Here is a 51,961-nt window from a genome sequence, read left to right as displayed (position 1 = left end):
CTCCTGGTCCACCCATGGGTGGACCAGGAGGCGGCGCATCTTGAAGACGTTTGATCAACTCTTCCGGGCTGGGCAGGTCGGCCACATGGGTCAAGCGGATCACAGCCATCTCGGCTGCCATCATCGCGTTTGGCGCGGCCGAGACCTCCTCAAGCGCTTTCAGCAGCATTTGCCACATGCGGGTCAGCACGCGCATGGGCAGGGCTTCGGCCATCTGCTGTCCGCGCGCGCGTTCGTCAGGCGATACGGTTGGGTCCTCTGCCGCGTCCGGCGTGATTTTCACGACCGAGACCCAGTGGGTGATCTCAGCCAGATCGCGCAGCACGGCTAGCGGATCGGCGCCTTCGGCATATTGCGCGCTGAGTTCAGTCAGCGCGCCGGCGGCATCGCCCCGCAGGATCATGTCCATTAGGTCCAGAACCCGGCCACGATCCGCCAAGCCCAGCATCGCGCGCACTTGATCTGCCGTCGTCTCTCCGGCCCCGTGTGAGATCGCCTGATCCAGCAATGAGGTCGCGTCGCGGGCAGATCCCTCAGCAGCACGGGTGATCAGGGCCAACGCGTCCTCGGCAATCTCAGCACTTTCAGCCGAGGCGATCTTGCGAAGCAAGCCGATCATATCTTCGGGTTCGATCCGGCGCAGGTCGAAGCGCTGGCAGCGAGACAGAACCGTGACTGGAACTTTGCGAATCTCTGTGGTCGCAAAGATGAACTTCACATGGGCGGGTGGTTCCTCCAGCGTTTTGAGCAGCGCGTTGAAGGCGCTGGTCGAGAGCATGTGAACCTCGTCGATGATGTAGATCTTGTAACGGGCTGAGGCGGCGCGATAGCGGACACTGTCGATGATCTCGCGGATATCATTGACGCCCGTGCGGCTAGCGGCGTCCATCTCCATCACGTCGACATGACGACCTTCCATGATCGCAGTGCAGTGTTCGCAGACGCCGCAGGGTTCGGTGGTCGGGCCGCCATTGCCGTCCGCACCGATGCAGTTCATGCCTTTGGCGATGATCCGCGCCGTGGTGGTTTTACCCGTCCCACGAATGCCGGTCATGACAAAGGCTTGCGCGATCCGATCGGCCTCGAACGCGTTCTTCAGGGTTCGCACCATTGCATCCTGACCCACCAGATCAGCAAAGGTTTCCGGGCGATATTTGCGGGCGAGAACCTGATAGGCGGGGCTGTCTGTTTCGGTCATGTCTGCTCTGGCGGATTCGGGACGTCGCCACAGCGTAGTGGCCGCCGCTGCCCGCGTCCACAGCGGGGTTCAGGAAATTTGGTTTGGAGAGAATCGGGATATGCGTAAACTGGGGTTTCAAATTTAAACAAACATAACTTTTGAGCGGGCGAGGATTTGGGAGGAGGACTTTGATGTCTCAACTGGTGGTCTATGCCCTGCAAGTCGGGGGCGGCACGCTTGCGTTGACGTCGCTGCCGGGTCGTGGGGGTGACTATGCGGAGGATCTGGACACGATATCCGACTGGAAACCGGGGCTTGTGATCTCGATGACGACAGAAGTTGAGATGCTTCAGGACGGCGCACAGAGCTTTGGCGGTGACATTCAGGGGCGCGCCAGCCGGTGGGTACATCTGCCGGTCGAGGATTATGGAGTTCCGTCGTCCAATATCGATAATGAGTGGGTTGCGGTCAGCGCGGCAGCGCGACAGGCGCTGTCTGGGGGTGGCCGGGTGCTGGTTCATTGCCGGGGCGGGTGCGGGCGATCCGGGATGATTGTGCTGCGGTTGATGGTCGAATGCGGCGAACCAACTGATGAGGCATTGGCCCGCTTGCGGGTGCTGCGGCCTTGTGCCGTCGAAACCGACGGACAATTGGCGTGGGCGACGCGCGGAGCACCTGCCGAGCTGGAGCTGCGCTGAGGGTAACCAGGCAGGACATCTAGCATATTGAGCATGACGCAGGTGGCCCGGCGCTGATTTGCCTGAAACCATTGCATTGCAAATGTGGACGTTTGGTCAAGCAGTCTGCGGGTTGACTTGATCGCCGGTTGCTGCGCCTCTGTCAGAGGTAAACTGATTGGTTCAGGAAGCACCCGCAGGCGATGTTGGATATGCAAGAGGCAATGAAGGTTGAAGACTTCCGGTTCCCATCCGGATCGTCAACGCTGTCTGCGCGTTTGTACTGCCCTTTAGCTAAGCCCGAAACGGTCGTTGTACTGAACGGGGCAACAGGGGTGCCACGTGACTATTATCAACACTTCGCACACTGGTTGGCGGCAGAACGTGGCATCGCGTGTCTGACCTATGACTACAGCGGTTTTGGCCATTCACGCGCGGGGCGGTTGACAGATTCAAAGGTCACCATGGCCGACTGGGCGCTAATCGATATGCCAGCGGCGCGGGCCGAGATGCGGCGGCGTTATCCAGACGCCAGCCAATGGACAATCGGTCATTCGGTTGGCGGGATGTTGGGGCCGGTACAGCCGGATATCAACAAGATCGACCGCATGATCTGTGTCTGCTCGGGGCTGGTCACCTTGTCGGATCATCCCTGGCCTTACAAGGGTTTGGCGTGGACCTTCTGGTACGGTCATGTGCCGCTGCTGGTGAAGGCACTGGGGTATCTGCCGGGCAAGGCAATCGGGTTTGGGGCTGATCTGCCGGGTCCTGTTTACTGGCAGTGGCGCAGGTGGTGCACTGCGCCGCGCAGCTATCTGCCTGAGATGGGTCAAGACCTGCCACAGGCGCGTTGGACGGATGTGGGTGTTCAGGTAGACCTGTATACCAGCGATGATGACCAGACCGTTCCGCCCGAGGCGGTTTGGCGGTTAGCCGATCTTTATGGTTCCAAGGCGCGGCGTCATGTGCTGTCTGCACGCGACTACGGCGTTATGGAAATCGGTCATATCGGCGCGTTTGCGCGTCGCAACGCAGCTGTTTGGCCCCGGCTGATCGAATAATAGGGGCGTCGATTGCGCGACGCCCCTGTTTTGCTCACTGACCTTTTAAGTGCTTTTTGCCTTTCACAACTGATCGGACCATCTTTCCGAAAGCTTTATCGCGTGCGCGGGATTGGGCGATGGTTTCTGAATTCCTCTGATCCTCGCGCCGGAGCTTACGCCATCGGTCCAGCCGCGAAGGATCAAGCGTGCCATCGGTAATCGCAGCCTGCACGGTACATCCCGGTTCCTGATCATGCCGACAATCCGAGAACCGGCACCCTTGCGCAAGATCCAGAATGTCCGAGAAAACCTCGTCCACACCCTCTTGCGCATCGAGCAAACGCAACGCGCGCATGCCTGGGGTATCGATCAGCCAGCCTTTGTTCCGCATCAGATGCAGGGCACGGGCGGTTGTGGTATGACGTCCATGGGCGTCATCCTCGCGAATGCTTGCCGTTGCCTCTGCCTGACCCGTCATCCCATTGGCCAGCGTGGTTTTTCCAACGCCGGACGAGCCTACCAGAGCAGCCGTTTGTCCGGTGGGGCACCAGCTGAGGATTTTTTCTATATCCTCAGGGTCAAGCGCGTTGACGGTCAGAATGGTCAGGAACGGCCCAAGTTTTTGTGCCTGACGCTGAACTGCGTCGGGATCAGCACACAGGTCCGCTTTGGTCAGCACGATGACCGGATAGCACCCGGCCTGATTGGCAAGGGCCAAGTAACGCTCCAGCCGGGGCAGGTTGAAATCCGCATTGCACGAGCTGACGATGAACAGCACATCCACATTTGCGGCGATCAGTTGCGCTTCGGCCCCAGTGCCAGCGGCACGCCGTTGCAGCAGGCTGCGCCGGTCGAGCAGGTGCTGAATGCGCTGATCCTGATCAGCAAGCACCCAGTCGCCCACTGCAAAGTCGCCAGTTGAACGAGCAGGTGAAGTAAGTGGCGTTTCGCCTGCAGTTGACAGCCCGATCAGACGATCACGGTGCACCGCTGAGATGCGATGGGGGATATAATTAGCGTCATCCACGCTTTGCGCGGCAAAATGAGAGGACCATCCAAGATCCGAAAGTGTATGAGACATTGATCTGCCTATGTTCAGAAACAGAATTGCGACCAGATGGCAGACGCGCATCCGGTGGCGACGTGTTCAGGCAGTCGGGTAGATTGCGATCAGAACCGCGCTGCCTGAAGGGTTTTTGCTACACTCATAAAAGCCCTCCTGCGGCTTGTCGGTTGCGATCAGTGAGAGGTTGGACATCGACCCAAGCGGGGCTCGTTGTGGCTGCTTCCTTCCGGACCTGACCAGGTTGGCGAGGCGCTCGCCCGCGCCAACCTCTCAGGGCTTGATATAGGCAAACCCGGTGCAGATGGCAACCCGTCAGAGAGTTAACTGAATGCGTTCAAAACCTGTGGGATCAGGGGGCAGAACTTGTGGCTCAAATATGTTTAATTCCGCCAAATACTTCAGCGCGCCGGGCCCGGTGGTCAGGATCGCCTGCGCGCCGTCTTGGGGGGCAAGCGCAAAAGGATAGGGTGTCTGTGCCAGCGGATCGGCGGGCAGATCGCCGATCAAATAGTCGCGCAGGACCCGTTTGATATCCAATGGCGGTAAGTTGATGGCCTGCGCCTGATCGACGAATGGAAAATACCCACCTCCGCTGGCGCGATAGTTGTTGAGCGCAACGATGACCTCCTGCTCGGGCCGCAGATCAGACCCGTTAAAGCGCAGCTGGCGTATGCGCCGATTGTCTTGGCCCAGCAATTGCCCTTGGCGGTCAAACCGCGCAGGTTGTGACAGATCGATCTGGTAGCTCAGCCCAAACAGTACATCAAAATTATACCCTGCGCGGCTTGGATCAGTCAGCTCGGATGCGGCATCGAGTTGCAACTGATGAAAAACGCCAGCCGACATCTCAAGCCAGTCGAGAACCTGTGCACCGGTGACTCTGACGGCGCGCAGCTCATTGGGGAAAATATGCAGGTCGGCGATGTGGCGTAGGCAAACCTCACCTGCGGGGACGTCGGTATAGAATCGTGGGCCGGCCCGACCGCCACACTTGTAGGGAGAGACAGCCGATAGCATTGGTAGATCTGCCAGTGCCGAGCCCGCAAGATATGGCCTGAGGCCTGCTGCCTGAGCCATTGCAACAAGTGCAAGCCCCTGATCCGGGGCGCAAAAGCTGAAATAGCTGTGCAAGGGCTGCGAGATTCGGGTCACCGGTTCTGCCATCTCAGCGCGGGTTTTGGAATGGATTGGTGCAAAAAGCGTGACCAGTTCGGGGTTTTCCGGCACCTCGGTATCATCTGATGCCGTGCTCACCGCATGCAGTTTTGCACTTTGCGCGATGATGGCCCAGCCCGCATCGTCTGAATGCGTCATATGCAGATCAATCTGCCCCAGATGTGAGCCTGCGGATCCGGCCATCACCACGGGTTTGCCATGGATCAATCCAGCGTCATGATCCACATAGGGCATGGTGCTATGGCTTGGACCAGGCAGCGTGAAATGCGTATGCCCTGCGATCAGGGCATCTATGCCCGCAAGACCTGCAAGCGCGATCACCGTATTCTCAGACCCGGGGGCTTCGTCTTCCTGCTCGATCCCTGAATGCGCCAATGCGATGATCAGATCGCATCCCGCCGATTTCAGGCTCTGCACCGCGCGTTTGGCCGCGTCGAGAATACCTTCGGCGGCGACCATTCCACTTAGGTGATGCGCTTCCCACTGGGTTGTCTGTGGTGGTAGAACAGAAAAAACACCAATACGCAGCGGGATATCTTGCCCGTTCCACGAAACGGTTCGGTCAAAGATCGCGTGGTCTTGCCAGCGTGTTCGGATGCCTTTGGTTGGGTGCAGATTGCTGCACAGAACCGGGCAGGGCGCATCGGCAAGAATTTGATCCAGCGCATCCAGTCCGAATCCGAAGTCGTGATTGCCCAGACCGATCGCATCGTACTGCAAAGCGGCAATGCCCTGCATCATCGGGTGGGTATCGTGGTCTTGCACCGCCCGGTCACCAAGCGGTGTGCCCTGAAGCGCATCCCCATTGTCGAACAGCAGGACAACTGCATCCCCTGCGGATTCTCGCGCAGATTCGATTAGGCTGGCGGTTCGCGTAAGTCCGACTGAAACATCGGGCAGATCGGCATAATAATCGAAACCGGTCAGGTTCATGTGCAGATCGGTGGTCGCGAGAATACGAATTTTCACGTCTGCGCTTTCGGTCTGACCTGTACAAACTGGTCTTGTTTTCACTCTGAATTACTACTTTTGGGCGATAATATTATTCAAAATCAACATCTAGTAGATTTAATGCACATAAATTTAGGCGTATCAACCACTGCATTGTCGCAGGGACAGGGGGGTGCCGAGAAATGGCATTGCAACATTCTGGTTGCCGTGGCAGCCCTGTCAGCAAAGCCCAAGGGACAATGAATGAAAAACGCAGAACTGGTGACCTTTGGTGGCTCGGGCCTTGATCGAGCCGCCGAGCTGCGATCTGACGCAGAACGGCTGCAACAAGCACACGATGACACAAAGGCGCGCTGCGTCCTGCTGTGGCGCGGAAAACTGCTGGTGCAGGGTGAGGCGCTGGATCAGCTTGTCAGGCTTCCGATGTCACACCCCGTGATTCAAAACGGACCGGGCGGGATTGTCGCTGTCCCTATCTTTTTGGGTTTGGAAGAAGGGCGCGCCTCGATCTTTGCCTTTGACATCTCGGGCTGGACAGCCGAGGGCCAAGATCTGACTGGCCTTGATACTTTTGTTGATCGGTCGGAACAGCAACACCCCGACTTGCCCGTGGGCACCGCGTTTGCTGAGCTGCGCCGGATCATGACCCGGCTTTCAACCCGCGATGCCGAGCTGGCAGCAACCGCCAAAGCTGTTATTGGCTGGCACAAGACGCACAAGTTCTGCGCCCAATGCGGTGCGCCATCCCAGATCGCGCAGGCTGGGTGGCAACGCAGCTGCCCGTCTTGCGGGGCCCAGCATTTTCCACGCACCGACCCGGTTGTCATCATGTTGATCACCCATGGCGACGCGGTTCTGATGGGCCGGTCGCCTGGCTGGCCCGAAGGGATGTATTCTCTACTCGCCGGGTTTGTGGAACCGGGCGAAACTTTGGAAGCCGCTGTGCGCCGCGAAGTGATGGAGGAAGCAGGCGTGCCGGTGGGCGCCGTCTCGTACCTGTCCAGCCAGCCTTGGCCATTTCCGTCGTCGCTGATGTTTGGCTGCGCGGGCGAGGCACTGTCGCGTGACATTAAGATTGATCCAGTTGAAATCGAAGACGCGCTTTGGGTCACCAAAACCGAAATGATGCAGGCCTTCGCCGGAGATCATCCCAAGCTGTTGCCCGCCCGGAAAGGTGCAATTGCGCATTTCCTTCTGCGAAACTGGCTTGCAGATACATTAGACTGACGGAAAACTAGACCAAAAGCGTAGTAAAGGCCGAAATGCAGTTTTCAGCGCGTGAAGATATTGAAGCCCCGATAAACTCGGTATTTGAGATGGTCGCCGATTTCGACCGGTTCGAGCGGATGGCGATGCGTCGCGGCGTAGACGTGCGGCGCGTGACGCAGGACGTCCCGCCTGCGGCGGGCACCACCTGGGACACCGAATTCAAACTGCGGGGCAAAGCACGCCAGATGACCGTTGTCATGACCGATTGTGAACGCCCGGCGCAGATGCGGTTCGAGGCCAACAGCAAGGGGATGGCAGGTGTCACGACGATTGATCTGCTTGCGCTGTCGCAGCGTCGGACTCGGTTGAGCGTGGATATGTCACTAAGCGCAAAATCCCTGCCCGCCCGGTTGCTGTTGCAATCAATGAAGCTGGGGCAAGCGCGGTTCCGCAAGCAATTTCAACTGCGGCTGGCTGAATTCGCGCGCGAACTGGAGCAACGTTACAAGCACGGCTCATGATGTTGGTTGCTGCGGGCAGTTAGGGGCAGGGATTTGAGCGAAATCTTGTACAGACCTGCGCGAGAAGGTGACGCAGAGGGTATCGCAAGCGTCTTGCAGGACATCTTTGAGGCGGGAAAGCGCAAGGCGCCAGTAACAGCCGAGTTTGTTCTGGGTCACTATATCACCCATCCAGACAGTATTCGCTGCACGGTTGCCGTTGAACACATCGGGCAGATCCTTGGGTTTCAGTCGCTGAGATATGCGGCCGAAGACAACCCATATGATGTCGCGGTGGGTTGGGGCATCATTGGCACCCACATCCGGCCATCAGCCGCGCGACGCGGCATCGGGCGCGGATTGTTTGCCCAGACGTTGAACGCTGCCCGCGATTTCGGGCTGACATCAATCGACGCAACGATTGGTGCGGATAATCAAGACGGCCTTGCCTATTATGACGCGATGGGGTTCCGAACCTATCGACAGCTCGATGCTGGGGTGTCAAAAGCCTATACTCTGTTAGTCTGACACGCATGTCCCATATCATTGTCCTTCATGGTGCATCGAGCAGTGGCAAGAGCACAATCGCGCGCGCGCTTCAGAAGAAGATAGAACTGCCGTTCTGGCATATCTCGATTGACCATCTTCGGGATGCCGGGGTGCTGCCTTTGGATCGGTATCGCGCAGCAGAGTTTGATTGGCCCTCGGATCGGGCCGCATTCTTTGATGGGTTCCACAGGTCGGTGGCCGCTTATGCGGATGCGGGCAATCATCTGATCCTAGAGCATATCTTGGATACACCGGGTTGGGTCGAACAGCTGCAGTCCCTGTTCAGAGCTCATGATGTGCTGTTTGTCGCGGTCCACTGCCCATTGCCGGTGCTGACCGAGCGTGAGCGTCGACGAGGGGACCGCCCATTGGGCAGCGCCGCGCAGGATCAAGCCACGATCCACAACGGCAGGCGATACGATCTTGAGGTCACGTCGACCGATGGAACCGATCTATGCGTTGATGCCATACTCGCCACATGGTGCAGCGGTGAACGCCGGTCCGAGTTCTCGGACGCCAAAAACTAACTAAGAGTTGTTAGCCCCTGGGCCGGGCGGCTGGGTAGACCCCCAGAATCTCGACATTGGTTGTGAAGTGCTGCAGCTCATCCATTGCCAGTTGGACATTCCGGTCGTCCGGATGCCCCATGATATCGGCGTAGAACTGAGTCGCCGTGAACGAGCCATCAACCATATAGCTTTCCAGCTTGGTCATGTTGATCCCATTGGTCGCAAACCCGCCCATGGCCTTATAAAGAGCAGCGGGAATGTTGCGAACCTGAAAGACGAAACTGGTGATCATCTCATGGTCACCACGGCGGGAAGTATCAGCCTTAGGCGACATGACCAGAAACCGGGTTGTGTTGTCGCCGTGGTCCTCGATATGGCGCGCCAGTACGTCCAGGCCATAGATTTCGGCCGCCAGTTCACTGGCCAATGCGGCCGAATGCGGATCGTTAGCCTCAGAGACTTCACGTGCGGCGCGGGCGTTGTCGGGGCTGACTCGGCCACGAATACCATGTTCGCGCAGGAAAGTGGCGCATTGAGGCAGCAAAACCAGATGGGAATGTGCCTCGGTCACATCTTCCAGTCTGGCGCCGGGGACACCAAGCAGATTGATGTGAACGCGTACATAAGCTTCGTCAATGATGTGCAGGCCGCTATGAGGCAAAAGCCGGTGAATGTCAGCCACGCGCCCATAGGTGGTGTTTTCGACCGGTAGCATAGCCAGATCGGCCTGGCCCGAGCGAACCGATTCGATCACATCCTCAAAGGTGCGACAGGGCAGCGCCTCCATATCCGGCCGCGCATTGCGGCAGGCCTCGTGACTATAGGCACCTGGTTCTCCTTGAAAAGCAATGCGATTGGTCATTTGGTCGATTCCGTGCAACAAGTTCTTGAATTGGGCGTTTAGTCGCGGTGTCTATACCTTGCCTCTCGCAAGTGGAAGCCTTAGACACCTGCGCAGACAGCTGAAATGGACACGCGATCAATGTTCGACACGATGACAGTTACCAAGGCCTCAGCAGGCCTGTTCGGCACTTTCCTGGTGCTTCTCCTGGCCAAATGGGGCGCGGATATCCTGTATTCACCCGGTGGTCATGGCGAGGCGGAAGCCGCTTACATTATCGAAACCGAAAGCGCGGGCGAAAGCGCGAATGGCGAAGAAGTGGTCTTTGAGGACCTGCTGGCCGCTGCTGATCCTGAAAAAGGTGCACGCGTATTCCGGAAGTGTACTGCGTGTCACAAGCTGGAAGACGGGGCAAATGGCACGGGCCCGTATCTGTACGCAATTGTTGACCGTCCTGTTGCAACGGCCAAAGGGTTCACCGGCTATTCGGCGGCCATGCAGGCGCATGGCGGCAACTGGACGCCAGAAGCCCTGGATGCCTTCCTTGAGCGCCCAAGCGCCTATATCTCGGGCACATCCATGAGCTTTGCTGGTCTCAGAAAGCCAGAAGAACGCGCCGATCTGATTGCCTATCTGCAAACCATCGGCAATTGATCCTTAACAGATCAAAAACTCGTGAAAGCCGCTGCATTTTGCAGCGGCTTTAATTTTTGCGTGAGGATTACTTCACAATACGCTTATGCATTCTAAACTTGAAACTGAGTGTTCTAGACCTTTAGCTAGGCTTAGACGCATTAAGACGTTGACAGGTTTGTAGGAGAGGTGGGGATGACACGCAAAAGCACGACACCAACGCAGGTGCGTATGAACAGGCGCACCGCGCTGCAGCTACTGGGCGGTACGGCTGTTGCTGCAACCGCCCCCGGGCTCGGTAGCGCATTGGCCGCTGGTACTGATGCGGAGACTATCATTCGGGCGCATGGCTATTCGTTCTTTGGTGACCTTAAATATCCACCCGACTTCAAACATTTTGACTATGTGAATCCGGATGCGCCTGTTGGCGGGCATATCTCGGTCTCAACGCGCGGCACGTTCGATGGGATGAACCGGTTCAATTGGCAAGGCAAAGCCGGGCGGTATTCGGGGCTGATTGCGGAGAGCATGTTTGGCGAAAGCCCGTTTGGATCAGCGACCCCTGCAGACTCCATCACAGAAGCTTACGGCTTGTTGGCAGAAGCCGTCGAATACCCAGACACTAAGGAATGGTGCATATTCTATATGCGTCCTGAAGCCAGGTTTGCAGATGGCACTCCACTGACCGCTCATGACGCAGCGTTTACGCATGACCTGTTTCTGGAACAAGGCATCCGCAGCTATGCCCGCGCGGTGAAGCAGCGGATCGAAGGTTATGAGATCATCGATGACCACACGATCAAATACAATTTTGTGGACGGAATTTCGCGCCGCTCCTTGATTTCTCAGGTTGGCGGGACGCCTGTGTTTTCAAAAGCTTGGTACGAAAAAACGGGCGAACGGTTAGACAAGCAGAGCTTGCAAACCCCGATGGGCAGCGGGCCCTACGTGGTCGATGATTTTGAGCTGAACCGCTATATCGTCTATCGACGCAACCCCGACTATTGGGGTTGGGATCTGCCGATCAATGTTGGCCGTCATAACTTTGAGACCGTTCGGGTCGAATACTTCGCGGATGACGCCGCCGAATTTGAGGCGTTTAAGGCGGGTGTTTACACGTTCCGGGCTGAAGGCAGCACCAAGAAATGGGCAACGGGATATGATTTTCCGGCTGTCCAAAACGGCTATGTGAAACGCGAAGAAATTCCGGTCATGTCGCCTCCATCGCCTTCGGGCTTTATCTTCAATATGACGCGGGCACCGTTTGATGACATTAAAGTGCGTGAGGCTTTGGGGCTTGCCTTCAACTTCGAATGGACGTCCGAATCCCTGCAATACGGTCTTACAGAACAGCGCCATTCCTTCGCAGAAAACTCGGAAGTCGCTGCTGAAGGAGTCCCGACGGGTCTTGAGAAAACCTTCCTCGAATCGCTTGGCGATTTGGTTCCCGAAGAGGTTCTGACGCAAGAAGCGGTGCGTGCGCACAGTTCAAACCCGGCCCGCACCGTGGACCGTCGGAACAAACGTACTGCCTTAAAGCTGCTCTCCGAAGCGGGCTGGACTGTAAATGGTGCGGGCAAGCTGCAGGATGCTGATGGCAATCCGATGTCTATCCAGATCATGCTGAATGCGTCCTCTTCGGACACGGCTGAGGCTATCGTGACCACCTATGCATCAAGCCTGGAAAGCTTTGGTGTTTCAGTCACGGTTGAAAAGATCGACAGTGCCCAGTGGATTCAGCGGTACTATGATAAAGACTTCGACATGATCTTTTTCCGCAACCAGCCGTTCTTGGAAGCAGGTACCGGTCTCAAACAGGCGTATGGATCAGAAACCGCCGTCGTATCGTCATACAATCCGCAATCTTTGCAAAGCCCGCTGGTTGACGCGATCATTGATGCAGCTCTGGATACCAAATCGCGCGAGGAAGAGATTGCATCGCTAAAAGCTCTGGATCGTGTCCTTAGATACCTGCGAATTCAGGTGCCTTCCGGATTTGTTTCAGATACCTGGGTCGCCTATTACGACATGTATGAGCATCCCGAGGTGCTGCCTCCGCTGGCTGTTGGGCAGTTTGATTTCTGGTGGTTCAACGAGGAAAAATACCAGAAGCTGAAATCTGCCGGCGCGGTGAGGTAACAGACTTTGGGCGCATATATACTACGCCGGCTGTTGCTGGTCATTCCAACGCTGCTTGGCATCATGATCGTGAATTTCACGCTGGTGCAATTTGTGCCAGGTGGCCCGATCGAGCAAATTCTGGCTCAGATGCAGGGCGAAGGTGATGTATTCGCCGGTTTTGCTGGGGGCGAGAACGTTCAGACCGAAGAAACGTTTGGTTCCGACAGCGAGTACATTGGCGCCCGTGGACTGCCAAAGGAATTCATCGAAGAACTGGAGAAGGAGTTCGGTTTCGACAAACCGCCGCTAGAGCGGTTTTTGAACATGATGGGGAACTACCTGACGCTGGATTTTGGTGAGAGCTATTTCCGGTCGATCAGTGTGATTGATCTGGTGCTCGAAAAGATGCCCGTGTCGATCTCTCTTGGCCTTTGGTCGACCCTGATTGCCTATCTCGTTTCCATTCCGTTGGGCATTCGCAAGGCCGTTAAGGATGGATCGACCTTCGATACCTGGACCAGCGGCACCATTATCGTTGCCTATGCCATCCCCGGTTTCCTGTTCGCCATCCTGCTTCTGGTTCTGTTTGCCGGTGGATCTTATTGGCAAATCTTTCCACTGCGCGGGCTGACCTCGGACAATTGGGAGAGCTTGAGCCTGCTTGGCAAAATCGCTGATTACTTCTGGCACATTGCCTTGCCGATCATTGCGCTGACCATTTCCGCCTTTGCGACGCTGACGCTGCTGACCAAGAACTCGTTTTTGGATGAGATCAAGAAGCAATATGTCATGACAGCCCGCGCGAAAGGGTTGAGCGAGAAACGGGTTCTCTATGGCCATGTGTTCCGCAATGCCATGCTGATCGTGATCGCTGGTTTTCCAGCTGTTTTCATTGGGGTGTTCTTCGGTGGATCGATCATCATCGAGACGATCTTCTCGTTGGACGGGCTTGGGCGCCTCGGGTTCGAAGCCGCCGTGGCGCGGGACTACCCGGTAATATTCGGGACGCTGTTTATCTTCGGCCTGATGGGTCTAGTGGTTGGGATCATCAGCGATCTGATGTACGTCCTTGTCGATCCGCGCATCGACTTTGAAAAGCGGGAGGGATAAGTGGCTCTCTCCCCTCTGAACCAGCGCCGCTGGCGCAATTTCCGGCGTAACAGCCGGGCATTCTGGTCTTTGATCATCTTCTCAATCTTGTTCGGATTGTCCCTGTTTGCCGAGTTCATTGCCAACGACAAACCGATCCTGGTGCAATACCGCGGCGAGTTCTATACGCCGATCTTCAACTTTTACCCAGAAACCGAGTTTGGCGGTGACTTCCAAACCGAAGCGATTTATCGCGACCCTGAAGTGCAATGCCTGATCGACAGTGGTGGTATGGACGCCTGTTTCGACGACCCCGAAGGCATTATCGAACAGATCGACGCCGGAACCTATCAGGCCGATGGGTTCGAACGCGGCTGGGCCATCTGGCCTCTGATCCCGTATTCCTACAACACCAGCGTCGACCGCTCCGGTGCGGCCCCGTTGCCGCCCAACGGGCAGAACCTGCTGGGCACAGATGACACGAAACGCGATGTGCTGGCGCGGGTCATCTATGGCTTCCGCCTGTCGATCCTGTTTACCCTGCTGGTGACAGGCGCGGCCAGCCTGATCGGCATATTTGCCGGGGCCATTCAGGGGTTCTTTGGCGGTTGGCTTGATCTGATTTTCCAGAGGATTATCGAGATATGGTCGGCGACGCCGTCGCTCTATGTCATCATCATCATGTTCGCCATCTTGGGGCGAAGTTTCTGGTTGCTGGTGGCATTGATGATCCTGTTCGGTTGGACAGGGCTTGTGGGTGTTGTTCGGGCCGAGTTCCTACGGGCGCGCAATCTGGAATATGTCCGTGCCGCGCGCGCGCTGGGCGTGGGAAACATGACCATCATGTTCCGCCACATGTTGCCCAATGCGATGGTCGCCACCCTGACTTTCATGCCGTTCATCGTGACCGGCACCATCGGCGGGCTGGCCTCGCTCGATTTCCTCGGCTTCGGCCTGCCATCTTCGGCCCCGTCGCTGGGTGAGCTGACTTTGCAGGCCAAGCAAAACCTTCAGGCCCCTTGGCTGGCCTTCACGGCGTTCTTCACCTTTGCCATCATGCTATCGCTGCTTGTCTTCATTTTCGAAGGTGTCCGTGATGCGTTTGATCCCAGAAAGACCTTCTCATGAGCCTTTTGGATGTGAACAACCTGAGGGTCTCGTTCCGGCAGGACGGGCAGGTCTCGACAGCGGTCAAAGGTGTTTCCTTCACCGTGGACCGTGGCGAAACCGTTGCGTTGGTCGGGGAATCGGGATCGGGTAAATCCGTGACAGCCTTGTCGACAGTGTCCCTCCTGGGGGACAGCGCGATTGTGGAAGGGTCCGTGCGGTATGACGGGCAAGAAATGATTGGCGCGTCCGAGGACAAGCTGATGGAGGTTCGCGGAAACGACATCAGCTTCATCTTTCAGGAGCCGATGACGTCGCTGAATCCGTTGCACACCATCCAGAAACAGATGGCCGAATCCCTGGCGTTGCATCAGGGGCTAACAGGCGATGCAGCGCGCGCTCGGATTGTCGAGTTGCTGACCAAGGTTGGCATCCGCGATCCCGAGGAACGGCTGGACAGCTATCCGCACCAATTGTCAGGCGGGCAGCGTCAGCGTGTGATGATTGCAATGGCCTTGGCCAATAAGCCGGACATCCTGATCGCGGATGAGCCCACGACCGCGCTGGACGTGACCATTCAAGCACAGATACTGGAACTGTTGGCTGAGCTTCAGAAATCCGAGAATATGGGGATGCTGTTTATCACCCATGACCTTGGCATCGTGCGGCGGATCGCTGATCGCGTCTGCGTGATGAAAGACGGAGAGATCGTCGAAACCGGGATCACGGCTGAGATTTTCGACAACCCGCAACACCCCTATACGCGCAAGCTGTTGGAGGCTGAGCCTTCGGGCCAGCCTGATCCTGTGGCCGCCGGTGCCGAAGAGGTTGCACGGACGGATCATCTGAAAGTCTGGTTCCCGATCCAGCGTGGTTTCCTGAAACGAACTGTAGGTCACGTGAAGGCCGTCAATGACGCAACGCTGAGTGTCAGGGCTGGCGAGACATTGGGGATTGTCGGTGAAAGTGGTTCGGGCAAGACCACGCTTGCATTGGCTATCATGCGATTGATCGCATCTGAAGGCGGTATCACGTTCCGCGATCAGGACGTCCGCCGCTGGTCCACGCGCGAGCTGCGACGGTTGCGCAAGGACATGCAGATCGTGTTCCAGGACCCGTTTGGCAGTCTGAGCCCGCGTATGACTTGCCAGCAGATCATTTCGGAAGGGTTGGCCATTCACAAGGTCGACCCGCATCGTGCCCCGCGCGAACTGGTGGCCGAGGTGATGACCGAAGTGGGTCTGGACCCGGCCTCGATGGATCGCTATCCGCATGAGTTTTCGGGCGGACAACGTCAGCGGATCGCGATTGCGCGCGCCATGGTGTTGCGGCCGAAACTGCTGGTGTTGGATGAGCCGACCAGCGCGCTGGATATGACGGTGCAGGTGCAGATCGTCGACCTGCTACGCGATTTGCAGCGAAAATACGGGCTGGCCTATCTGTTCATCAGTCACGATCTGAAGGTCGTTCGGGCGATGTCGCATAACGTGATCGTCATGCGCAACGGCGATGTGATCGAGATGGGCGCGGCGGAAGACCTGTTTGAGAACGCTCAAACAGACTATACGCGCGAGCTGATCGCAGCGGCGGGCTGACGCCCGCCTTGCGCAGTTGTCATGCGTTGACTTTTTCGCGTGAGGCCGTAGTTGGGACCGGTCCGCGCAACTCCTCATAGTGATCGAAGTTCAGGTTTACCCAGCCGGTGCCACGCGTGGCGCTGGCCAGGGTTCGATGCAGCTCATCCTGCGCGACGGCCGGAAGTTGGGCGTTGAAGATTTCCCAACCCGACGCATTCGGGTTGCCTTCAAACCCCAGAACCTGCCCCTGCAGCGAACTGATCGTGGGGACCAGATCACCTACAAAATCAGATGGCAGGTGAATCTCGGCATTCAGAATGGGCTGCAGCACAACTGGCTTGGCTTGCGGCAGGGCCTCACGTACGGCATTCTTGCCAGCCGTTCGGAAGGCATAGTCCGAGCTGTCTACGTTGTGGTGTTTCCCATCGCTTAGGGTGACTTTGACATCCACCACAGGGAAGCCTTCGGGCCCCTGAACCAATGCGTCCTGTGCCCCGTGTTCAACCGACGGGATGTAGTTCTTGGGAACGGCTCCTCCCTTGACGACCTCTTCAAACTTAAACCCCGAGCCGCGGGGTAATGGCGAAACCGAGATGACGACATCGGCGAACTGTCCTGCCCCGCCCGATTGCTTGCGGTGACGATGCCGGTGCTCAATGGGTGCCCGGATGGTCTCGCGATAAGCGGTTTCAACCGCGTCGGTCTCGATCTCAATCCCGAAATCTTCGGCCAGCTTGGCGGTCACGCGCCGCATATGTTGCGGTCCTTGCGAACCCAGAACAGCATGCCCGCTGAGTTCATCCTGTTCCATCTGAAGCCCTGGATCGATCTCGACCAATCGGCTCAGGGCGTTTGACAGGCGCACATCGTCCCGCTCATGCGCTGGCGAGACCACCTGTCGGTGCGCAACCGGGTGCGATGCGGCCCAATCGGGCAGCGGTGTGGCGGCGCGGCTGTCATAGATGAACCCGGGGTTGAGATGATCGGACTTGACTGCGAGGCCGATCTGTCCGGCTTCTAGCGCTCCAATCTGTGTTTTTGCATCCAACGTGGTCAAGTTGCCAACGGTTTCACCACCTAAGGCTTCATGCGCTTTGACACCATCGCCCAGGCCGCGCAGCACTGTAATCTTACCGATATGCTTCTTCACGTCAGCAAACCCAGCAATGGCCCGTGCATTGTCGGCGGCCTCATCCCGCCCAGCGGCGATATCAAACTCCGGGGCCTCGTGCCTTAGGGCTTTCATGAGCCGGGTCAGGCCGTTGCCATGGCTCGCGGCCCCCAGGCAGGCTGGGATTAGTTGGTGGTTCTGTAAGACTTGCGCGGCCAGTTCGTAAACCTCGGCGCTTGGGGGCTGCTTGTCTTCGATCAATTGTTCTAGCAGGTGATCATCAAAATCCGACAAGGTTTCCAGCAGCTCGGTGCGCGCCTCTTGTTCGCGATCCTCAACCGATTGCGGCAGCTCAATCAGGGCCGAGGGTTGGCCTTCCTGATATTTCCAGGCGCGTTCCGAAATCAGATCAACCGCGCCGATGATCGTGTCCCCATCCCGGATCGGCACCTGTCGCAATGCGATGTGATGGGAGCAATAGGTCTGCAGCGCGGCGATGATGTCGCGGATGCGGCCATTTGGGTTGTCCATTCGATTGATGAACAGGAAACAGGGGATACCGGCCTCTTCGACCAAGCGCAGATAGGGTGCGCATAAGACCGCAGCATCGGGGTCGGGCGGCACAACTACAACTGCAGCGTCCGAGATGGCCATGGCCGGGCCGACATAGGCCAACGCATCGCCACCGCCATCGACGTCAACCGCGCACCAGGGCTCGTCCAAATAAGAAAAACCGTGCAAATGCACGGTTCCGCAGATGTCGAATGTTGTGGGGCGCCCGTCGAGGCGGCTTATGGCCTCGACCAGAGTGGATTTGCCCGATTGGCTGGGGCCTAGAACCGTGAAAACGCGCATAAGTGCTGTCCCTCTTTCAGGTTGCAGAGTGGCTGCACGAAAGGGGGTGCCTCACGCTGGGGTGTCGGCACGGGTTGTCTGCGAATGGGCCTGCCTCGGGCTGTGGGCACATATTGTGGCCCACGCCTTGAGTGTGCGGAATCCATATGCCGTGCGTCAAGTCCCCTGTTTCGGATCGCTTGCCCGGGGGTTGCCGCGCAACTGACGATGCTAGATCGCGGAGCTGTGCCCGGCTTTGCTTAGGTCATAAGCGTCGAAACTTCGCGCAATCATCCGGGTTAACGCGCGAGCCTCGGGCGGGATGAACAACCCATTTTCGGTAATGCGCAGCAAACCGTCGAAGGCCGCATTTGCGGAATCGTACATACCGCCCAGATCTTCGACCGATACTTCGAAGTTACGTAGGATTTCGGCTGTGTTGATCTGGAAATCGCACATCAGTGCTTCGATCAGCCGGGCGCGCAGCGCGTCCTGATCCTTGAACAAATGTCCGCGCGAAGTCGAAAACCTCCCATCGCGAATTGCTTTGGTATGCGCCGATGTCGCCGGGTTGTTCTGTGCGTAACCTTGAGGGAAACGCGAAATCGAGCTTGCGCCGACGCCAATCAGAACTTCGGCCTGGTCGTCAGTATAACCTTGAAAGTTCCGTTTCAGCCGCCCTGAATTCAACGCCTTGGTCAGGCCGTCTTCTTGCGTCGCAAAATGGTCGATGCCGATCTCAGCGTAGTTGTCCCACATGAACAGGCGGCGGGCTGTGTCGAACAAATCTAACCGTTGTTCCGGCGTTGGCAGCGTTTCGGACGGGATAAGTTGCTGTCGTTTCGCCATCCAAGGGACATGGGCGTAGCCGTATAGCGCCACCCGGTCCGGATTAAGCGACAGAAGCTTTTGAACGCTTTCGGTCATGCGCGCCTTGGTCTGGTGGGGCAGGCCATACAGAATATCGGCGTTCAAACTGGTGATACCGCGTGTACGGATCAAATCGACCGCATCGCGGGTGGTGTCATAGCTTTGGATGCGGCCAATGGTTTTTTGAATCTCGTCTTCGAAATCCTGGACACCGATTGAGGCCCGATTCATGCCCGCCTCGGCCAGCGCATCCAGCCGTGCTTCGTCAACCTCGTTCGGGTCGATCTCTACTGAGAACTCGGCATCGGGGCCCAGAGGAACAATGCTAAAGATATGCCGGGACAGATCACGCATCAGATCGGCGTTCAACAATGTCGGCGTGCCACCGCCCCAATGAAGGCGCGACAAAACCACACCCTCGGGCAGGCGCGCTGCCAGCAAATCAAGCTCGGCTTTCAGCACATCCACGTAAGCGATCACCGGGTTATCGGTTTGTGTCCCCTGCGTGCGGCATGCGCAGAACCAGCACAACCTGCGACAGAAGGGGACATGGATGTACAGCGAGATCGCGCTTCCAGGCCTGATTGCGGAAACCCAGTCGCCAAAACGATCCGCCCCCACATCATTGCTGAAATGGGGGGCGGTGGGATAGCTGGTGTAACGCGGCACCTTCGCGTCAAAAAGTCCAAGCCGAGCCAATTGTGATTTCTGTATCATAGCGATACCCTAGGCAGATAGACGACTTGGCTGCTTTGACCGAGATCAAGTGGGAACGCGCATGACAGCAAAACTACAGTTCGATCACGCCAACTGTGAAAGTTGCCCTATCCGCCATCGCGCTGTGTGTGCGCGCTGTGATGCGGATGAACTCGAAACACTCGATAGCATCAAGTACTACCGTAGCTTCGAAGCAGGTCAGACGATCATTTGGTCGGGCGATCAGATGAATTTTGTCGGCTCGATTGTGTCGGGTATCGCGTCGCTGACCCAAACAATGGAGGACGGCCGGACCCAGATGGTGGGTCTGTTGCTGCCCAGCGATTTTGTCGGTCGCCCCGGACGCGACGCGGCGGCCTATGATGTGCAGGCCACCACGGATGTGGTCATGTGCTGTTTTCGCAAGAAACCCTTCGAAGACATGATGAATGTGACGCCACATATTGCACATCGTCTGCTTCAAATGACCTTGGACGAGTTGGATGCCGCCCGCGAGTGGATGTTGGTTCTGGGGCGCAAAACCGCACGGGAAAAGATTGCCAGCCTGTTGTCGATCATTGCCCGACGCGATGCATCGGTCAGCCAAAAGGGGCTGTCTGGTCCGTTTGTTTTCGATCTCCCGCTTACACGCGAAGCCATGGCGGATTACCTTGGTTTGACGTTAGAGACCGTCAGTCGACAGATTTCGGCGCTCAAAAAGGACGGGGTGATCTTGCTGGAAGGCAAACGCCATGTGACTGTGCCGGACATGGATCGGCTGATGGAAGAGGCCGGAGATGACTCGGATGGCGGGTTTCTGGTCTGAGTGTCTGGCTGGGTAGCGGTCGCAAAAGCCGCGCGCCAGTATTAAGGAGAATGCCGTGGAATTCAGCAGTGTATTGGCCATGGTTGCAATCGGCGCAATCGCAGGTTGGTTGTCCGGCAAAATCATGGAAGGCCGTGGCTTTGGCCTGTTCGGGAACATTATCGTCGGAATAGTCGGCGCTTTTGTTGCCGGTCTGATATTCCCGGCGCTGGGCTTTTCCGTAGGTGGCGACGTGTTCTCGTCCATCTTTGCTGCCACACTTGGCGCGGTGATATTGTTGTTCCTGATCGGTTTGGTACGGCGCGGATGATCAACGAAGCTGCCCAGACAGGCAGCCTCCACAGTGCAAACCCTGTTTAGTGGGCCAGAAAAACCGGCACCACAGACTGCTCGAGCATATTGCGCGTTGCCCCGCCCAATATCGCCTCGCGAAAACGCGAATGGCCATAGGCCCCCATCACAATCATGTCCGATTCCGTGTCGGTCGCATGCCGATTCAGGATGTCGGAGACGCGGGTCATGGTTTTGCTGAGTACTTCGATTTCACATTTCACGCCGTGCCGTGCCAGCATCTGTGATAAGCCGCCACCTGGATCCGACCGGTCGGGCCCGTGTCGGGGCGGGTCGATTACTACGATGCGCGCCAATTCAGCTTGTATTAGGAACGGCAAGGCGCGTCGAACGGCGTGCATTGCTTCGACACTTTCGTTCCAGGCAATCATGATGTTCTGGGGTGCAGCAACTGGGTTGTCCTTGCCCGGGACAACCAGAACCGGGGCGTGACCTTCGAACATCGCAGCCTCGATGATGGGCTCTGCTTCGGCGCCACACTCCTCCCCATAGGGTTGAGACAGCACGACGAGATCTGAGAACCGGGCGCGGTGCGCGACGTGGCGGCCAATATCGGCAATCTGGGCAACGCCACTTTCGGCTGACCAGCGCGCAGATGTCTTTTTCAGATAATCCTTTGCAAACGCCAGAACTTCATCGGCATCCGCATTGGCCCGGCTGAGCGTTTCCTGAAGGATCAACGCGTTTGCCCCGGCGTAATAATAGCCGGTTTGGCTGCGATCGACACCCAGGCACAGGGCCTCGGCATGACCATCCTGTGCCTCGGCCAGAACGGCTGTCTGGGCAAGTGCAGGCTGGGCCAATTTTGTTTCAGTCATGATGGTGAGAATAGATTTATAAGCCATGTCGACCTCATCTTCCGGGCGCGGGTTCGGTATGGGTAGACGCCCATTCACCTATTATGCGTGTCACAGAAAACGGCGACTTGTCTTGACTCAGATCAAAGCAGTCGGGACCATCATTCGACATTACATCAAGCAGTCAAAAAGGTTCTGCGCGGCATGTAAATCGCGCAGAGCAGGGTAAAGGGACGCAATATGTCGAATTACATCAAGCTGATCGTGCTTGGCCTATTGGTGGTGTTTGCTGCCATAGGGTCAAACTACGCACGGGATTTGGCGTATCAGGTGCATGCGATTCTGGTGATGGTCATCGCCGCGGGATTGTTCATCTGGACGCTTCGAAACACGGATGAGCCAGATATTCTTGTAGATCGCTCGGGCGAATACATGGATGACGTGATCCGCTATGGCGTGATCGCAACCGCCTTCTGGGGTGTTGTTGGGTTCCTTGCAGGAACCTTTATTGCGTTCCAGCTGGCCTTTCCAACGCTCAACTTTGAATGGGCGCAGGGCTATCTGAACTTTGGTCGTCTGCGTCCGCTGCACACGTCGGCAGTGATTTTTGCATTTGGCGGCAACGCGTTGATCGCGACGTCGTTCTACGTGGTGCAACGCACCAGTGCTGCGCGACTGTGGGGCGGTAACCTCGCATGGTTCGTATTCTGGGGCTATCAACTGTTCATCGTGCTGGCCGCAACTGGCTATGTTCTGGGTGGTACGCAGTCCAAGGAATATGCCGAGCCTGAATGGTATGTGGACCTGTGGCTGACCATCGTCTGGGTCGCCTATCTTGCAGTGTATCTGGGTACGATCATCAAGCGGAAAGAGCCCCACATCTACGTGGCAAACTGGTTCTACCTGGCGTTTATCGTAACTGTCGCCATGCTGCACCTGGTCAACAACATGACCATTCCAGTCAGCATCTGGGGTTCGAAATCGGTTATCGTCTGGTCCGGCGTGCAGGATGCCATGATACAGTGGTGGTATGGCCACAACGCTGTGGGCTTCTTCCTGACTGCGGGCTTCCTGGGCATGATGTACTACTTCATCCCGAAACAGGCCGAGCGTCCGGTGTTCAGCTATAAGCTGTCGATCATCCACTTCTGGGCGCTGATCTTCCTGTATATCTGGGCCGGTCCGCACCACCTGCACTATACCGCGCTGCCGGACTGGGCCTCGACGTTGGGCATGGTGTTCTCGATCGTGCTGTGGATGCCGTCCTGGGGTGGTATGATCAACGGTCTGATGACCCTGTCGGGCGCATGGGACAAGCTGCGCACGGATCCGATCATCCGTATGATGGTTATCTCGGTCGGCTTCTATGGAATGTCCACCTTTGAGGGTCCGATGATGTCGATCCGTGCGGTGAACAGCCTTAGCCACTATACCGACTGGACCATTGGTCACGTGCATTCGGGCGCCCTGGGCTGGAACGGCATGATCACCTTTGGCGCGCTGTACTTTCTGGTGCCTGTCCTGTGGAAGCGTGAGCGTCTGTATTCGCTGCAGATGGTCAGTTGGCACTTCTGGCTCGCCACCATCGGCATCGTGCTCTACGCCGCGTCGATGTGGGTCACCGGTATCATGGAAGGCCTGATGTGGCGCGAAGTGGATGCCAACGGTTTCCTAGTGAACTCGTTCGCCGACACCGTGGCCGCCAAGTTCCCGATGTATGTGGTTCGCGGTTTGGGTGGGGTCCTGTTCCTCGCTGGCTCACTGATCATGTGCTACAACCTGTGGATGACTGTACGGAAAGCGCCGGCCCGTGAGGCCAACCTGACCGTCGCAGTCCCGGCTGAATAAAGGAGGCTGGAGCAATGGCAATTCTTGACAAACATAAGATCCTCGAGACCAACGCGACCCTGCTGCTGATCTTCAGCTTCCTGGTCGTAACCATTGGTGGCATCGTTCAGATCACCCCGCTGTTCTATCTTGAGAACACCATTGAAAAGGTGGAGGGTATGCGCCCTTACACCCCGCTCGAGATGGCAGGGCGTGAGATCTACATCCGCGAAGGCTGCTATGTCTGCCACAGTCAGATGATCCGCCCCATGCGGGACGAGGTCGAACGCTATGGCCATTATTCGCTGGCGGCCGAGTCGATGTATGACCATCCGTTCCAGTGGGGGTCGAAGCGCACCGGGCCTGATCTGGCCCGCGTGGGTGGCCGTTACTCGGATGACTGGCATGTGCGCCACCTGCGCGATGCACAGTCGGTGGTGCCGGAATCGGTGATGCCGAAATACGGTTTCCTTGAAAACCGCAAGATCGACGGTGAATACATTGGTGACATCATGGCGGTGAACGCTGTTGTTGGAACGCCCTACACCGAAGAGATGTTGGAGAACGCAGTGGCGGACTTCCGCGCTCAGGCCGATCCGGACAGCGATTTTGACGGGTTGCTGGAGCGTTATGGCGACAAGGTCAACGTGCGCAACTTCGATGGTCAGCCCGAACTGACCGAGGCTGATGCGCTGATCGCTTATCTGCAGATGCTGGGCACGCTCGTCGATTTCTCGACCTTCACCCCCGCAGCAAACCGGTAACAGGAGGGTAGGATGGAAGAATACACACTCCTACGGCAATTCGCGGATAGCTGGATGCTATTGCTGCTCTTTGCTTTCTTCGTTGGCATCGTGGTCTGGGTTTTCCGGCCCGGCGCCAGCAAGGAATACAAGGACACCGCAAACATCCCCTTCCGGCACGCTGATGCACCTGCACCGCAGCAAGACGAACCCGCCACATCCAAGGAGGCGCGGCAATGAACAAGACACCTGATAAACAGCCGGGTGATCCAAACACAACCGGCCATACCTGGGATGGCATTGAAGAGTTTGACAACCCGATGCCGCGCTGGTGGCTGTGGACCTTCTATGCCACGATCATCTGGGGTGTGATCTACACGATCATGTACCCAGCATGGCCACTGGTTCAATCCGCCACCGCAGGCGTCATGGGTTGGTCATCCCGCGAAGAGGTGCAGAAGGAACTGGTTGCTTTTGAAGAGGCCAATGCGCCCTGGAACGTGAAGCTGGTGGAAACCCCGCTCGAGGATATCTCGAAAGATGCCGAGTTGCAGCAATATGCCGTCAACGCAGGCAGCGCGGTGTTCCGCACCTGGTGCGCACAGTGTCATGGTTCGGGTGCGCAGGGTGCAACCGGCTTCCCCAACCTGCTGGATGACGCATGGCTGTGGGGTGGAACTTTGGAAGACATCGAAACCACAGTCAGCTACGGCATCCGTAGTGAGGAAAGCGATGACACCCGTTGGTCCGAAATGCCGGCCTTTGGTGAGCTTCTTGAAAAAGAGGAAATCACCCAAGTGGTTCAATACGTCATGTCTCTGACCAACGCGCAGACCGACGACGCGGCAGCGCAAGCTGGCAAGGTTGTGTTCGAAGACAATTGCTCGGCCTGTCATGGTGAGAATGGTCAGGGGGATGTCTTCCAAGGTGCCCCGAACCTGACCGATGCGATCTGGCTTTATGGCGGAAGTGAGGAGGCCTTGACCGAAACGGTGACATATAGCCGATTTGGCGTGATGCCGCCGTGGGATACCCGCCTGACCGAAGCTCAGATCCGTGCGGTTACGGCCTATGTCCACCAGCTGGGTGGCGGTCAGTAAGCATACAAGAATACCTGCAGGCAGTGCGCTGCCCGCAGGTTCAGGCACCGGCTGCTCGATCTGTTCGCGCGTTTCCTGAGCGGCCGGTGCTTGTATCTGGTGAACAAGGCTGCACTCGGCAGCGGTTCGCTCACCTTATCTTTGCGCGTATCAAAGATTGCCCAGATCCACATCGCGCGGGTTCTTGATCCACCAGTGACTTTCTGGCAGCCAGCGACGTTTGCGGTCGCCTTGCTTTGGTGCGTCTTGGATGCGCGGCGTATCTATTCGGGTCGCAGTCATAAAAGAACGGGCATAAACATTCAGCATGGTTTCTCTCCTGTGCGGAAGCATTTCTGAGAATAGAGATTGACCTTTGACGCGCTGAATGCCACTCAATTACCATTCCAACATGTAAGTATGGATTACATATGGATTGGCTTTCTCTTCCTCCGATGGCCTCACTCAGGGCTTTTGCTGCCTTTGCTGAAAGGCGGAATGTGAGCGATGCCGGTGCCGCGTTGAACGTCAGTCATGCAGCAATCAGCCAACAGCTTCGCGTGCTTGAAAAACACCTTGGTGTTGTGCTTTTAGATCGCACTGGAAAGGCGTTGACCCTGACTTCTGAAGGCGAGCATCTGGCCCGCGCCCTGCAGCTTGGGTTTGGGTCAATCAGTGCTGTTGTAGAAGATCTCATGCGGTCGGGCGAGGCGCGCCCGGTTCATGCGTCTTTGACACCTTCATTCGCCGCATCGTGGTTGATGCCACGCTTGCCCGCGTTTCAGGCCGACTACCCTGATATCAACTTGGCTATCGACCCTTCACCACATCTCGTCACCCTTGCGCCCGGCGGGGTTGATGTCGCAATCCGGTACGGCGCTGGAGGGTGGCCGGGTGTAGATGTTGAGATGTTGCTAAAAACACCTTTTGTCGTCGTGGCAGCGCCTGCTTTGTTAGGGGGCAAAGTCAAGTGGACGCCCGAAGAGCTGAGCCAGTTGCCCTGGTTGGAGGAACTTGGCACCACTGAGGCCAGCAATTGGCTGGCCAAACGGGGTGTAGATCATCCCCCGTTGGCGGGTCGTTTATCCTTGCCAGGCAATCTGCTGTTGGATGGTCTTCGCGCCGGGCAAGGAGTGACGGCCACGGTGCGACATTTCGTCGAACAGGATATCCGCGCCGGGCGCCTGGTCGAGCTCTATGCCGAGCCAGAAAGCAGTGGATACCATGTTTTAACGGCAAAAACACCGCTTAGACCGGCTGTTAAAACCTTTGTTCGTTGGTTGAAGCGACAAGCTGGCGCAGCCCAATAAAAGATGATTGTTCGATGCGCGTTTTGACCCATGTCAAAGTTTGCACCGACGTGATCTGAGAAAACACGCGAGCCAAAGTGCCAATTCTTGGAGCCAGCCAGTGAGCGATTCCGACCCCGCCCCCAGCTTATATGCCGCACGAGAACCTATCTTTCCGCGGCGCGTATCCGGACCATTCCGCAACCTGAAATGGATCATCCTGATCGTGACCTTGGGGATCTACTATTTAACCCCATGGATCCGGTGGGATCGTGGCCCCAGTTTGCCGGATCAGGCGGTGCTGCTGGATTTGGCCAACCGGCGCTTCTATTTCTTCTGGATCGAGATCTGGCCGCATGAGTTCTATTTTGTCGCGGGCCTGCTGATCATGGCTGGGCTTGGACTGTTCCTGTTCACCTCGGCCTTGGGTCGAGTCTGGTGCGGTTATGCCTGCCCGCAAACCGTGTGGACCGACCTGTTCATCCTGGTCGAACGCTGGATCGAGGGGGATCGGAACGCGCGTTTGCGCCTGCAACGACAAGAGAAGCTGGATTTCCGCAAAGCACGCCTGCGCCTGACCAAATGGGTGTCTTGGTTCCTGATCGGCCTGCTGACAGGCGGCGCTTGGGTGTTCTACTTTGCCGATGCGCCAACCCTGCTGCGCGATCTGGTGACCGGCAATGCGCACCCGGTGGCTTACACAACCGTGTTGATCCTGACCGGCACGACCTTCCTGTTCGGCGGCTTTGCGCGCGAGCAGATTTGCATCTATGCCTGCCCCTGGCCGCGCATTCAGGCGGCAATGATGGACGAGGATACTCTGGTCGTTGGCTACCGAGAATGGCGCGGTGAGCCGCGCGGCAAGGGCAAGCGCACGGCCGACTCCGAGTTGGGCGATTGCATCGACTGCATGGCCTGTGTGAATGTCTGCCCCGTTGGCATCGATATCCGCGACGGCCAGCAACTTGAGTGCATCACCTGCGCGCTTTGCATCGATGCCTGCGACGACATGATGGCTAAGATCGGCAAGCCGCGTGGTTTGATCGACTATATGGCACTGAGCGATGAACCACGCGAACGCGAAGGCCATCCGCCCAAGAGCGTTTGGAAACATATCCTACGGCCGCGCACCATCATGTACACGTCACTTTGGTCTGCTGTCGGCTTCGCCTTGCTGTTCGCGCTGTTTATCCGGTCCGATATTGATCTGACCGTCGCTCCTGTCCGCAACCCGACCTTTGTGACATTGTCTGATGGCACCATTCGCAACACCTATGATGTGCGCTTGCGCAACAAACATGGCGAGGATCGGTTGTTCAGCCTGTCACTTGCTGGCGACCCAAGCATGCGGATGGAGATTGAGGGCACAAACCTGCATACTGTAAATGTGACGGCGGATACGGCACAGCTGGTTCGGGTTTATATCGTGGCTTCGGGTGACACCGGCCCCGCCGGTGCAGACACAACGCCGGTTCGGATTTGGGTCGAGGACATCACCAACGGCGAGCGTGCTTACAAAGACACCACGTTCAATGGACGAGGAAATTGATCATGACAGAACGCAAGTTTACGGGAAAACATGCACTGGCCATATTTGTGGGTGCTTTCACCGTCATCATCTCAGTCAACCTGCTGTTGGCCTATAGCGCGGTTAAGACCTTTCCGGGGTTGGAGGTAAAGAACTCCTACGTCGCCAGCCAGAACTTCAACGAACGCCTGCAAGAACAGCGAGCCTTGGGGTGGGACGTGCGCGCCGAGACCAAGGGCGGGCTATTGATTCTGCACATCACCGATGCGACCGGCGCGCCGGTTCAGGTTGCAGAACTACAGGCCGTCGTGGGCCGAGCAACCCATGTAAAGGATGATTTCTCGCCCGAGTTCACCTTTGACGGCTTCGCCTACGCAACACCGGCTGCTTTGGGTAAGGGAAACTGGAATATCCGGCTGGTGGCCCGCGATCATGCGGGCGCAGAGTTTGCTCAGCGCGTTCCACTCTACGTGAAAGGCTGACAGTGTGACGGCGCAAATGCCTTCTGGTGCGGCAGGTTGTCCCGGGTGCATCGCAACCCCGGCTGAACCGGCGCGCCCGATCCCCGAGGATGTACAGATTGCGCTGTCACTGCCGAGCATTCACTGTTCGGCCTGTATCGCGAATGTCGAGCGTGCACTGAACGCACATCCAGGGGTCGAGGATGCGCGCGTCAACCTGACCCTCAAACGCGCGATGATCAAAGCCGCGCCCGAGACGCGGGCCGCGGACCTGATCCCGGTTCTGGAACGCGCCGGATATGAGGCGCATGAGCTGGACTCCGGTGCCCTGTCTGCAACCAGCGCGGATAAGGCGGGTCGGGATCTGTTGATGCGGCTGGCGGTGGCTGGCTTTGCTTCGATGAATGTCATGCTGCTGTCAGTTTCGGTCTGGTCAGGTGCCGCGGATGCGACGCGCGACATGTTCCATTGGATTTCTGCTGCCATCGCCTTGCCAGCTATTGCCTTTTCGGCACAGCCCTTCTTTGCCAATGCTTGGAGCGCCTTGCGTGTTCGACGCCTGAACATGGATGTGCCGATCGTGCTGGCGATCCTGCTGGCCCTTGCGACATCGCTTTGGGAAACGGCGCTGAGCGGGAAACATGCTTATTTTGATGCTGCGCTGACGCTGACATTCTTCCTGCTGGCCGGACGGTATCTGGACTACCGAACCCGTGCGGCGGCGCGCTCGGCAGCTGAGGAGTTGACCGCGCTTGAGGTGCCCCGCGCCATTCGTGTCATTGATGGGGTTGAGGAAGAGGTTGCCGTTTCAGAACTGACCGTGGGTGATCTGATCCTGGTTCGCCCCGGTGGGCGGATGCCAGTGGACGGTCAGATCGTTTCGGGCCAGTCCGAATTAGACCGCTCTTTGCTGACGGGTGAAACCTTGCCTGTCTTTGCCGAAGCCGGCCAAACCGTCAGCGCGGGCGAGGTCAACCTGACCGGCCCCTTGACCATTCAAGCCTCTGCTGTGGGAGAAGACACTTCACTCCACCGTATGGCCGATCTGGTTGCGATCGCAGAATCCGGTCGGTCTCGGTACACGTCGCTGGCCGATAAGGCTGCCAAGCTTTACGCGCCGGGGGTTCACATCCTTTCGGCGCTCAGCTTTTTGGGGTGGTATATCTATTCCGGCGATCTGCGCATTGCGTTGAACATTGCTGCGGCGGTGTTGATTATCACCTGTCCCTGCGCCTTAGGGCTGGCTGTGCCAGCGGTGACGACAGCCGCCTCAGGCCGGTTGTTCCGCAAGGGGATGCTGATCAAACATGCCACCGCATTGGAACGTCTGGCCGAGGTTGACACGGTTGTCTTCGACAAGACCGGCACGCTCACCTCAGGCGCGCCCGAACTGACCAATCTGGGCGACCATTCCCGCGCCGATCTGGAAGTCGCGCTGGCACTGGCCGAGGCATCGGCCCATCCGCTATCGGTCGCATTGGCACAGGCAGCGCGGGCTGCGGGTGTCAAACCTGCCGGGGTGAAGGATATCGTTGAGGTGCCGGGTTACGGCACCGAAGGTCAATATCGCGGTCAGCGGGTTCGCCTGGGCCGGGCGGCTTGGGTGGGGGCTGAGCAAGGGTCCGAGACTTCAGCGTGGCTGTCGGTCGGATCAAATCCCCCCAAGGCTTTCAACTTCTCAGACACGCTACGGCCCGGAGCGGCAGAGGCGGTCAAAGCATTTGCGAGGACTGGAAAGCAGATCATGCTGATCTCGGGCGATTCCAAAGGTGCTGTTGAGGCCTTGGCCAACAAGCTGGGCATCCAAAACTGGATCGCCGAGGCGCTGCCGCAAGACAAGGCCCAGCGTATTCAGGAGCTCAGTGATCAGGGTCGGCATGTGCTGATGGTCGGTGATGGCTTGAACGACACGGCCGCGCTGGCTGCGGCGCATGTCTCGATCTCTCCGGCTTCGGCGTTGGATGCCGCACGCGTCGCGTCAGACATCGTTTTGCTGGGCACCGATCTGTCGCCCATCGCGGACGCTTGCGATACCGCCGTCAAAGCCACCAAACGGATTCGCGAGAACTTCCGCATCGCCACCGTCTATAATGTTATCGCAGTCCCGCTGGCCGTTGCTGGTTTGGCGACGCCACTGATAGCGGCCTTGGCGATGTCGACCTCGTCCATTACCGTATCCCTGAACGCCCTGCGGCTGAGGTAACCTCGAATGGAAGTGCTCGCCTATCTGATCCCGATTTCCCTTTTTCTGGGCGGCGTTGGCTTAGTTGCGTTTGTTTACACGGTCCGTTCGAACCAGTACGAGGATCCCGAGGGCGACGCCCGCCGGATTCTCAGCGAGGAATGGGACGATAAGCCCAAGCCGTAACCGCGTCGCATCGACCAAGCAGAGTTGATCCGAACCGCCCTTGAAATTGCCGCAATGCCCAGCTATGTCCGGCCTATCCGCTAGCAGAGAGACCAAGCCACATGGCCACCACCAACCCGATCCAGTTCATTCAGCAAGTCCGTGCCGAAGTTTCCAAGGTCGTCTGGCCGACCCGGCGTGAGGTGCTGTTGACCACGGTTATGGTGTTCATCATGGCCGCCCTGACCGCTGCCTTCTTTGCGCTGGTCGATCTGGGCATTCGCGGGGGTCTTCAGCTGGTGCTGGGCGCGTTCAGCTAAGGCAGTTTGGGCGGGTGGAAACACCACTGCCCCCTTGCACAGCACGGCGTGTCAGAGTAGGTGACATGACTATTCGGAATGGGCGTGCGGCGAATCAGGTTGCGCGCCGCTTTTTATTCCGGGTCACGCAATTGAATTTCAACGCGGGGCGCGCGGCTTGCCGCCTCGGAGCTAAACAAGGACGACAGGTTCATGGCGAAACGGTGGTACTCGGTCAGCGTTCTTTCGAATTTCGAAAAGAAGATCGCAGAGCAGATCCGCACGTCGGTGGCTGAACAGGGCCTTGAAGACGATATCGACGAAGTGCTGGTGCCCACCGAAGAGGTGATCGAAGTGCGTCGGGGCAAGAAAGTCACGACCGAGCGTCGGTTCATGCCGGGCTATGTTCTGGTGCATATGGAAATGTCCGATCAGGGCTATCACCTGATCAACTCGATCAACCGCGTCACCGGCTTCCTCGGTCCTCAAGGCCGCCCGATGCCGATGCGCGACGCCGAGGTGAACCAGATCCTCAACCGCGTTCAGGAGGGTGAAGAAGCGCCCAAGCTGATGATCACCTTCGAGGTGGGCGAGAAGGTCAAAGTCAACGACGGCCCGTTCGAGGATTTCGACGGTATGGTCGAAGGCGTGGACGACGAGGCGCAGAAGCTGAAAGTGTCTGTTTCGATCTTTGGCCGCGAAACCCCGGTCGAGCTGGACTTCACGCAGGTTACGAAGCAAAGTTAACGTCTCTTTTGGGTTCGATTCCCCGAGCTGAGCTAGACCACCAAGTCATTCAATAGCAGCAAGGCAATTCTGGCTGCTATATACTCTTCTTGTGCCAGAGGCTCATCTGCTGCTAACTTGTTGTCAAGCAAAAGACATCTGTCTCGCCGCCTGGCTAGCTGGATAGGCAGACCATTCAGACACTACGGTTTGGGAGGAGTTTGTTATGGCACCCAGTGCCAACGGTTCCACATCACCGAAAAATCTGACACCGCAACAAGAGGACGTGCCCGAGGTCAATCGTCTAACAAAGGATGATATTACCGCTTCGCTCAGAGCGGGGTTTTCTGACTTTCTCGCGCGCCCCCTCATGAGCGGTTTCTTTGGCCTTTTCTATGCGGTTTTCGGAATCCTATTTGTTTGGTGTCTGGTCTGGCTTGGTAAGATTTGGATGATTATTCCCGCAGCCATAGGCTTCCCGCTGGTCGCGCCGTTCGCTGCAGCTGGGCTCTATGAGATGTCCCGACGGCTGGAGAAGGGAGAGGAATTCAGCTGGTCTGACATCCTCAAAACCATGGCCAATCAGCGCAATCGTGAAATGGGCTGGATGGCATTTGTTACGTTGTTCATTTTCTGGGTCTGGACCTACCAGATCAGGCTTTGGCTAGCGATCATTCTGCAAAATGCATCATTCTCTGACTTTGAAGGGTTTATAAATTCGGTATTCTTCACGCCACAGGGTTGGACTTTCCTTGCAATTGGCACTTGCGTCGGAGCCTTTCTGTCAGCCGTTTTGTTCTCGGTTACCGTCGTCGCGATGCCGATGCTGCTCGACCGCGAAACAAATTTTGTTTCCGCGATGCTTACGTCCATTCGCGTTGTCACCGAGAACCCCGTTGTCATGTTAGGCTGGGCAGCGATCATTTCGATTACCATGTTGTTGTCTTTGGTTCCGGCATTTCTGGGTCTTATCTTTACTCTGCCGATCCTTGGCCATACCACGTGGCATCTCTATAAGCGGGCTGTGTCACCATCTGAGATATGAGATCCTTCGCAATAGGCAAAGAAACCCACCTGAGCAAAACTTGCCTTTAGGTTTGATCAAGTGGGGAGAATTCAGGATGCCACCCACTTGCCAACCCATACATTCCCCTATAAACGCCGCCTCTATCGTCTTCGGGCGAGATTCTCTCGTGGGAGGTTGCTGGGATCGCGATCCCGGGCCGGACCACGCAACATAAACCGGGTGGGACGCGTCCCACCTACGTTGAAAGGAAAACCAAATGGCCAAGAAGCTTGCTGGTACAATGAAACTGCAGGTTCCTGCAGGTCAGGCGAACCCGTCGCCGCCAGTTGGTCCGGCGCTGGGTCAGCGCGGCATCAACATCATGGAATTCTGCAAGGCGTTCAACGCCAAGACCGCAGACATGGAGCCCGGCGCTCCGTGCCCGACCGTGATCACCTATTATCAGGACAAGTCCTTCACCATGGACATCAAGACGCCGCCCGCGTCTTACTACCTGAAAAAAGCGGCTGGTCTGAAGCCGGTTGGCAAGCGGAACCGTCCTCGCGGCGCGGAAAACCCCGGTCGTGAGACCGTGGCAACCGTGACCTCGAAGCAGGTTCGCGAAATCGCCGAAGCCAAAATGAAAGATCTGAACGCCAACGACGTCGAAGGCGCAATGCAGATCATCCTGGGCTCGGCCCGCTCTATGGGCATCGAGGTGAAGTAAGATGGCAAAACTCGGTAAACGTACCCGCGCTGCGCGCGAAGCTGTCGCTGGCAAGGAAAACCTGTCGGTTGAAGAAGCTGTTTCCCTGGTCAAAGGCAACGCGACCTCGAAATTCGACGAGACCATCGAGATCGCTCTTAACCTGGGCGTCGATACCCGTCACGCGGACCAGATGGTTCGCGGCGTCGTCGGTCTGCCGAACGGCACCGGCAAAGCGATGCGTGTTGCGGTATTTGCGCGTGGCCCCAAGGCTGACGAAGCAAAAGAAGCTGGCGCAGATATCGTTGGCGCAGAAGACCTGATGGAAACCATCCAGGGCGGCACCATCGAATTCGATCGTTGCATTGCAACCCCTGACATGATGCCCATCGTTGGCCGTCTGGGTAAAGTTCTGGGCCCTCGCAACCTGATGCCGAACCCCAAGGTCGGCACCGTGACCATGGACGTGAAAGCAGCCGTGGAAGCAGCCAAGGGTGGTGAAGTTCAGTTCAAAGCGGAGAAAGGCGGCGTTGTGCACGCCGGTGTTGGCAAAGCGTCGTTCGAAGAAGCCAAACTGGTCGAAAACGTCCGTGCCTTCATCTCGGCTGTGGCTAAGGCCAAGCCGTCGGGCGCTAAAGGTACTTACATGAAGAAAATCGCGCTGAGCTCGACCATGGGCCCCGGCGTGACACTGGATGTGGCAGCTGCGTCGGGCGAATAATCCCACTGCATCTAGCCATCAGTAACAAGACCCGGGTGGTGCAAACTGCCCGGGTTTTTTGTGTGCTACAGGAAAATCTGTTTCAGGCGCGCTTCTAACAGATTGCGCTTGCGCTCTTCAAACTGGCTGCAAATGAAGTCTGGCCGCCAGAGGCGTAGCCAGTCTTTCAGCAGGCGTCCACGCAGGCAGCAATCCAGGATCTCGATATCGATTGGGTGGCGGTAGAGTTTGAAGAACATCTGTTTGTTGGTCTTGAGCATACCGCTCCGGTCAACCTCCTCCTGAGTGGCGCTGCGAAAGATGTCGGCTTTCACAAAATCGACGATGTCGTAGACGGCCAGCTTGTCCCGCGCCTCGGTGAAATCGAGGCCGATGGTGGTGCCCTGACCCATAATCAGGTTGAGCCCGTGGTAGTCCCCGTGCGAAAACACCCGCAGATCAGGCCGGTTTCGCAGCCGTGCGGCCTCGGCGAGAAACGTGTCGACCATGGGTTGGCTGATCGGGGAGATATGATCCGGAACAAGGGTCGATAACTCGAGGATGTTGTCGGTCATCCAGCGGGGCCGGAACGCGTATTGAACTGGCTTCTGCAGGCTGTGAAGATGATGCAGCCAGGCACCTGCGCGGCGATAGACCTGCGCAACCTGTTTGTCATCGTCGCTGTTATAGATCACATCGACGGCGGTGGGTCGGTCTACATACTCAGTCACCATGTAGGCGCCGCCGGGGGCTAAAAAAACAGGCCGTACGACGCGGCCGGATTCGTGTCCTTTGAAATGGTCGAAGACCCGGTTGAGTGTTTCGAACTCTCTGCCCAGACGCCCCGATTCAGGTGAGATGGTATCGATCTTGAGGGCAAAGTCTTGACCTGGTGTTTCGACCTTCATCACCAGCCGGGATCCCGGAAACCCGTGCGAGCGATAGACGCATTCCAAGCCGGTGATGCGGTCGTTTAGTTGGTGTCGAGCAAACTCACTGGCGAAGCCCGATGCCATGTCGTATTCGGAAATCGTGAGTGTCGGCATCGTCTGGCGTTTATGCGTTGTTTGTCTGAGCGTGTTCGGCGCGTCCGACAAGACAAGAGCGTGAGTCCTGTGTCAATGGTTCGAGCTTAGGTGGCAGAGGTTAACGATAGGCGCGATTGATTGCGCGGACGTGCAATTTACCTCTTGGAAACTGGTCGCGTCTGCCCTAAGTAGACCTGCGGAACAAAGCGTGCGATTCGTCGTGCGCTTTCTTTCGTTTCGTCCAAGACGGTGGGTGGTGTCATCTGACCCCTTAATTTCCTGCCTGAGACGGGTAAGACCAAAGAATTCTGAGGGTCCCACCCTCGGGCGCATTTTGGCCAATCCCGTAACAACGGACCTGAACGCCGGGGGCTTGCCCGCGGCAAATATGAGCCGGGGTGAGGTATCGCCCCTAACTTGGAGAGAACTGTGGATAGAGCCCAGAAAGAGAAAGTGGTCGAGGAACTCGGCCAAATCTTCGAAAGCTCTGGCGTCGTAGTGGTTGCCCACTACGCCGGTCTGACAGTTGCCGAGATGCAAGACCTTCGCGCACGTGCTCGTGACGCGGGTGGTTCCGTGCGTGTTGCCAAGAACAGGCTCGCCAAAATCGCCCTTGAGGGTAAGCCGTGTGAAAACATGGCCGACCTGCTGACAGGGATGACCGTTCTGACCTATTCCGAGGACCCTGTGGCAGCTGCCAAAGTGGCCGAGGACTACGCCAAAGAGAACCAAAAGTTCGAAATTCTTGGCGGTGCAATGGGTGAGAACGCTCTGGACCGGGCTGGTGTTACAGCCGTGTCGAAAATGCCGTCGCGTGAAGAGCTTATTGCTACGATCGCTGGTATGCTTGGCGCGCCTGCTTCGAACATCGCCGGTGCAATTGGCGCACCTGCAAGCAACATCGCAAGCATCCTTTCCACCATCGAAGAGAAGGCGGAAGCTGCGTAAGCGGTTGGCACTGAATGATCTGCGTAGGGAAAACTCCCTGACGTTGGAACACACACTGTAAACGGAAAGAGCTGATACAATGGCTGATCTGAAAGCACTCGCAGAAAGCATCGTGGGTCTGACCCTGCTGGAAGCACAAGAACTGAAAACCATCCTCAAAGACGAGTACGGCATCGAGCCCGCAGCTGGCGGCGCCGTCATGGTCGCAGGCGCAGCTGGCGATGCCGGCGGTGCAGCTGAGGAAGAAAAAACCGAATTCGACGTCGTTCTGAAGAACGCCGGCGCTTCGAAAATCAACGTGATCAAAGAAGTTCGCGGCATCACCGGTCTGGGCCTGAAAGAAGCCAAAGAGCTGGTCGAAGCTGGCGGCAAGATCAAAGAAGGCGTGGACAAAGCCGAAGCCGAAGAGATCAAAGGCAAGCTGGAAGCAGCTGGCGCCGAGGTCGAACTGGCCTAAGTCAGTCCGCTGGCACATCGCTGATGTGCCTGGAAATTTGGCTGGGTCCGGAGAAATCCGGGTCCAGCCGAACCTGTCTTAGAAAGGGCCTCAGGATGTGGGGTGTTTTCTAAGACACGGTTTTCGGATCGGGAGGCCGCCTTCGGGACGGTGGCCACGAATTGATCCGGACGTGTTGTCTCGATTGTGCAAGATGCCGGGGCCCGACGGTGTCTTTGCCCGCTGAGAACATCGAAAGGTGACATCTGACATGGCTCAAACGTTCCTTGGCCAGAAACGTCTTCGTAAATATTACGGCAAAATCCGTGAAGTTTTGGAAATGCCGAACCTCATTGAGGTCCAGAAATCTTCTTATGATCTTTTCCTGCGCTCCGGCGATGCTGAACAGCCCACAGACGGCGAAGGTATCATGGGCGTGTTCCAGTCGGTTTTCCCGATCAAGGATTTCAACGAAACCTCCGTTCTGGAGTTCGTGAAATACGATCTGGAAAAGCCTAAATATGACGTCGAAGAGTGCATGCAGCGCGACATGACCTACAGCGCACCGCTAAAGGTCACTCTGCGTCTGATCGTGTTTGATGTCGATGAGGACACCGGCGCGAAATCGGTCAAAGATATTAAAGAACAGGACGTGTTCATGGGCGACATGCCCCTGATGACACCGAACGGAACGTTCATCGTGAACGGCACCGAGCGTGTGATCGTGTCCCAGATGCACCGCTCCCCCGGTGTGTTCTTTGACCACGACAAGGGCAAGACCCATTCCTCGGGCAAGCTGCTGTTTGCCTGCCGCATCATCCCGTATCGCGGCAGCTGGCTGGACTTTGAGTTCGACGCCAAAGACATCGTGTTCGCCCGTATCGACCGTCGCCGCAAACTGCCTGTGACAACCCTGCTCTATGCGCTGGGTCTGGATCAGGAAGCGATCATGGACGCGTATTACAACACCGTGTCCTACAAGCTGGACAAGAAGAAAGGCTGGGTCACGCCATTCTTCCCCGAGCGCGTACGCGGTACCCGCCCAACCTATGATCTGGTCGACGCGAAATCCGGTGAAGTGATTGCCGAAGCAGGCAAGAAAGTCACCCCGCGCGCGGTCAAGAAACTGATCGACGAAGGCAGCGTCACCAACCTGTTGGTGCCCTTCGACAACATCGTCGGCAAGTATGTCGCCAAGGACATCATCAACGAAGAAACCGGTGCGATCTATGTCGAAGCCGGTGATGAGCTGACCCTGGAATACGACAAAGACGGCGACCTGATTGGCGGTACAGTCAAGGACCTGATGGATGCGGGCATCACCGACATTCCGGTTCTGGACATCGACAACGTCAATGTTGGCCCCTACATGCGCAACACCATGGCTCAGGACAAGAACCTGAACCGCGAAAGCGCGCTGATGGACATCTATCGCGTCATGCGCCCGGGTGAGCCGCCCACCGTCGAGGCTGCGTCGGCTTTGTTCGACACCCTGTTCTTCGATAGCGAGCGTTATGATCTGTCCGCCGTTGGACGCGTGAAAATGAACATGCGTCTGGCTCTGGACGCGCCGGATACCCTGCGCACCCTGCGCCGCGAAGACATCGTGGCCTGCGTCAAGGCTCTGGTCGAGCTGCGCGACGGCAAAGGCGACGTGGACGATATCGACCACCTCGGCAACCGTCGTGTGCGTTCGGTCGGCGAACTGATGGAAAACCAGTACCGTGTTGGCCTGCTGCGCATGGAGCGCGCGATCAAAGAGCGTATGTCGTCGGTCGAGATCGACACCGTGATGCCTCAGGATCTGATCAACGCGAAACCGGCTGCAGCTGCTGTTCGCGAATTCTTCGGCTCGTCGCAGCTGTCGCAGTTCATGGACCAGACCAACCCGCTGTCCGAGGTCACCCACAAACGCCGTCTCTCGGCGCTTGGCCCCGGTGGTCTGACGCGCGAACGTGCGGGCTTTGAGGTGCGCGACGTACACCCGACCCACTATGGCCGGATGTGCCCGATTGAAACGCCTGAAGGTCCGAACATCGGTCTGATCAACTCGCTGGCCACCTTTGCCCGCGTGAACAAGTATGGCTTCATCGAAACACCGTATCGCGTCGTCAAAGACGCCGAGGTGACCGATGAGGTTCATTACATGTCCGCGACCGAGGAAATGCGTCACACCGTGGCGCAGGCGAACGCGACGCTGGATGCGGATGGCAAGTTCATCAACGATCTGGTGTCGACCCGTCAGGCCGGTGACTACACCCTCGCCCCGCGCGAGAATGTGGACCTGATCGACGTAAGCCCGAAACAGCTGGTATCGGTCGCTGCATCGCTGATCCCGTTCCTTGAAAATGACGACGCCAACCGCGCTCTGATGGGCTCGAACATGCAACGTCAGGCGGTTCCGCTGCTGCGGGCCGAGGCACCGCTGGTCGGTACCGGGATCGAGGAAAAGGTTGCGATCGACTCGGGTGCTGCGATTCAGGCGAAACGCGCCGGTATCATCGACCAGGTCGATGCCCAGCGTATCGTTATCCGCGCCACCGAAGATCTGGAACTGGGCGACGCTGGCGTTGACATCTATCGTCTGCGCAAGTTCCAGCGTTCGAACCAGAACACCTGCATCAACCAGCGTCCGCTGATCAAGGTGGGTGACACCGTCCAGAAGGGCGAGGTCATTGCCGACGGTCCGTCGACTGATATGGGTGAACTGGCCCTGGGTAAGAACGTGGTTGTCGCGTTCATGCCGTGGAACGGTTACAACTACGAAGACTCGATCCTGATTTCGGAACGTATCGCGCGTGATGACGTCTTTACTTCGGTCCATATCGAGGAGTTTGAAGTCGCCGCCCGTGATACCAAGCTGGGCCCGGAAGAGATCACCCGCGACATCCCGAACGTTGGTGAAGAAGCGCTGCGCAACCTCGACGAGGCGGGCATCGTTTACATCGGTGCGGATGTTGAGCCGGGCGATATTCTGGTCGGCAAGATCACTCCGAAGGGCGAAAGCCCGATGACCCCGGAAGAAAAGCTGCTGCGCGCCATCTTTGGTGAGAAAGCATCTGACGTGCGCGACACCTCGCTGCGCGTGAAGCCGGGCGATTACGGTACGGTCGTTGAGGTCCGCGTCTTCAACCGTCACGGCGTCGAGAAAGACGAGCGTGCGCTGCAGATCGAGCGTGAGGAAGTCGAACGTCTGGCCCGTGACCGGGACGACGAGCTGGCGATTCTTGACCGCAACATCTATGCGCGTCTGCAAGGTCTGATCCTTGGTAAAACCGCTGTCAAAGGCCCGAAAGGTGTCAAGGCAGGGTCGGTGATCACCGAGGAACTGCTGGAAACCCTGACCCGTGGTCAGTGGTGGCAGCTGGCGCTGGAAGGCGAGCAGGATGCACAGATCGTCGAAGCTCTGAACGAGCAGTACGAAGTGCAAAAGCGTGCTCTGGACGCCCGTTTTGAAGACAAGGTCGAAAAGGTCCGCCGTGGCGACGACCTGCCGCCGGGTGTGATGAAGATGGTCAAAGTCTTCATCGCCGTGAAGCGCAAGCTGCAGCCGGGCGACAAGATGGCCGGTCGTCACGGGAACAAAGGTGTGATCTCCAAGGTTGTTCCGATGGAAGACATGCCGTTCCTGGCCGATGGTACTCCGGTCGACTTCTGTCTGAACCCGCTGGGTGTGCCTTCGCGTATGAACGTTGGTCAGATCCTTGAAACCCATATGGGTTGGGCCGCGCGCGGTCTGGGTCTGAACATCGATGACGCTCTGGGTGAATACCGCCGCTCTGGTGACCTGACCCCGGTGCGCGAAGCGATGAAGCTGGCCTATGGCGAGAATGTCTACGAAGAAGGCATCACCGGTCTGGACGAGGATGGCCTGATCGAGGCTGCGGGCAACGTGACCCGCGGTGTTCCGATCGCAACCCCGGTCTTCGACGGCGCCAAAGAGGCGGACGTCAACGACGCGCTGGTGCGTGCGGGCTTCTCGGAAAGCGGTCAGTCGGTTCTGTTCGACGGTCGTACCGGTGAGCAATTCGCGCGTCCGGTGACCGTGGGCATCAAGTACCTGCTGAAACTGCACCACCTTGTGGACGACAAAATCCACGCGCGTTCGACCGGGCCGTACAGCCTGGTCACCCAGCAGCCGCTGGGTGGTAAGGCGCAGTTCGGTGGTCAGCGCTTTGGTGAGATGGAAGTCTGGGCTCTGGAAGCTTACGGCGCCGCCTACACCCTGCAGGAGATGCTGACGGTGAAATCGGATGACGTCGCCGGCCGGACCAAGGTCTATGAGTCGATCGTCAAGGGCGAGGATAACTTTGAAGCGGGCGTACCGGAATCGTTCAACGTTCTGGTTAAAGAAGTCCGTGGCCTCGGCCTGAATATGGAACTCCTGGATGCGGAGGTTGAGGAGTAAGGGCGCTGCCCTTTCTCCCGTCCCCCCTTCCGCAAGATTTGAGGTAACAAATGAACCAGGAAATCACCAACAACCCGTTTAACCCGCTGACGCCCCCGAAGGTCTTCGACGAGATCAAGGTCTCGCTGGCGTCGCCCGAGCGGATTCTGTCTTGGTCCTATGGCGAGATCAAGAAACCCGAAACCATCAACTACCGGACGTTCAAGCCTGAACGTGACGGTCTGTTCTGCGCTCGTATCTTTGGCCCGATCAAAGATTACGAATGTCTGTGCGGCAAATATAAGCGGATGAAGTATCGCGGCGTTGTCTGCGAGAAATGCGGTGTGGAAGTCACTCTGCAGAAAGTTCGCCGTGAGCGTATGGGCCACATCGAATTGGCCGCGCCCGTTGCGCATATCTGGTTCCTGAAATCGCTGCCGTCCCGCATCGGTCTGATGCTGGACATGACGCTGCGCGATCTGGAACGCGTACTGTACTTTGAAAACTACGTCGTCATCGAGCCGGGTCTGACCGACCTGACCTATGGCCAGATGCTGACCGAAGAAGAGTACATGGACGCTCAGGATGCCTATGGCATGGACGCGTTCACCGCGAATATCGGTGCCGAAGCCATCCGTGAGATGCTTGCCCAGATCGATCTGGAAGCCGAAGCCGAGCAGCTGCGCGCTGATCTGGCCGAAGCGACTGGCGAACTGAAGCCCAAGAAGATCATCAAGCGTCTGAAGGTTGTTGAATCCTTCCTGGAGTCGGGCAACCGGCCTGAGTGGATGGTCATGACCGTAATCCCGGTCATCCCGCCGGAACTGCGTCCGCTGGTTCCGCTGGATGGTGGCCGTTTTGCGACTTCGGATCTGAACGATCTGTATCGCCGCGTCATCAACCGGAACAACCGACTGAAGCGTCTGATCGAGCTGCGCGCGCCTGACATCATCGTCCGCAACGAAAAGCGGATGCTGCAGGAATCCGTGGATGCTCTGTTCGACAACGGCCGTCGTGGCCGCGTGATCACCGGCGCTAACAAGCGCCCGCTTAAATCGCTGTCGGACATGCTGAAAGGGAAACAGGGTCGCTTCCGTCAGAACCTTCTGGGTAAGCGCGTCGACTTCTCGGGCCGTTCGGTCATTGTGACTGGTCCGGAACTCAAGCTGCACCAGTGTGGCTTGCCCAAGAAGATGGCGCTGGAGCTGTTCAAGCCGTTCATCTACTCGCGCCTCGAAGCCAAGGGTCTGTCTTCGACCGTGAAACAGGCGAAGAAACTGGTCGAGAAAGAGCGTCCCGAAGTGTGGGATATCCTCGACGAGGTGATCCGCGAACATCCTGTCATGCTGAACCGTGCGCCGACGCTGCACCGTCTTGGCATTCAGGCGTTCGAACCGGTTCTGATCGAAGGTAAAGCCATCCAGTTGCACCCGCTGGTTTGTTCGGCCTTTAACGCCGACTTCGACGGGGACCAGATGGCGGTTCACGTTCCGCTGAGCCTTGAGGCCCAGCTGGAAGCCCGTGTTCTGATGATGTCGACGAACAACGTTCTGTCGCCTGCAAACGGCGCGCCGATCATCGTTCCGTCGCAGGATATGATCCTAGGTCTCTACTATGTGACCCTGGAACGCGAAGGTATGCCGGGCGAAGGCAAGGTGTTCGGGTCGATCGACGAAGTTCAGCACGCGCTGGATTCCGGCGAAGTGCATCTGCACTCGAAAATCACCGCGCGGATCACGCAGATCGACGACGAAGGCAACGAAGTTCAGAAGCGTTATGAAACCACTCCGGGCCGTCTGCGTCTGGGTGCGTTGCTGCCGATGAACAACAAAGCACCGTTCGATCTGGTCAACCGCCTGCTGCGGAAGAAAGAAGTGCAGCAGGTGATCGACACCGTCTACCGCTACTGCGGTCAGAAAGAATCGGTCATTTTCTGTGACCAGATCATGTCGATGGGCTTCAAAGAAGCGTTCAAGGCGGGCATTTCGTTCGGCAAGGACGACATGGTCATTCCGGACGACAAGTGGGGCATCGTTGATGACACCCGCGGTCAGGTGAAGGACTTTGAACAGCAGTACATGGACGGCCTGATCACTCAGGGCGAAAAGTACAATAAAGTTGTTGATGCCTGGTCGAAGTGTAACGACCGCGTCACTGATGCGATGATGAGCACGATCTCGTCGTCGGATCGGGCAGAGGACGGGTCTGAGCAGGAACCGAACTCGGTCTACATGATGGCCCACTCCGGCGCGCGTGGCTCGGTCACTCAGATGAAACAGCTGGGCGGTATGCGCGGCCTGATGGCCAAGCCGAACGGTGACATCATTGAGACGCCGATCATCTCGAACTTTAAAGAGGGTCTGACCGTTCTTGAGTACTTCAACTCGACCCACGGTGCCCGTAAGGGTCTGTCGGATACCGCTCTGAAGACGGCGAACTCGGGTTACCTGACCCGTCGTCTGGTGGACGTGGCACAAGACTGTATCGTTCGTGAGATCGACTGTGGCACCGAGCGTGCGATCACTGCCGAAGCGGCCGTGAACGACGGTGAGGTTGTCGCCTCGCTGGCTGAGCGGGTGCTGGGTCGTGTCGCGGCTGATGATGTTCTGCGTCCGGGCACCGATGAGGTGATCGTGGCTGCAGGTCAGCTGATCGACGAACGTATGGCGGACACCATCGACGAAGCCGGTGTTGCGTCGATGCGCATCCGCTCGCCTCTGACCTGTGAGTCCGAGGAAGGCGTCTGTGCAACCTGCTACGGTCGTGACCTAGCCCGCGGTACCATGGTGAACACAGGTGAAGCTGTCGGCATCATCGCCGCGCAGTCGATCGGTGAACCCGGTACACAGCTGACCATGCGGACCTTCCACATTGGTGGTGTTGCGCAAGGTGGTCAGCAGTCGTTCCAGGAAGCCAGCCAGGACGGTGTCGTTTCCTTCGAGAACCCGCAGATTCTGGTCAATGCCGCAGGCGAAAGCCTGGTCATGGGCCGAAACATGAAGCTGGTGATCAAGGACGAACACGGCGAAGAGCGTGCCAACCACAAGCTGGGCTACGGCTCGAAGCTGTTCGTCAAGGACGGCACCAAGGTTGCCCGTGGCGACAAGCTGTTCGAATGGGATCCCTACACTCTGCCGATCATCGCCGAGAAAGCCGGTACCGCGAAATATGTCGACCTTGTTTCGGGCCTTGCTGTCCGTGACGAGACCGACGACGCAACTGGTATGACCCAGAAGATCGTGATCGACTGGCGCGCGGCCCCCAAAGGCAGCGACCTCAAGCCCGAGATCATTCTGGTCGGTGAAGATGGCGAGCCAGTCCGCAACGATGCGGGCAACCCGGTTCACTATCCGATGTCGGTGGATGCGATCCTGTCGGTTGAAGACGGTCAAACCGTCGAAGCCGGTGACGTTGTCGCGCGTATCCCGCGTGAAGGTGCCAAGACCAAGGACATCACCGGTGGTCTGCCGCGTGTGGCCGAACTGTTCGAAGCGCGTCGTCCGAAAGATCACGCGATCATCGCAGAAGCCGATGGTTACGTGCGCTTTGGCCGCGACTACAAGAACAAGCGCCGCATCAGCATCGAACCGGCGGACGAGTCCATGGAAACCATCGAGTACATGGTGCCCAAGGGCAAGCACATCCCGGTCGCCGAAGGGGACTTCATCCAGAAGGGTGAATACCTGATGGACGGTAACCCGGCTCCGCATGACATCCTGTCCATCATGGGTGTCGAAGCGCTGGCGGATTACATGATCGACGAGGTGCAGGACGTCTATCGTTTGCAGGGCGTGAAGATCAACGACAAGCACATCGAGGTCATCGTGCGCCAGATGCTGCAGAAGTGGGAGATCCTGGATTCAGGCGACACCACCTTGCTGAAAGGCGAGCATGTCGACAAGCAAGAGTTCGACGCGGCCAACGAGAAGACCCTCGACCGTGGTGGGCGTCCGGCTCAGGGCGAGCCGATCCTTCTGGGGATCACCAAAGCCTCGCTGCAGACACGTTCGTTCATCTCGGCGGCGTCGTTCCAGGAAACCACCCGCGTGCTGACCGAAGCGTCCGTGCAGGGCAAGAAGGACAAGCTGGTTGGCCTGAAAGAGAACGTCATCGTCGGTCGTCTGATCCCCGCCGGTACAGGTGGGGCAACTCAGGCCGTGCGTCAGGTGGCGCAATCGCGCGACAACGTCGTGATCGAAGCCCGCCGGGAAGAGGCCGAAGCCGCCGCTGCCCTGGCAGCTCCGACCTTCGACGACGACATGGTGGGCGACGAGTTGGACGTTCTGGTGGAAACCCCGGAAAGCCGCGAGTAAGGCTTGCAGTTTACGAATAGGAGGGGCCCCGCAGTTTCGCGGGGCCTTTTTTGTTTTCATGCGATGAGCGTTCGGCACTTTGCAGGTTTAAGGGGGCAATACAGCAAAGATATCGAAAACAAATTGTTCAACGCCAGTGCTCGCTCGTGTAGCCCTTGGCCCAATGCACTGGTCTTTGAAATTAGGAATGCCGGCTCAAGGACTGGCTTGGAGGCCTTCCAGACATCTTTGAAAAGGACCTGGGTACCCTCCAAGATATTGCTGGGAATTGACATTTTTTCGGGCTGCTGAGCCAATAGCGAGATTGAATCGAGACTGGACAGTTTTTCATGACCCCGAACCTGAAAGGCGCGCTGCTGATGATGGGCAGCATGATGGCCTTTACCATCAATGACACGCTGGTGAAGGTCGCCTTGCAGGATCTGCCGCTGTTTCAGTTGATTGCCTTACGTGGATTGTTGGCGACGTCGCTTGTCTATCTGTTGGCCCGGCATCTGGGCGCGTTTCATCTACGATTTCCACGGCATGACAGATGGTTGATTGCCCTGCGCTGTGTGGCGGAGCTGTCAGCAACCTTCTTCTTTTTGACTGCGTTGAAACATATGCCTTTGGCGAATGTGACGGCGGTTTTGCAGGTCTTGCCCCTCACGGTAACGCTTGGGGCCGCGTTGTTCTTTCACGAAGCAATCGGCTGGCGGCGCATGGTGGCGATTGCGATGGGGTTTGTCGGGATGCTGCTGATCGTTCGGCCCGGCCCCGAGGGGTTTGACCTATACGCGATCTATGCGTTGGTTGCGGTGCTTTCGGTCACTGCGCGAGACCTAATTACGCGCCGAATGTCGGCCGAGGTACCTTCGATGGTCGTTACGCTTGCGACCTCGTTCTCGATCACGGTGACGGCCGCGATTGTATCGATCTTTGAAGGATGGGTGCCGGTCTCTGTCGCCACGGGCGGATTGGTTGTTTCGGCTGCAATATTCGTTCTTGTTGCCTATTTGTGCAGTGTCATGGTGATGCGGGTTGGTGAGGTCGGATTCGTCGCGCCGTTTCGGTATACCGGTTTACTGTGGGCGCTTGGGTTGGGCTGGTTGGTCTTTGGGGACTGGCCAGATGCGATTACCATGATGGGTGCGATGCTTGTGGTAGGCTCGGGCCTGTTTACGCTGTTTCGGACGCGTGCACGTCAGCCCGAGGTGTGAACGCGCCGCACGGTCTGTGTGTCGATGGCAAAGCGGGCGCGAAACTCTGCTTCGTCTGCCGGGTCCAAAGGTTTCAATTCGATCTGCGCATTGCGTGTGGCAGGTGAATCGTTAAACCCGTTCAAGCTGCGTACCCACATTGGAGCGTCCGGATAGCTGACGACCGGCATGATGCGACCCAACCGGTTATGGGTATAGCTCATGATGGTGGCAGAGCTTCCACCGCGCACATACATACCCAAGCCAGCAGTGACCAGAGGCCGATGCACCATTGCGGCCTGCACGCCATCCGCACTCATGCGCGCAAGATACCCGCAATTGAAGTCGATCCCCACAGTCTCATGAGTTTGCATCAAACCGGCGCAATCCTGAGCGGCTTGGCGCAGACGCTCCACAAAATCTACCGAGACGGCATCATCGTCGTCATGGCGAAATTGCAGGCACGCTTGGTTCGGGTCGGTGCGGGCGTTGTTTAGAAGCTCTTTCATCAAACGCCGGTGTCGGGCAGGGGGCTTTTGTATGATCCGCACTTGCGACATTCCAGCGGTCAGATCACGCAGACGATCATGGGCGGGTTTGGGCAGGCAGTCCCCGATCAGGATCAGCAGTTGAAACTCTTGATCCGTTTGGTTTCGGAAACAGGGCAGGGTCGAGGCTTCGAACAAACGAAACCTCTCTTCCAGACGTGCAGGAGCATAGAGGTAGCGCCGCCGATCCTCGGTTGTCTCATGCTGGACCTGAAAACCACCAATGGCGGGGTAGGAAAACCGGCACAGGCCAATGACCGGCATGGAGGTCGAGCGCGTCATGCTGCGCCATGCACCTTGCGCACGACCTCCTGATCAATGGCGTAGCGGGCGATAAACTCACCTTCCATCTCGGGGGTCAGAGGCTGCAGGTCGACCTTGTTCTTGCGGGCGTGAGGAGAGTCATTAAATTCATGCAGCGTCCGCACCCACATCGGCGCGTCCCCGTATGAGATCACGGGCATCGACCGCCCGATCTTGTTATGGGTATAGCTAATGATTGCTTTGTCGCAGCTGCCAGCAACATACATACCCAGTCCGACGCCCAATTGATTGATAAAAACACGCGCGGCTTGAATACCATCTGCATCACAACGCGCCAGAAACCCGTGGCAAAAATCCACTGCAACGGTTGAATGACTTTCGACCAGGCCGCGACCTTCGTGGATGGCGATGCGCAGGCGTTCAACCAGATCAACGGATACGGCATCGTCATCATCATGCCGGAACTGAATGCAGGGCTGATCCGCGTCGATGCGGGCTTCGTTTAGGACGTCCCGCATGATCTGCCGCGTCTTCAGCCCGCAATCGGCAGGCTTTGAGAGGATTCGAACTTGCTTCAAATCCGCCGTCAGATCATGCAACCGGTCGCGCGCCAGTTTCGGGAGGCAGTCACCTGTCACGACCAGAAGCTCAAAATCCTCATCCGTCTGTTCGCGGAAACACGGCAGGGTCGAGGATTCGAATAACCGGAACCTTTCTTCCAGCCGTTCGGGATTGTACAGATGGCGACGCCGCTCTTCGATCGTGTCATGTTCGATCTGAAAGCTGCCCAAGGCCGGAAACGAGAAACGGCACAGTCCGATGACCTGCATTGAGAACCTGTTCTTTTCGCTCTTCCGGTCACTATGGCGTTGCTTTAGACCCTGGGCAACCGAAAGACACTCGGGCGCGAGCAGGGCGGATCACGCTGTTAATGCCGGGCTGTTGACACTTGGGCCGACTCCCCTTAATACGCGCGACATCTCGGTACCGGGGGCCGCCCCATAACCGATTTCAGTAATGAACTGGTCAAGGCCCGGACACTTTTATCGTTCGCGCCCTCTGATAACCAACCGCGACGTTCACCTCGGAATGGGAACGCTCGCGGGTTTTGCGCTTGTGGACGCATAAGTGCAGCAAATTTAACCGCACGCAACGCGCGTGCATGTCATGTGTGTTGCAAAACGGGGAAGAAACCGGAATGCCAACTATTCAACAGCTGATCCGCAAACCGCGGCAGCCCAAAGTAAAACGCTCGAAGTCCATGCACCTGGAGCAGTGCCCGCAGAAACGCGGCGTCTGCACACGTGTATATACAACCACACCGAAGAAGCCGAACTCGGCTATGCGTAAGGTTGCCAAGGTGCGCCTGACCAACGGGTTCGAGGTCATCTCGTACATCCCCGGTGAAAGCCACAACCTGCAGGAACACTCGGTTGTTCTGATCCGTGGCGGCCGTGTAAAAGACCTTCCCGGTGTGCGTTACCACATCCTGCGCGGTGTTCTGGATACTCAGGGCGTCAAAGATCGTAAGCAACGTCGTTCGAAATACGGCGCGAAGCGTCCCAAGTAAGAAGGAGAGGCTGATATGTCACGTCGTCACGCCGCCGAAAAACGCGAAGTCCTGCCTGACGCCAAATTTGGCGACAAGGTACTGACCAAATTCATGAACAACCTGATGATCGACGGCAAGAAGTCGGTCGCAGAGCGCATCGTTTACAACGCGTTTGACCGCGTTGAGAACAAGATCAAGCGCGCTCCTGTCGAAGTGTTCCACGAAGCGCTCGACAACATCAAACCTTCGGTCGAGGTTCGCTCGCGCCGGGTTGGTGGTGCAACCTATCAAGTTCCGGTCGAAGTGCGCCCCGAGCGCCGCGAAGCACTGGCCATCCGTTGGCTGATCACTGCTGCGCGTGGCCGCAACGAAAACACCATGGAAGAACGCCTCGCCGGCGAACTGCTGGACGCTGTACAGTCCCGCGGTACCGCCGTGAAGAAGCGCGAAGACACCCACAAGATGGCCGAGGCGAACAAAGCCTTCAGCCACTACCGTTGGTAATTCAGAGGCTTATCAAAAATGGCACGCGAATATCCGCTAGAACTATACCGTAACTTCGGTATCATGGCGCACATCGACGCAGGTAAGACCACCTGCTCGGAGCGTATCCTGTATTACACTGGTAAATCCCACAACATCGGTGAGGTGCACGATGGTGCAGCCACCATGGACTGGATGGAGCAGGAGCAGGAACGCGGCATCACCATCACTTCGGCTGCGACCACCACCTTCTGGGAACGCACCGAAGACGGTCAGACCGCCGATACCCCCAAGCACCGCCTGAACATCATCGACACCCCCGGCCACGTTGACTTCACCATCGAAGTTGAGCGTTCGCTGGCGGTTCTCGACGGTGCTGTCTGCGTTCTGGACGCAAACGCTGGCGTTGAGCCCCAGACCGAAACCGTGTGGCGTCAGGCTGACCGCTACAAGGTTCCGCGTATGGTTTTCGTCAACAAAATGGACAAGATCGGCGCAGACTTCTTCAACTGCGTTCGCATGATCGAAGACCGCACCGGCGCACGCGCTGTTCCGGTTGGTATTCCGATCGGCGCCGAGTCCGAGTTGGAAGGCCTGATCGACCTGGTCACCATGGAAGAGTGGCTGTGGCAGGGCGAAGATCTGGGCGCAAGCTGGATCAAAGCTCCGATCCGCGACAGCCTGAAAGACATGGCTGACGAATGGCGTGGCAAGATGATCGAAGCGGCCGTCGAAATGGACGACGACGCGATGATGGAATACCTGGAAGGCAATGAGCCCGACGTTGAGACCCTGCGCGCCCTGCTGCGCAAAGGTACTCTGGACATCGCGTTCGTTCCGGTTCTGGGTGGTTCGGCGTTCAAGAACAAAGGCGTTCAGCCGCTGCTCAACGCTGTGATCGACTATCTGCCCAGCCCGCTGGACGTTGTTGATTACATGGGCTTTAAGCCTGGCGACGAGGAAGAAGTTCGTGACATCGCACGTCGTGCCGATGACGCAATGGCGTTCTCGGGCCTGGCGTTCAAAATCATGAACGACCCCTTTGTTGGCTCGCTGACCTTCACCCGGATCTACTCAGGCACCATGAACAAGGGTGACTCGATCCTGAACTCGACCAAAGGCAAGAAAGAGCGCATCGGTCGTATGATGATGATGCACTCGAACAACCGGGAAGAGATCGAAGAAGCGTTTGCAGGCGACATCATCGCGCTGGCGGGTCTGAAAGACACCACCACCGGTGACACCCTGTGTGATGCGAAAGAGCCTGTGGTTCTGGAAACCATGACCTTCCCCGATCCGGTGATCGAGATCGCGGTTGAGCCCAAAACCAAGGGCGACCAAGAGAAGATGTCCCAGGGTCTGGCCCGTCTGGCCGCCGAAGACCCGTCCTTCCGTGTGGAAACCGACCTGGAATCGGGTCAGACCATTATGAAGGGCATGGGCGAACTTCACCTGGACATCCTGGTTGACCGTCTGAAGCGCGAGTTCAAGGTTGAAGCGAACATTGGTGCACCGCAGGTGGCCTATCGTGAAACCATCTCGATGCCGGTCGAGCACACCTACACCCACAAGAAACAGTCGGGTGGTTCGGGTCAATTCGGCGAAGTTAAGCTGGAAATCCAGCCGACAGAGCCGGGCGAAGGTTATTCGTTCGAAAGCCGCATCGTTGGTGGTGCCGTTCCGAAGGAATACATCCCGGGTGTTGAAAAAGGCATCAACTCGGTCATGGATAGCGGCCCGCTGGCTGGCTTCCCCGTGATCGACTTCAAGGTTGCCCTGCTGGACGGTAAGTTCCACGACGTTGACTCGAGCGTTCTGGCGTTCGAAATCGCGGCCCGTATGTGTATGCGTGAAGGCATGCGCAAAGCTGGCGCGAAACTGCTGGAACCGATCATGAAGGTCGAAGTGATCACCCCGGAAGAATACACCGGCGGTATCATCGGCGACCTGACCTCGCGTCGTGGCCAGGTGTCTGGTCAGGAACCGCGCGGCAACGCGATCGCGATCGACGCGTTCGTTCCGCTGGCGAACATGTTCGGCTACATCAACACTCTGCGTTCGATGTCGTCGGGCCGTGCCCAGTTCACCATGCAGTTCGACCACTACGATCCGGTTCCGCAGAACATCTCGGACGAGATCCAGGCGAAATACGCATAAGCGAAGATTTGAGGGAGCTCCGGTCAGGGGCTCCCTTCATTACCGAAAAAGGAGGCCATCATGGCAAAGGAAAAGTTTGAGCGTACAAAACCGCACGTCAACATCGGCACGATTGGCCACGTTGACCATGGTAAGACCACGCTGACCGCAGCAATCACCAAGTATTTCGGTGACTTCAAAGCGTATGACCAGATTGACGGTGCGCCGGAAGAGAAAGCGCGCGGCATCACCATCTCGACCGCC

The 51,961-nt window shown here is 57.5% G+C and carries 47 protein-coding genes and 1 other RNA gene; 36 read left to right on the top strand and 12 right to left on the bottom strand.

Features of this window, described 5'->3' with window-relative positions; genetic code table 11:
- On the bottom strand, window positions 1-1,198 hold a 1,198-nt coding region (locus ACR0JX_RS19580; RefSeq protein WP_480545484.1), incomplete at its 3' end, for a DNA polymerase III subunit gamma/tau.
- 173 nt (window positions 1,199-1,371) lie between these two features.
- Here ACR0JX_RS19580 and ACR0JX_RS19575 point away from each other — a divergent pair.
- Window positions 1,372-1,878: a protein-tyrosine phosphatase family protein gene (locus tag ACR0JX_RS19575; protein ID WP_480545482.1), complete on the top strand. Its 507-nt coding sequence runs from the start codon at window positions 1,372-1,374 to the stop codon at window positions 1,876-1,878.
- A 191-nt stretch (window positions 1,879-2,069) separates the two neighbouring features.
- Complete coding sequence (locus ACR0JX_RS19570; protein WP_480545480.1) at window positions 2,070-2,918, top strand: alpha/beta hydrolase family protein; 849 nt, start codon at window positions 2,070-2,072, stop codon at window positions 2,916-2,918.
- 34 nt (window positions 2,919-2,952) lie between these two features.
- Here the strand turns inward: ACR0JX_RS19570 and rsgA are convergent, their stop codons facing one another.
- From rsgA to ACR0JX_RS19555, 3 genes are all read right to left on the bottom strand, one after another.
- Entirely contained in the window at window positions 2,953-3,981 is a 1,029-nt protein-coding gene (gene rsgA / locus ACR0JX_RS19565) for a ribosome small subunit-dependent GTPase A (protein ID WP_480545478.1), read from the bottom strand.
- 159 nt (window positions 3,982-4,140) lie between these two features.
- Window positions 4,141-4,239: signal recognition particle sRNA small type (gene ffs / locus ACR0JX_RS19560), an RNA gene on the bottom strand.
- A 39-nt stretch (window positions 4,240-4,278) separates the two neighbouring features.
- Window positions 4,279-6,156, bottom strand: coding sequence for a bifunctional 2',3'-cyclic-nucleotide 2'-phosphodiesterase/3'-nucleotidase (locus tag ACR0JX_RS19555; RefSeq protein ID WP_480545476.1), 1,878 nt, complete (start codon window positions 6,154-6,156; stop codon window positions 4,279-4,281).
- Between the two features lie 180 nt (window positions 6,157-6,336).
- On the opposite strand from ACR0JX_RS19555, the gene nudC reads away from it, so the two are divergent.
- The 4 genes from nudC to ACR0JX_RS19535 are packed head-to-tail and all read left to right on the top strand — an operon-like array spanning window position 6,337 to window position 8,878.
- Window positions 6,337-7,320, top strand: coding sequence for an NAD(+) diphosphatase (gene nudC / locus ACR0JX_RS19550; protein WP_480545474.1), 984 nt, complete (start codon window positions 6,337-6,339; stop codon window positions 7,318-7,320).
- Between the two features lie 35 nt (window positions 7,321-7,355).
- Window positions 7,356-7,823, top strand: a complete 468-nt coding sequence (locus tag ACR0JX_RS19545) for an SRPBCC family protein (RefSeq protein WP_480545472.1) — start codon at window positions 7,356-7,358, stop codon at window positions 7,821-7,823.
- Window positions 7,824-7,856: 33 nt separating this feature from the next.
- A complete protein-coding gene (locus ACR0JX_RS19540) occupies window positions 7,857-8,330 on the top strand; it encodes an N-acetyltransferase family protein (protein WP_480545470.1) in 474 nt (157 codons plus the stop codon).
- 5 nt (window positions 8,331-8,335) lie between these two features.
- Window positions 8,336-8,878: a chloramphenicol phosphotransferase CPT family protein gene (locus ACR0JX_RS19535; protein WP_480545468.1), complete on the top strand. Its 543-nt coding sequence runs from the start codon at window positions 8,336-8,338 to the stop codon at window positions 8,876-8,878.
- A 10-nt stretch (window positions 8,879-8,888) separates the two neighbouring features.
- Here the strand turns inward: ACR0JX_RS19535 and ACR0JX_RS19530 are convergent, their stop codons facing one another.
- Window positions 8,889-9,722 (bottom strand): prephenate dehydratase, encoded by an 834-nt coding sequence (locus ACR0JX_RS19530; protein WP_480545466.1) that lies wholly within the window; start codon window positions 9,720-9,722, stop codon window positions 8,889-8,891.
- A gap of 120 nt (window positions 9,723-9,842) precedes the next feature.
- On the opposite strand from ACR0JX_RS19530, the gene ACR0JX_RS19525 reads away from it, so the two are divergent.
- From ACR0JX_RS19525 to ACR0JX_RS19505, 5 genes are all read left to right on the top strand, one after another.
- Complete coding sequence (locus tag ACR0JX_RS19525; RefSeq protein ID WP_170534527.1) at window positions 9,843-10,355, top strand: c-type cytochrome; 513 nt, start codon at window positions 9,843-9,845, stop codon at window positions 10,353-10,355.
- Between the two features lie 174 nt (window positions 10,356-10,529).
- A complete protein-coding gene (locus ACR0JX_RS19520) occupies window positions 10,530-12,473 on the top strand; it encodes an extracellular solute-binding protein (RefSeq protein ID WP_480545464.1) in 1,944 nt (647 codons plus the stop codon).
- A gap of 6 nt (window positions 12,474-12,479) precedes the next feature.
- The gene (locus ACR0JX_RS19515) at window positions 12,480-13,565 is read left to right on the top strand and encodes a microcin C ABC transporter permease YejB (protein WP_480545462.1); all 1,086 of its coding nucleotides are present in this window, start codon (window positions 12,480-12,482) and stop codon (window positions 13,563-13,565) included.
- On the top strand, window positions 13,566-14,672 hold the full coding sequence (locus ACR0JX_RS19510; RefSeq protein WP_480545460.1) for an ABC transporter permease: 1,107 nt from the start codon (window positions 13,566-13,568) through the stop codon (window positions 14,670-14,672).
- The gene (locus ACR0JX_RS19505; protein WP_480545458.1) at window positions 14,669-16,246 is read left to right on the top strand and encodes an ABC transporter ATP-binding protein; all 1,578 of its coding nucleotides are present in this window, start codon (window positions 14,669-14,671) and stop codon (window positions 16,244-16,246) included. Before ACR0JX_RS19510 ends, ACR0JX_RS19505 begins: the two co-directional genes overlap by 4 nt.
- Window positions 16,247-16,265: 19 nt before the next feature.
- Here ACR0JX_RS19505 and ACR0JX_RS19500 read toward each other — a convergent pair whose 3' ends face one another.
- A complete protein-coding gene (locus ACR0JX_RS19500) occupies window positions 16,266-18,194 on the bottom strand; it encodes an elongation factor G (RefSeq protein WP_480545456.1) in 1,929 nt (642 codons plus the stop codon).
- Window positions 18,195-18,404: 210 nt separating this feature from the next.
- Window positions 18,405-19,760 (bottom strand): oxygen-independent coproporphyrinogen III oxidase, encoded by a 1,356-nt coding sequence (hemN, locus tag ACR0JX_RS19495; RefSeq protein ID WP_480545454.1) that lies wholly within the window; start codon window positions 19,758-19,760, stop codon window positions 18,405-18,407.
- 61 nt (window positions 19,761-19,821) lie between these two features.
- On the opposite strand from hemN, the gene fnrL reads away from it, so the two are divergent.
- Together fnrL and ACR0JX_RS19485 are read left to right on the top strand one after the other, a co-directional pair.
- Window positions 19,822-20,565: a transcriptional regulator FnrL gene (fnrL, locus tag ACR0JX_RS19490; RefSeq protein ID WP_480545452.1), complete on the top strand. Its 744-nt coding sequence runs from the start codon at window positions 19,822-19,824 to the stop codon at window positions 20,563-20,565.
- 55 nt (window positions 20,566-20,620) lie between these two features.
- A complete protein-coding gene (locus ACR0JX_RS19485) occupies window positions 20,621-20,875 on the top strand; it encodes a GlsB/YeaQ/YmgE family stress response membrane protein (protein WP_480545450.1) in 255 nt (84 codons plus the stop codon).
- 46 nt (window positions 20,876-20,921) lie between these two features.
- Here the strand turns inward: ACR0JX_RS19485 and ACR0JX_RS19480 are convergent, their stop codons facing one another.
- Window positions 20,922-21,761: a universal stress protein gene (locus ACR0JX_RS19480; protein ID WP_480545448.1), complete on the bottom strand. Its 840-nt coding sequence runs from the start codon at window positions 21,759-21,761 to the stop codon at window positions 20,922-20,924.
- Window positions 21,762-21,953: 192 nt separating this feature from the next.
- Here ACR0JX_RS19480 and ccoN point away from each other — a divergent pair, with 192 nt between their 5' ends.
- From ccoN to ccoP, 4 genes are read left to right on the top strand one after another with little or no spacing between them, the layout of a single operon-like run.
- On the top strand, window positions 21,954-23,561 hold the full coding sequence (gene ccoN, locus ACR0JX_RS19475) for a cytochrome-c oxidase, cbb3-type subunit I (RefSeq protein WP_170533199.1): 1,608 nt from the start codon (window positions 21,954-21,956) through the stop codon (window positions 23,559-23,561).
- Window positions 23,562-23,575: 14 nt separating this feature from the next.
- A complete protein-coding gene (gene ccoO / locus ACR0JX_RS19470; RefSeq protein ID WP_480545445.1) occupies window positions 23,576-24,304 on the top strand; it encodes a cytochrome-c oxidase, cbb3-type subunit II in 729 nt (242 codons plus the stop codon).
- A 12-nt stretch (window positions 24,305-24,316) separates the two neighbouring features.
- Window positions 24,317-24,523 (top strand): cbb3-type cytochrome c oxidase subunit 3, encoded by a 207-nt coding sequence (locus ACR0JX_RS19465; protein WP_480545444.1) that lies wholly within the window; start codon window positions 24,317-24,319, stop codon window positions 24,521-24,523.
- Window positions 24,520-25,383: a cytochrome-c oxidase, cbb3-type subunit III gene (gene ccoP, locus ACR0JX_RS19460; RefSeq protein WP_480545442.1), complete on the top strand. Its 864-nt coding sequence runs from the start codon at window positions 24,520-24,522 to the stop codon at window positions 25,381-25,383. The genes ACR0JX_RS19465 and ccoP overlap by 4 nt, the downstream gene beginning before the upstream one ends.
- Before the next feature lie 150 nt (window positions 25,384-25,533).
- On the opposite strand, the gene ACR0JX_RS19455 is transcribed toward ccoP, so the two are convergent.
- Window positions 25,534-25,692 (bottom strand): hypothetical protein, encoded by a 159-nt coding sequence (locus ACR0JX_RS19455; protein WP_480545440.1) that lies wholly within the window; start codon window positions 25,690-25,692, stop codon window positions 25,534-25,536.
- A 101-nt stretch (window positions 25,693-25,793) separates the two neighbouring features.
- Here ACR0JX_RS19455 and ACR0JX_RS19450 point away from each other — a divergent pair, with 101 nt between their 5' ends.
- The 10 genes from ACR0JX_RS19450 (at window position 25,794) to rplA (ending at window position 34,445) form a co-directional block, all read left to right on the top strand.
- The gene (locus ACR0JX_RS19450) at window positions 25,794-26,672 is read left to right on the top strand and encodes a LysR family transcriptional regulator (RefSeq protein ID WP_480545438.1); all 879 of its coding nucleotides are present in this window, start codon (window positions 25,794-25,796) and stop codon (window positions 26,670-26,672) included.
- A gap of 100 nt (window positions 26,673-26,772) precedes the next feature.
- A complete protein-coding gene (gene ccoG, locus ACR0JX_RS19445) occupies window positions 26,773-28,200 on the top strand; it encodes a cytochrome c oxidase accessory protein CcoG (protein WP_480545436.1) in 1,428 nt (475 codons plus the stop codon).
- 2 nt (window positions 28,201-28,202) lie between these two features.
- Complete coding sequence (locus ACR0JX_RS19440; protein WP_480545434.1) at window positions 28,203-28,661, top strand: FixH family protein; 459 nt, start codon at window positions 28,203-28,205, stop codon at window positions 28,659-28,661.
- A gap of 16 nt (window positions 28,662-28,677) precedes the next feature.
- The gene (locus ACR0JX_RS19435) at window positions 28,678-30,843 is read left to right on the top strand and encodes a heavy metal translocating P-type ATPase (RefSeq protein ID WP_480545432.1); all 2,166 of its coding nucleotides are present in this window, start codon (window positions 28,678-28,680) and stop codon (window positions 30,841-30,843) included.
- A 6-nt stretch (window positions 30,844-30,849) separates the two neighbouring features.
- A complete protein-coding gene (ccoS, locus tag ACR0JX_RS19430) occupies window positions 30,850-31,008 on the top strand; it encodes a cbb3-type cytochrome oxidase assembly protein CcoS (protein WP_170533173.1) in 159 nt (52 codons plus the stop codon).
- A 101-nt stretch (window positions 31,009-31,109) separates the two neighbouring features.
- Window positions 31,110-31,307, top strand: coding sequence for a preprotein translocase subunit SecE (gene secE, locus ACR0JX_RS19425; RefSeq protein ID WP_170533170.1), 198 nt, complete (start codon window positions 31,110-31,112; stop codon window positions 31,305-31,307).
- Window positions 31,308-31,499: 192 nt separating this feature from the next.
- Window positions 31,500-32,033, top strand: a complete 534-nt coding sequence (nusG, locus tag ACR0JX_RS19420; RefSeq protein WP_170533167.1) for a transcription termination/antitermination protein NusG — start codon at window positions 31,500-31,502, stop codon at window positions 32,031-32,033.
- Window positions 32,034-32,463: 430 nt separating this feature from the next.
- Complete coding sequence (locus ACR0JX_RS19415; RefSeq protein ID WP_480545430.1) at window positions 32,464-33,057, top strand: DUF2189 domain-containing protein; 594 nt, start codon at window positions 32,464-32,466, stop codon at window positions 33,055-33,057.
- 238 nt (window positions 33,058-33,295) lie between these two features.
- A complete protein-coding gene (gene rplK / locus ACR0JX_RS19410; protein WP_010440985.1) occupies window positions 33,296-33,745 on the top strand; it encodes a 50S ribosomal protein L11 in 450 nt (149 codons plus the stop codon).
- A gap of 1 nt (window position 33,746) precedes the next feature.
- Window positions 33,747-34,445, top strand: coding sequence for a 50S ribosomal protein L1 (gene rplA, locus ACR0JX_RS19405; protein WP_353009213.1), 699 nt, complete (start codon window positions 33,747-33,749; stop codon window positions 34,443-34,445).
- A 65-nt stretch (window positions 34,446-34,510) separates the two neighbouring features.
- Here rplA and ACR0JX_RS19400 read toward each other — a convergent pair whose 3' ends face one another.
- Complete coding sequence (locus ACR0JX_RS19400) at window positions 34,511-35,470, bottom strand: aminoglycoside phosphotransferase family protein (RefSeq protein WP_480545428.1); 960 nt, start codon at window positions 35,468-35,470, stop codon at window positions 34,511-34,513.
- Between the two features lie 411 nt (window positions 35,471-35,881).
- Between ACR0JX_RS19400 and rplJ the strand changes: the two genes are divergently transcribed.
- The 5 genes from rplJ (at window position 35,882) to ACR0JX_RS19375 (ending at window position 46,735) form a co-directional block, all read left to right on the top strand.
- A complete protein-coding gene (gene rplJ / locus ACR0JX_RS19395; RefSeq protein WP_170533156.1) occupies window positions 35,882-36,400 on the top strand; it encodes a 50S ribosomal protein L10 in 519 nt (172 codons plus the stop codon).
- Window positions 36,401-36,479: 79 nt separating this feature from the next.
- A complete protein-coding gene (gene rplL / locus ACR0JX_RS19390) occupies window positions 36,480-36,857 on the top strand; it encodes a 50S ribosomal protein L7/L12 (RefSeq protein ID WP_353009219.1) in 378 nt (125 codons plus the stop codon).
- Window positions 36,858-37,107: 250 nt separating this feature from the next.
- Window positions 37,108-41,244 (top strand): DNA-directed RNA polymerase subunit beta, encoded by a 4,137-nt coding sequence (rpoB, locus tag ACR0JX_RS19385; protein WP_480545426.1) that lies wholly within the window; start codon window positions 37,108-37,110, stop codon window positions 41,242-41,244.
- A 50-nt stretch (window positions 41,245-41,294) separates the two neighbouring features.
- The gene (gene rpoC, locus ACR0JX_RS19380; protein ID WP_480545424.1) at window positions 41,295-45,536 is read left to right on the top strand and encodes a DNA-directed RNA polymerase subunit beta'; all 4,242 of its coding nucleotides are present in this window, start codon (window positions 41,295-41,297) and stop codon (window positions 45,534-45,536) included.
- A 329-nt stretch (window positions 45,537-45,865) separates the two neighbouring features.
- The gene (locus tag ACR0JX_RS19375) at window positions 45,866-46,735 is read left to right on the top strand and encodes a DMT family transporter (RefSeq protein ID WP_480545422.1); all 870 of its coding nucleotides are present in this window, start codon (window positions 45,866-45,868) and stop codon (window positions 46,733-46,735) included.
- On the opposite strand, the gene ACR0JX_RS19370 is transcribed toward ACR0JX_RS19375, so the two are convergent.
- Both ACR0JX_RS19370 and ACR0JX_RS19365 read right to left on the bottom strand, forming a co-directional pair.
- Complete coding sequence (locus tag ACR0JX_RS19370; RefSeq protein ID WP_480545486.1) at window positions 46,720-47,526, bottom strand: putative rhamnosyl transferase; 807 nt, start codon at window positions 47,524-47,526, stop codon at window positions 46,720-46,722. The two genes, ACR0JX_RS19375 and ACR0JX_RS19370, sit on opposite strands and share 16 nt — an antisense overlap.
- Window positions 47,527-47,540: 14 nt before the next feature.
- Window positions 47,541-48,356, bottom strand: a complete 816-nt coding sequence (locus ACR0JX_RS19365; RefSeq protein WP_480545420.1) for a putative rhamnosyl transferase — start codon at window positions 48,354-48,356, stop codon at window positions 47,541-47,543.
- A gap of 368 nt (window positions 48,357-48,724) precedes the next feature.
- Here ACR0JX_RS19365 and rpsL point away from each other — a divergent pair, with 368 nt between their 5' ends.
- The 4 genes from rpsL to ACR0JX_RS19345 form a co-directional block, all read left to right on the top strand.
- Entirely contained in the window at window positions 48,725-49,096 is a 372-nt protein-coding gene (rpsL, locus tag ACR0JX_RS19360) for a 30S ribosomal protein S12 (RefSeq protein ID WP_005621086.1), read from the top strand.
- Between the two features lie 15 nt (window positions 49,097-49,111).
- Window positions 49,112-49,582 (top strand): 30S ribosomal protein S7, encoded by a 471-nt coding sequence (rpsG, locus tag ACR0JX_RS19355; protein WP_039529242.1) that lies wholly within the window; start codon window positions 49,112-49,114, stop codon window positions 49,580-49,582.
- A gap of 18 nt (window positions 49,583-49,600) precedes the next feature.
- Window positions 49,601-51,718, top strand: a complete 2,118-nt coding sequence (gene fusA, locus ACR0JX_RS19350) for an elongation factor G (protein WP_480545418.1) — start codon at window positions 49,601-49,603, stop codon at window positions 51,716-51,718.
- Window positions 51,719-51,778: 60 nt separating this feature from the next.
- Window positions 51,779-51,961: GTP-binding protein (locus ACR0JX_RS19345; protein WP_480545024.1), on the top strand; the 183-nt coding region annotated here is incomplete at its 3' end.

The sequence above is a fragment of the Ruegeria sp. AH7 genome (genome assembly GCF_056541325.1).
This window is presented reverse-complemented; position numbering and strand designations above follow the sequence as displayed.

Coding starts and splice junctions, on each gene's coding strand:
- ACR0JX_RS19525 (WP_170534527.1), top strand. CDS start 9,843: ATGTTCGACACGATGACAGTTACCAAGGCCTCAGCAGGCCTGTTCGGC.
- ACR0JX_RS19370 (WP_480545486.1), bottom strand. CDS start 47,526: ATGCCGGTCATTGGCCTGTGCCGGTTTTCCTACCCCGCCATTGGTGGT.
- rpsL (WP_005621086.1), top strand. CDS start 48,725: ATGCCAACTATTCAACAGCTGATCCGCAAACCGCGGCAGCCCAAAGTA.
- ACR0JX_RS19545 (WP_480545472.1), top strand. CDS start 7,356: ATGCAGTTTTCAGCGCGTGAAGATATTGAAGCCCCGATAAACTCGGTA.
- ACR0JX_RS19505 (WP_480545458.1), top strand. CDS start 14,669: ATGAGCCTTTTGGATGTGAACAACCTGAGGGTCTCGTTCCGGCAGGAC.
- nusG (WP_170533167.1), top strand. CDS start 31,500: ATGGCGAAACGGTGGTACTCGGTCAGCGTTCTTTCGAATTTCGAAAAG.
- ACR0JX_RS19500 (WP_480545456.1), bottom strand. CDS start 18,194: ATGCGCGTTTTCACGGTTCTAGGCCCCAGCCAATCGGGCAAATCCACT.
- nudC (WP_480545474.1), top strand. CDS start 6,337: ATGAAAAACGCAGAACTGGTGACCTTTGGTGGCTCGGGCCTTGATCGA.
- rpoB (WP_480545426.1), top strand. CDS start 37,108: ATGGCTCAAACGTTCCTTGGCCAGAAACGTCTTCGTAAATATTACGGC.
- ccoP (WP_480545442.1), top strand. CDS start 24,520: ATGAACAAGACACCTGATAAACAGCCGGGTGATCCAAACACAACCGGC.
- ACR0JX_RS19365 (WP_480545420.1), bottom strand. CDS start 48,356: ATGCAGGTCATCGGACTGTGCCGTTTCTCGTTTCCGGCCTTGGGCAGC.
- rplA (WP_353009213.1), top strand. CDS start 33,747: ATGGCAAAACTCGGTAAACGTACCCGCGCTGCGCGCGAAGCTGTCGCT.
- hemN (WP_480545454.1), bottom strand. CDS start 19,760: ATGATACAGAAATCACAATTGGCTCGGCTTGGACTTTTTGACGCGAAG.
- fnrL (WP_480545452.1), top strand. CDS start 19,822: ATGACAGCAAAACTACAGTTCGATCACGCCAACTGTGAAAGTTGCCCT.
- ACR0JX_RS19400 (WP_480545428.1), bottom strand. CDS start 35,470: ATGCCGACACTCACGATTTCCGAATACGACATGGCATCGGGCTTCGCC.
- ACR0JX_RS19535 (WP_480545468.1), top strand. CDS start 8,336: ATGTCCCATATCATTGTCCTTCATGGTGCATCGAGCAGTGGCAAGAGC.
- ACR0JX_RS19435 (WP_480545432.1), top strand. CDS start 28,678: ATGCCTTCTGGTGCGGCAGGTTGTCCCGGGTGCATCGCAACCCCGGCT.
- ACR0JX_RS19480 (WP_480545448.1), bottom strand. CDS start 21,761: ATGGCTTATAAATCTATTCTCACCATCATGACTGAAACAAAATTGGCC.
- ACR0JX_RS19455 (WP_480545440.1), bottom strand. CDS start 25,692: ATGCTGAATGTTTATGCCCGTTCTTTTATGACTGCGACCCGAATAGAT.
- ACR0JX_RS19375 (WP_480545422.1), top strand. CDS start 45,866: ATGACCCCGAACCTGAAAGGCGCGCTGCTGATGATGGGCAGCATGATG.
- ACR0JX_RS19465 (WP_480545444.1), top strand. CDS start 24,317: ATGGAAGAATACACACTCCTACGGCAATTCGCGGATAGCTGGATGCTA.
- ACR0JX_RS19570 (WP_480545480.1), top strand. CDS start 2,070: ATGCAAGAGGCAATGAAGGTTGAAGACTTCCGGTTCCCATCCGGATCG.
- ACR0JX_RS19520 (WP_480545464.1), top strand. CDS start 10,530: ATGACACGCAAAAGCACGACACCAACGCAGGTGCGTATGAACAGGCGC.
- rpsG (WP_039529242.1), top strand. CDS start 49,112: ATGTCACGTCGTCACGCCGCCGAAAAACGCGAAGTCCTGCCTGACGCC.
- ACR0JX_RS19415 (WP_480545430.1), top strand. CDS start 32,464: ATGATTATTCCCGCAGCCATAGGCTTCCCGCTGGTCGCGCCGTTCGCT.
- rpoC (WP_480545424.1), top strand. CDS start 41,295: ATGAACCAGGAAATCACCAACAACCCGTTTAACCCGCTGACGCCCCCG.
- ACR0JX_RS19450 (WP_480545438.1), top strand. CDS start 25,794: ATGGATTGGCTTTCTCTTCCTCCGATGGCCTCACTCAGGGCTTTTGCT.
- rplK (WP_010440985.1), top strand. CDS start 33,296: ATGGCCAAGAAGCTTGCTGGTACAATGAAACTGCAGGTTCCTGCAGGT.
- rplL (WP_353009219.1), top strand. CDS start 36,480: ATGGCTGATCTGAAAGCACTCGCAGAAAGCATCGTGGGTCTGACCCTG.
- fusA (WP_480545418.1), top strand. CDS start 49,601: ATGGCACGCGAATATCCGCTAGAACTATACCGTAACTTCGGTATCATG.
- ACR0JX_RS19575 (WP_480545482.1), top strand. CDS start 1,372: ATGTCTCAACTGGTGGTCTATGCCCTGCAAGTCGGGGGCGGCACGCTT.
- ccoO (WP_480545445.1), top strand. CDS start 23,576: ATGGCAATTCTTGACAAACATAAGATCCTCGAGACCAACGCGACCCTG.
- secE (WP_170533170.1), top strand. CDS start 31,110: ATGGCCACCACCAACCCGATCCAGTTCATTCAGCAAGTCCGTGCCGAA.
- ccoS (WP_170533173.1), top strand. CDS start 30,850: ATGGAAGTGCTCGCCTATCTGATCCCGATTTCCCTTTTTCTGGGCGGC.
- rsgA (WP_480545478.1), bottom strand. CDS start 3,981: ATGTCTCATACACTTTCGGATCTTGGATGGTCCTCTCATTTTGCCGCG.
- ACR0JX_RS19440 (WP_480545434.1), top strand. CDS start 28,203: ATGACAGAACGCAAGTTTACGGGAAAACATGCACTGGCCATATTTGTG.
- ccoN (WP_170533199.1), top strand. CDS start 21,954: ATGTCGAATTACATCAAGCTGATCGTGCTTGGCCTATTGGTGGTGTTT.
- ACR0JX_RS19530 (WP_480545466.1), bottom strand. CDS start 9,722: ATGACCAATCGCATTGCTTTTCAAGGAGAACCAGGTGCCTATAGTCAC.